This is a genomic window from Pseudomonas cuatrocienegasensis, assembly GCF_900110925.1.
Classification (GTDB): Bacteria; Pseudomonadota; Gammaproteobacteria; order Pseudomonadales; family Pseudomonadaceae; genus Aquipseudomonas; species Aquipseudomonas cuatrocienegasensis.
Map to the genome: position 1 here is coordinate 1 of NZ_FOFP01000010.1, position 56,719 is coordinate 56,719.

Genomic DNA, 56,719 nt, shown 5'->3' on the forward strand with positions numbered 1-56,719 from the left:
AAGAGCGCGGTGGCCTTTTTTAGGATCGACTTTTCCCGCTCCAGCCGGTTGATCCGGGCTTCCAGTTCTTGGATCTTTTGCTGCTCGGGTGTCAGCGCTTTGCTGGTCGGGGTTACACCGTTTCTCTCTTGTTGAAGCTGGCTTACCCATCGGCGCAAGGCCGACTCAACCAACCCGAGCGAGCGGGCTGCATCGGTATGACTGTAGCCTTGGTCGAGTACCAGGCTGGCTGCCTCGCGTTTGAACTCAGGAGTAAACGTACGGCGTTGTTTGGTCATCAGACACCTCTCTTATGGCGAGCATTCTCACCTTAAATGGGTGTCCGGGTTTAGTAGACCACTACACTCCTCGATAGATGTATTTTCCACCTATCGAGGTGTCCGGGGAAATTAGACCACTACAACCCGAATACCAACGAGAGCACGTAGGGTGGACAACGCGAAGCTTGTCCACCATTGAAGTCCATACCAAAACATCAGGCATAAGCCAATCGCCCCGTCAGTAGGCCGAGCGGAATCGTTGCGTAGAGGATTGAGCGGCATGGATGCCGCGACGACTACATGGATGTAGGACTAGAGCGACGCAGGATGCCAAAGCCGAGAGCCGCGATGGGCCAGGGATGGCCCTTCGTGAGGAGTCGCCTAGGCCGGCCCCTCGGAGCGGCGATGGAGTGAGGGGAGTCAAGCGCAGCATGACGGGGACGCCTAGTCCCGGATGCAGGGGCACAGCGTTTTTGCTTACTTTTTTCGGGGCCGCCCATCCGGGCGTTTAAAAAAGTGAGGCGCCGTAAGGGCGAAACCTGATGATCAGGCACTGAATAGGCGGCGTCGGAGTGGAGTAGTCTGGGTCACTGCACCAAGGTTAAGGGCAGCGGTGCCTGGGCAAGCGCTTCGCGAATAAAGGCTGGGCGCCCCCTTCGCTCCTACAGGGGGAGCGCTTGCCGCTGGTTTTGAGTTGGCGATGTTTTCGATGTGGCTACGCAGTTGGCCCTGTACGTAAAGGATTAAGGCACACACCAAGATGGTCAGTTGCCCGTGCAAGCGCTGCAGCCAGAAGATTCGGCCGAGCCGTTGTGGCTATATAAGCGGGAAGCGGCAGGCCTGACGGGTTTGCAATAGGCAGGAAGACCGCTCCCGGGTATCGCTTCGCTCAACCCAGGCTACGGGTTAATAGCGGATTACCCCCCCGAACAACAAAGAGAAAAATACATGAGAGTGCCCGCAAAGATCGCCGCAGTAGTCGTCATGACCGCCATCCTGATGGTGTGGGCAGCGGCCTATCCTCTGGCGCAGCTATTACCCAACGAGGCGTTCAGCGACCCTTTTGGGCCGGTATATAACGGCCTCAATGTCTTGTTCACCGCCCTGGCTTTTGGTGGGGTGATCATCACCCTGTTCTTCCAGGCTGATGAGGCCCGTATCGCCCGGCGCGAGGCGGTGGAGCGCTCGATTTACGAGATGTTCCAGACGTTCACCAGCCTCGAATTCCAGACGGTCAAAGACAGCGCCTACCGGGTGCTGCTCACAGCAGTAAAAGACAAGAGCTATGCCGAGTTTCTTGCCAGCCGCTTATTTGTGGTCGAGCAACAAGGTTTTCCGAGCGCCAGTGCACTGCTCGTCCGCTCGCTAGACAGCAAGAAAAAAGACCTCGACGGCGAAGCCCTGGTCGGCGCAGATCGTGATGACCGGCTGATGCTCGATAACATGCTCAACTTCTTCAACATGCTCGCCCAGCGTGAGTCCTCCGGCACGGTGATCAAGCACTGTGACTTCGCCTACGACTGGTGGCGCCCAGTTTTATGGATCCTGGCTCAACTCCAGCTTCAGCGCTACCAAGCCTCACCCACCATCCAGCACTACTGCAAAAACCCACTGGTGAGTGCCACACTCAAGACCCTCGACGAGGCCTACGGGCACGCCCCACTGAAAACGGCCGACGACGTCTGGCGCTATATCAACGACCACCCCAAGCTCCGGGACTTCAACCTCGACCCGGAATACAAAAAGCTGTTGCCGCCCACCGACATGTAGCCGCACCCCTAACCCAGTAGCCTGGGTCGAGCGCAGCGACACCCGGGTAAAGCCCCCATCACACCCCGCCTTGCCATTACCCCACCTGCTCCCTATTCTGCGCAGGCCACGGTCAATCCCGTGGCCGGGTTTGACAGCTCGACGACAAGGCGCGATGTGCCAGAAAGGGGCATGCGAAAACGGCGTTCGTTTTTGCAGGTACCCGCTTGCATGCAGTTTCACACTGCAACGCTCTATGGCAGATCGCGTGGGGAGATCCTCGTGGTCTGCCGGTACTTGTCCCGGTCTGTCAACCCTGCGCGGTCTGCCTCCATCGATTGACAGCGATGAAGGCAGCTCCTGAATCTGACAAGGAGTTAGGGCATGCACGAAACATTTACCCCCATCATCTTCCAACGCCATCACAACCCACTGCGCACGGTGCTGATCGACCGACAACCCTGGTTTGTCGCCAGCGATCTTGGCCGCCTGCTCAACCAGCGCCACGCCGAGCGGTTGTGCAAACGCATGGACGCCGACCAGATCAAGACCATCCACCTGGCCTACCGCAGCGGCAGCGAAGAACAAGTACAGGTGATCAACGTGGCCGGCCTGTACAAAGCGCTGTACCGCTTTCACCACCCGGAGCACCGACAGATCAGCCACTGGTTGAGCCAGGAGGTGATCCCAACCCTGCACGACCAGCAGCACACTGAGGTTAACCAGCCGCGCCGTGTACTGATGGCCTGGCAAGGTACCCGCATCGGCGTGCTCGACTGGCAGGGCGAGCTTTGGGTGCCGCTGCGGCAATTACCGACCTTTAGCCCCTGGCAGGAGTTGCCGGCGCTGCGGCGTTGGTTTGGGTGAGGGCAGGTGGCGAGACCGCTCCCGGGTATCGCTGCGCTCAACCCAGGCTACCCAGCGGTTTGCGACTTACACCGATAGGCGGGAGTTACCGGCGCGACGGCGTTGGTTTGGGTGAGGGCAGGCGGCGAGATCGCTCCCGGGTATCGCTGCGCTCGACCCAGGCTACGCAGTGGATAGCGGCTCGGTAGGTGCTCGACTCGTAGACGTTGATCGGGCTAGGCTTGGGGTGGTTTTTACTGCAAAGGACTGCAGGCCATGGTGCTTTATCGTCGCGACACGACGCCGGGGGCGACCTGGTTTTTTACCCTCGCCCTGGCGAACCGCAAGAGTGATGTGCTGACCGCGCGGGTCGATCTTTTACGGGCCAGCTTTGCCCATGTGATGCGCCTGCATCCCTGGCGCATCGAGGCCATCGTGATTTTGCCAGACCACTTGCATGCGCTCTGTACGCTGCCACCTGGGGATGCCGATTTCGCCGTGCGCTGGCGTTTGATCAAGAGTGGTTTCTCACGTGCCCTGCCGCTCACGGAAGTGCTGACGCGCAGCCGCGAGCACAAAGCCGAACGCGGCATCTGGCAGCGCCGTTATTGGGAGCACCGCATCCGCGACGATGCGGATTTTGCCCGCCATGTCGATTACATCCACCACAACCCACGCAAGCATGGCCATGTGGCCCGCGTGATCGACTGGCCATGGTCATCGTTCCATCGCTATGTCGCGGCCGGGCTCTTGCCGGCTGACTGGGCTGGGGATGACGAGGACATTGCCGGAGAGTGGTTGTAGAAGTAGCGGCCTCCTCAGGTATCGCCCCGGGTGTCGCTTCGCTCAACCCAGGCTACAGGTTCGCAAAAAAGTAGCCTGGGTTGAGCACAGCGATACCCGGGAACAGTCGTCGCCCAAACGCAAAAGGCCGGTCTTGCGACCGGCCTTTTGTTTACTGCACCTCGCTCACTCAGCCATTGCTGGGGAAGGCGAACTGCGCGGCTTCGTGGCTTTTGCGTGCTGGCCAGCGCTGGGTGATGGCTTTGCGCCGGGTGTAGAAGCGCACGCCGTCCGGGCCGTAGGCGTGCAGGTCGCCGAACAGCGAGCGCTTCCAGCCGCCGAAGCTGTGGTAGGCCACCGGTACCGGCAACGGCACGTTGACGCCGACCATGCCGACTTCGATCTCGTCGCAGAACAGCCGCGCCGCTTCACCGTCGCGGGTGAAGATACAGGTGCCGTTACCGTATTCGTGGTCGTTGATCAGCTGCATGGCGGCTTCCAGGCTGCCGACGCGGACGATGCACAGCACCGGGCCGAAGATTTCGTCGGTGTAGATGGTCATTTCCGGGGTCACCTTGTCGAACAGGGTGCCGCCAACGAAGTAACCCTCTTCATGGCCGGCCACCACCAGGTCGCGACCGTCGACCACCAGGCTGGCGCCCTGGGCCACGCCGGCGTCGATATAGCCTTTGACCTTGTCCCGCGCTGCTGCGGTGACCAGCGGGCCCATGTCCAGGCCGCAGGTGGTGCCGGCGCCGATTTTCAGGGCTTTGATCTGCGGGACGATCTTCTCGACCAGTGCATCGGCGATCTGATCGCCCACGCACACGGCCACCGAGATGGCCATGCAGCGCTCGCCGCAGGAGCCGTAGGCCGCACCCATCAGTGCGCTGACGGCGTTGTCCAGGTCGGCGTCGGGCATCAGTACGGCGTGGTTTTTCGCGCCGCCCAGGGCCTGTACGCGCTTGCCGCGCTTGGTGCCTTCGCTGTAGATGTATTCGGCAATCGGCGTGGAGCCGACGAAGCTCAGGGCTTTGACGTCCGGCGCTGCGATCAGCGCATCGACCGCCTGCTTGTCGCCGTGCACCACATTGAGCACGCCTTTGGGCAGGCCAGCTTCGAGCAGCAGCTCGGCGATGTACAGGGTGGAGCTGGGGTCGCGCTCGGACGGCTTGAGGATAAAGCAGTTGCCGCAGACGATGGCCAGCGGGTACATCCACAACGGCACCATGGCCGGGAAGTTGAACGGGGTGATGCCGGCGACCACACCGATGGGCTGGAAGTCGCTCCAGGCGTCGATGTTCGGGCCAACGTTGCGGTTGTATTCACCCTTGAGCAGCTCGGGCGCGCCGCAGGCGTATTCAACGTTTTCGATGCCGCGCTTGAGCTCACCGACGGCGTCTTCCACGGTCTTGCCGTGTTCTTCGCTGATCAGCTGGGCGATCTTGTCTTCGTGCTGCTCGAGCAGTTGCTTGAAGCGGAACATCACCTGGGCGCGCTTGGCCGGTGGGGCGTTGCGCCAGGCCGGGAAGGCTGCTTTGGCGCTGGCGATGGCCTGGTCCATGGTGGCCTGGTCAGCCAGGGCGACCTCGCGGCTCGCCGCGCCAGTGGAGGGGTTGAACACCGGCGCCGAGCGGCCCGTGCCGGTGACGCGTTCGCCATTGATCAGGTGGGGAATAAGGCTCATAAACACTCCAAAGTCGTGGGTGGCGGGAGGGGCTTTGGCCGCTACGGTACAGGCTGTCGCGGCTAAAGCCCCGCCCACAGGATTAATCGACGCGCTGCAGGGCGTCGCCGACGGCGTTGAATACGCGGTCGAGGTCGTCCATTTTGGCGTTGAACATGGGGCCAAACTGCAGGGTATCGCCACCAAAGCGCACGTAGAAGCCGGCCTTCCACAGGGCGATGCCGGCCTCGAACGGGCGCACCACCGGGTCACCGTCGCGCGGGGCCAGTTGCAGGGCACCGGCCAGGCCGCAGTTGCGGATGTCGACGATATGCTTGGCGCCCTTGAGGCCATGCAGCGCTGCACCGAATTTCGGCGCCAGCTCGGCGGACTGCTGAATCAGGTTCTCGCGCTTGAGCAGCTCCAGCGACGCCAGGCCGGCGGCGCAAGCGACCGGGTGAGCGGAGTAGGTGTAGCCATGGGTGAACTCGACCATGTGCTCGGGCGAGGGCTGCTGCATAAAGGTGTTGTAGATCTCGCTGCTGGCGATCACCGCCCCCAGGGGGATGGCACCGTTGGTGATCTGCTTGGCGGCGTTGAGGATGTCCGGGGTCACGCCAAAGTACTCGGCGCCGGTCCAGGTGCCCATGCGACCAAAGGCGGTGATCACTTCGTCGAAGATCAGCAGGATATTGTGCTGCGTGCAGATCTCGCGCAGGCGCTGCAGGTAGCCGGTGGGCGGCACGATAACGCCGGCCGAGCCAGACATCGGCTCGACGATCACCGCGGCGATGTTCGAGGCATCGTGCAGTTCGATCAGCTTGAGCAGCTCGTTGGCCAGCTCCACGCCGCCGGTTTCGGCCATGCCGTTGGTGTACGCCAGGTGCGGCTGCAGGGTGTGCGGCAGGTGGTCGACGTCCATAAACTGGCCGTACATTTTGCGGTTGCCGCCGATGCCGCCCAGGCTGGTGCCGGCTATGTTGACGCCGTGGTAGCCACGGGCGCGGCCGATAAATTTGGTCTTGGCCGGCTGGCCTTTGAGGCGCCAGTACGCCTTGGCCATTTTCACCGCGGTGTCGGCGCACTCGGAGCCCGAGCCGGTGTAGAAGACATGGTTGAGGTCGCCCGGCGCCAGCTCGGCCAGTTGCTCGGCGAGCTTGAACGAGCCAGCATGGCCGTACTGGAAGCCCGGCGAGTAATCGAGGGTGCCGAGTTGCTTGGCCACCGCGTCCTGAATTTCCTTGCGCGAGTGACCGGCGCCGCAGGTCCACAGGCCCGACAGGCTGTCGTAGATCTTGCGGCCCTGGTCGTCATACAGCCAGCTGCCTTCGGCGCCGACGATCAAGCGCGGGTCGCGCTGGAAGCTGCGGTTGGCGGTAAACGGCATCCAGTGCGCATCCAGCTTGAGCTGGCTGGCCAGGGAGGAAGTTTCGGTCTGCGGCATATTCATCGGTGGCCTCGCACTCGAAGGTATCGTGGGAGGGGCTTTAGCCGCGACAAACAGAAGACCGACAGCCGTCGCGGCTAAAGCCCCTCCCACAAGAGTTGAATCAGTTGCCAGTAAAGGTGCCACGGGCATAGAGTCAGTAAAACGCGACTCTTCTTAACTTCAGTTAGCCCGGTACTAAACAATGAGCACCCGCCGCCCCGATCCGCTGGCCCAGGTCAGCGACTTCGATATCCGCCTGCTCAAGCTGTTTCGCAGCGTAGTCGACTGCGGCGGTTTTTCGGCGGCCGAAAGTGCCCTGGGCATCGGCCGTTCGGCCATCAGCCAGCAGATGAGCGACCTGGAGCAGCGCCTCGGCCTGCGTCTGTGCCAACGTGGGCGCGCCGGCTTCGCCCTCACCGAAGAAGGCCGCGAGGTGTACCAGAGCACCCTGCAATTGCTGGCGGCGCTGGAAAGTTTTCGCACCGAGGTCAACGGCCTGCACCAGCACCTGCGCGGCGAGCTGAATATCGGCCTGACCGACAACCTGGTGACGGTGCCGCATATGCGCATCACCAACGCCCTGGCGCGCCTCAAGGAGCGCGGCCCGGATGTGCGGGTGAATATCCGCATGACCCCGCCGAGCGAGGTAGAACAAGGCGTGCTCGACGGCCGCCTGCACATCGGCGTGGTACCCCTGGCCAGCCAGCTGTCGGGCCTGGACTACCAGGCGCTGTACGACGAGCGCTCACGCCTGTACTGCGCGGTCGGCCACCCGCTGTTCTACGTCGATGACCAGCAACTGAGCGACACCCGTCTGGACGCCCAGGAGGCGATTGCGCCGACCTTCCGCCTGCCGCCCGAGGTGCAGCGCCACTACCAGGCACTGGCCTGCACCGCCAGCGCCTCGGACCGCGAGGGCATGGCGTTTCTGATCCTTACCGGGCGCTATATCGGTTACCTGCCCGACCACTACGCCCAGGCCTGGGTGCAGCAGGGCCGCTTGCGTGTACTCAAACCCGCCAGCCGCTACTACGACATCAGCCTGGCCTCGGTCACGCGCAAAGGCCGCCGCCCGCACCTGGTGCTGGAGAGCTTTCTTGAGTCGTTGGCGATATCTTGAGGGGTGGTGTGCACTTTGGTGGTGCACCTGCAGAGCAGCTGGTAGATCGCACACAGAATGCTACAAGATCGTATACAAACCACAGGACAAGGCTTTCGCCTGCATGAGCACTTAAAGCTGACGATTTGGACAGCTTATTGCATTGCGTCGTTGGCCTGTGCACCCGTCCTGCGTGCGAACCAAGCATGTGTAGGAGCGAAGGGGGCGCCCAGCCTTTATTCGCGATAAATCGCGACGCGATCACGGCCCTATCGCGAATAAATTCGCTCCTACAGTATCGGGTTCGGCACACACCCATTACGTCATCGCCTTACGGAAAGCCTCCATGACCACAGATTCGTCACCCTCCTCCGACCTGCTCTACGGCCTCGACGACCGTCCTGAACCGCTGCCGGCGTTTTTCGCGGCGCTGCAGCATGTGCTGGCCTGTTTTGTCGGCATTATCACCCCGACGCTGATCATCGGCGGCGTGCTCGGGCTGGCCGAGCAGTTGCCCTACCTGATCAGCATGGGCCTGATGGTCTCCGGGGTCGGCACGCTGATCCAGGCGCGCCGTCCGTTCGGCATTGGCGCCGGGATGATCTGCGTGCAGGGCACCAGCTTCGCCTTTCTCAGCGCGGTGCTCGGCGCCGGGTTGATGGTCAAGGCACGCGGCGGCAGCCCGGACGACATCTTGGCGATGATCTTCGGCGTGTGCTTTTTCGGCGCCTTTATCGAAATGATTTTGAGCCGCTTTATCGGCCGCCTGCAGCGCATCGTCACGCCGCTGGTGACCGGCATCGTCATCACCATCATCGGCGTCAGCCTGATCAAGGTCGGCATCACCGACGTCGGTGGCGGGGTCAACGCGGCGAACTTCGGCGCGCCGATCAACCTGGCCCTGGGCGCCCTGGTGCTGGTGATCATCATCGCACTCAACCGCCTGAACAACGCCTGGCTGCGCCTGTCGGCGATCATCATCGGTTTGCTGGTCGGCTGCCTGGCGGCCTGGTTCAGCGGTGTGCTGGTGCCCAAGGCCCTGCCCGACCTGCCGCTGGTGAGCCTGCCGATACCCTTCCGTTATGGCTTCGCCTTCGACTGGATGGCGTTCATCCCGGTGGCGCTGATCTACCTGATTACCGCCATCGAAACCACCGGCGACCTGACCGCCAACTGCATGATCTCCAGGCAGCCGATCAAAGGCCCCGAGTACCTGCAGCGGATCAAGGGCGGTGTGTTCGGCGACGGCATCAGCTCGCTGATCGCCGCCGTGTTCAACACCTTCCCCAACACCACCTTCAGCCAGAACAACGGCGTGATCCAGCTCTCCGGCGTGGCCAGCCGTTACGTGGGCTATTACATCGGCGCCATTCTGATCGTGCTGGGGCTGTTCCCGCTGATCGGCGCGGTGTTGCAGCAGATCCCCAAGCCGGTGCTCGGCGGCGCGACACTGGTGATGTTCGGCAGCGTCGCCGCCGCCGGCATCCGCATCCTCGCCCAGGCGCCGCTGGACCGCCGCAGCCTGTTGATCATGGCCACCAGCTTTGGCATCGGCCTGGGTGTGTCGAGCCAGCCCGAGCTGCTCAACCAGATGCCGCAACTGGTGCAGAACGTGTTCGGCTCGGCGATCACCAGCGGCGGCCTGACGGCCATCCTGATGAATCTGCTGCTGCCCCTGGAGCCGGAGCGAAACAGCAGGTAACAACTGGGCGGGGTGAGGGCTTGGCGATCAAGGTCAGACGTCTATGCTAGGTCCTTTGTTGCGCCACTCTGGAGGATGCTCCCCATGCCCAGCCGTCGTCATATTCTCGGTCGCAGCGCGCAGTTGCTGGCCCTTGCGGCCGCCGCGCCCTGGCTGCCCAGCCTGGCCTTCGCCGACCCCAGCCAGATGCTCCAGAGGGCCATTCCCAGCTCCGGTGAAAAGCTGCCGGTGATCGGCCTGGGCACCTCGCGGACCTTTGAGGTCAGCCTGGATGACGCCAGCCTGGAGCCGCTGGAGAAGGTGATGCGCACCTTGATCAACGGCGGTGCCCGGCTGATCGACACCGCCCCCAGTTATGGCAACGCCGAAGCGGTGACCGGTGAGTTACTCCAGCGTACCGGGACGAAAAAACGCGCCTTTCTCGCCAGCAAGCTTTCCGCCACCGGCCGTGAGCGCGGCCTGGCGCAGTTCGAGAACAGCCTCAAGGCCCTGCAAACCGACAAGCTCGACCTGGTGCAGGTGCACAACCTGCAAGACACCCAGACCCAGTTGGCGCTGTTGCGCGAGCTAAAGGCCGAGGGCCGGGTGCGCTATATCGGCATCACCCACTACCTCGACCACGCCCATGACGACCTGCTCGCCGTGCTGGCCAAGGAGCCGGTCGACTTCGTCCAGTTCAACTACTCGGTGGGCGAGCGCAATGCGGAGAAACGCCTGCTGCCCTACTGCGCCGACCACGGTATCGCCACCCTGATCAACCGCCCGTTCCAGCGGGCGCAGTTGCTTTCGCGGGTCAAGGGCAAACCGCTGCCGGACTGGGCCTCCACCGAAGCCGACTCGACCTCCTGGGCGCAACTCTTGCTCAAGTTTATCCTCGCCAACGAAGCGGTCACCGCGGTAATCCCGGCCACCTCCAACCCGCGCTATATGGCCGACAACCTCAAGGCCGGTATCGGCCGCCTGCCGGATGCGGCGCTGCGCGCGAAGATCGTCGAGGCGTTCAGTTAGTGTCAGCCTGCGCATGACACCCGCCCAGCGCCTGGTCCAGGCGATCAACGCGCGCCCGGCGGAACTGTCGGCCGCGCTGTGCGGCTTTGCCCTGTTCTTCTGCCTGTTCAGCGGCTATTTCATGCTGCGGCCGATCCGCGAAGCCATGGGCATCCAGGGCGGTGTGGAGAACCTGCAGTGGCTGTTTACCGCAACCTTCTTCGTCATGCTCGCGGCAGTGCCGCTGTTCGCCTGGCTCAACTCCAAGGTGCCACGGGCGCGCTATATCGATTGGGTCTACGGGGTATTCATCAGCCAGTTGCTGCTGTTCGCCGTGCTGTTCCAGCAAGACGCCGACGCCGTGTGGCTGGCGCGTACCTTCTATGTGTGGATCTCGGTCTACAACCTGTTCGTGGTCTCGGTGGCCTGGAGCCTGATGGCCGATGTGTTCGACAGCGAACAGGCGCGGCGGCTGTTCGCCTTTATCGCCGCCGGCGCCAGTTGCGGCGGCCTGGCGGGCCCGGCCGCTGGCGCGCTGCTGGTCGACGGGCTGGGCCAGGCCGGGCTGATTTTCAGTGCCGCGGGGCTGCTCGGTTTGGCCGTGCTGGCCAAGCAGCACCTGATGCACTGGCGCGCCCTGGCCGGCGCTGGCCGCCCTGGTGCAGCACCCAGCGAGAGCCCGCGTCTGCCGGTGCTGGGCAACCCGTTCAGCGGCCTGAGCCGGGTGCTCGGCTCGCGCTATCTGCTGGGCATCAGCGCCTTCGTGATTCTTCTGGCCACCGCCAGCACCTTTCTCTACTTCGAGCAGGCGCGTTTGGTGGAGCAGACCTTTAGCGACCGCAACGAACAGATCCGCGTGTTCGGCCTGATCGACTTCGCCGTGCAGGCCCTGGCGCTGCTGACCCAGCTGTTTATCACCGGCCGCGTGGCCCAGCGCTTTGGCTTGCGCGCCCTGCTGGCCGGAGTGCCGGTGCTGGTCTGCCTGGGGTTTATCGCCCTGGCCCTGGCACCCACCTTCGCCATGCTCGCGGCGCTGATGATCATGCGCCGGGTCGGCGAATACGCCTTCGTGCGCCCTGGCCGGGAAATGCTTTTCGCCCCGCTGGATGCCGAGAGCAAATACAAGGCGAAGAACTTTATCGACACCGTGGTCTACCGCGCTGGCGACGCGGTCAGCGCCTGGGCCAAAACCCTGCTCGATATGCTCGCCAATGGCATCCTGGTCGCCGCCCTGGCAGGCGCGGCTTGCGCCGCGCTCTGGGGTGCGCTGGGCTGGTATTTGGGTGGGCGTCGCCCGGAGCCGGTCGAACCCAAGCACTAACAGCGCCACCCACCAAAACCGTGCAGCCCTTAACTGGCGCGCCCAGCGGCAGTGCAGCAGTAGACTCAAGGGTCACTTCCTGCACTTTTTCAGCATCACGCGCTTGTCACCCGGCCAGACGTGCGGTATCAGTGCAGTCGCTCCGCTCCCTGACCTGTTCGGAATTGCCCATGACCTTCGCCGTCCCCGCGCACAGCACCAACCCCGCCAACAAGCCCGCCGGGCGCATCCGCCAGAAGAACGAAGAAGCCATTCTCGCGGCCGCCGAAGAAGAATTCGCCCGCCATGGCTTCAAGGGCACCAGCATGAACACCATCGCGCAGACTGTCGGGCTGCCGAAGGCCAATCTGCACTACTACTTCACCAACAAGCTGGGCCTGTACCTGGCCGTGCTAAGCAATATCCTTGATCTATGGGACAGCACCTTCAACACCCTGACCGTCGACGACGACCCGGCCGAGGCCATGGCCCGCTACATTCGCGCGAAGATGGAATTTTCCCGGCGCTACCCCAAGGCGTCGCGGATTTTCGCCATGGAGGTGATCAGCGGCGGTGAGTGTCTGTCCGAATACTTCAACCAGGACTACCTGAGCTGGTTTCGCGGCCGCGCAGCCGTGTTCGAGGCCTGGATCGCCGCCGGCAAAATGGACCCGGTCGACCCGGTGCATCTGATCTTCCTGCTCTGGAGCAGCACCCAGCACTACGCCGACTTCGCCTCCCAGGTCTGCCGAGTCACTGGCCGGCCGCGCCTGACCAAACAGGACATCGAGCACGCCGGCAACAACCTTATCCACATCATCCTCAAAGGTTGCGGCCTCACCCCGCCCGCCTGAGGGCACGCCCCAGAGCGAAGCACTGAGCGCTGTCATCGCATCGTCATAAACGCTTTCTAGCATGCACCCCCTAACCTGATGGGGAGCTGCCTGCATGAACGATAACCAACTGACTGACATGGAACGTCTGGTGCTTAGCCGCCGCCGCTTTATCGGTGCAGGGGCCCTGGCCGGAGCCGCGCTGTTTCTCGGCGGCGGCCTGCTGGGCCGTAGCGCCCTGGCCAATGCTATCAATGCCATATCGGTCAGCCCGCTGATGGGCTTCGCCAACCTGCCCGCCAGCACCGCCGACACCATCACCCTGCCGCCCGGCTACCAGTTCGACGTACTGATCAGTTGGGGCCAGCCGCTGCATGCCGACTCCACGCCCTACCGCGGCGACGGCAGCCACAACGCGGCCGAACAGCTCGGCCAGTTTGGCGAAAACAACGACGGCATGAGCTTCTTCCCCTGGCCCGGCGAGCCGGACCGCGCGCTGATGGCGATCAACAACGAATACTCCAACTACGGCTACCTGCTGGCCCACGGCCAACCGCCGCAGTCACTGGAAGACGTGCGCAAGGCCCAGGCCGCCGTCGGCGTGACGGTGATCGAAGTGCGCCGCAACAATGGCGCCTGGCAGTTCGTCCAGGCCTCGCGTTACAACCGGCGCATCCACGCCAACTTGCCGATCGCCGTCGGCGGCCCGGCACGCGGCCATGAGCTGCTGAAGACCGCCACTGACCCGCTGGGCATCGAGGTGCTCGGCACCTTCCAGAACTGCGCCAACGGCATGACGCCCTGGGGCACCTACCTGACCTGCGAAGAAAACTTTAGCGACTGCTTCGGCAGCAGCGACGCCAACCTGGCCCTGAGCGCGGATCAAAAGCGCTACAGCGTGCAGCACGCCGGTGCGAGCGATAACCGCTGGCACCTGTACGACGAGCGCTTCGACATCGCTCGCCACCCCAACGAGCTGAACCGCCACGGCTGGGTCACCGAGATCGATCCGTTCGATCCCAGCTCCACGCCAATCAAGCGCACCGCCCTGGGCCGCTTCAAGCACGAAAACGCGGCCATCACCACCAGCCGTGACGGCCGCGTGGTGGTGTACATGGGCGATGACGAGCGCGGCGAGTTCATCTACAAGTTCGTCAGCCGTGACCGCTTCAAGGCCAACGACACCGCCGCCAACCGCCACCTGCTCGACCACGGCACGCTGTACGTGGCCAAACTCGATGCCAGCGGCGATCAGCCACGCGGCCAGGGCCGCTGGGTCGAGCTGACCGCGGGCAAGAACGGCCTGACCGCCGCCAATGGCTTCAGCGACCAGGGCAATGTACTGATCCGCACCCGCCAGGCCGCCAGCCATGTCGGCGCCACGCGCATGGACCGTCCCGAGTGGATCGCTGTCAGCCCGAAAGACGGCCAGGTCTATTGCACCCTGACCAACAACAGCAAGCGTGGCAGCGAAGGCCAGCCGGTGGACGCCGCCAACCCGCGCGAGAACAACCTCTACGGGCAGATTCTGCGCTGGCGCGAAAATGCTGACGATGCCGCAGCCCTGCAGTTCGACTGGGACCTCTACGTGGTCGCCGGCAACCCGGACGTTCACCCCGGCAGCGCCAACGCCGGCTCGGCCAACGTCAACGCCGAGAACATGTTCAACAGCCCCGATGGCCTGGCCTTTGATGCGGATGGTCGGCTGTGGATCCAGACCGACGGCAACTACAGCAACAGCGGCGACTTCGCCGGCATGGGCAACAACCAGATGCTCTGCGCCGACCCGGTCAGCGGTGAGATCCGCCGCTTTATGGTCGGCCCACCCGGTTGCGAGGTCACTGGTGTGTCCTTCGCCCCGGACCAGCGCGCGATGTTTATCGGCATCCAGCACCCCGGCGAAGGCGGCGGTTCGAGCTTCCCCGACCACCAGGCCGGCATGCGCCCGCGCTCCTCGGTGGTGGTTATCCGCCGTGAAGATGGCGGCGTGATCGGCGCCTGACCCCGCGCCCCCCCCGCTCGAAAAACGCCCGCCAGGCTTATACTGGCGGGCGTTTTTTATGGCGATGCCCCAGTTGACTGTTGCGGCCCCGACGCTGCTTGTGTAGGAGCGAATTTATTCGCGATAGATCGTGAAATCGCTGCAAACGTCGCGGCTACAACAGAGCTCCACCCGCCCCTCCCACGCACTGCCATTTGATGGTAGAAGCGACAATAGCCCTCACAGCCTGATACCCCAGCCACCATGCCCTTCACCCTGCTTGCCCCTAGCCAATACCGCGAAGAAATTCGCAAAAGCCGCTTTCTTGCCCTCGCAGCCCCGGTGAGCAACGCCGAGCAGGCGATAGCATTTTTAGCAGCCCACAGTGATGCGAGCGCCAGCCACAACTGCTGGGCGTGGAAGGTCGGCCAGCAATACCGCTTCAGCGACGACGGCGAACCAGGCGGCACCGCTGGGCGGCCCATTCTCGCGGCCATCGAAGGCCAGGATATGGACCAGGTGGCGGTACTGGTGATCCGCTGGTACGGCGGCATCCAGCTTGGCACCGGTGGCCTGGCCCGCGCCTACGGCGGCAGCGCCAGCAAATGCCTGCAGGCCGCCGAGCGCATCGAGCAGGTGGCGCAGCAGCAGGTCAGCCTGCACTGCCCGTTCGCCGACCTGGCGTTGGTCAAGGCGCGCCTGGGCGACTTCGCCTGCCAGCTGGATGCGGAAACCTTCGATGCCCACGGCGCCCTGCTCAGCCTGAGCGTACCCGAGGCGCAACTCGACGCCCTGCAACAGGCTCTGGCCGACCTCAGCCGTGGACGCCTGGTGCTGCAGCCGGGTATCGTCGCCGCCACCTGAACCCAGAGATTCGCCCATGCCTGTCTTTCCGCCCATGCTGGCTCTGTTCGGCGCCCTGCTGCTGTGCGCGCCGGTCCATGCCCGTGTCGAGGTGGCAGCCGAGGGCACGCTGTTGGCGGTAAAGATCGCCGAAGACATTGCCAGCGGCGATTACGAACGCCTGCTCAAGGGCCTGCGCGCCAACCCGGGCACCTTCACCCGCAAAGTAGCGCTGCTCGACAACCTCGGCGGCCACGCGGCCGAAGCCATGCGCATGGGTCGCCTGCTGCGCGAAACCGGCTTCGAGGTATTGGTGCCCAGCGACGGGGTGTGCCAGGGCAGCTGCATTTACCTGCTGGCCGCCGGCACCCGCCGCACCATCAAGGGCGCAGTGGGCATGCACCGTCCCTACTTCGCCCATGGCGACAGCGTGCACGGCAATGCCGGCGACCGGGCGAACCCGGCCGCCTACTTCAAGGCAATGGGGGTTGATGCACGCCTGGCGGCGGACATGCAGGCAACCGAGCCACGGCGCATGAAACTGCTCAGCGCCAAGGACCTGGCAGGCTATCGGCTGAACTAGGGTCTGTTGACGTTTCGTCGCGAGCCGCGAACGAAACGTCAACAGACCCTAGGCCTCGCCCGCACTCAGCGGGCGAGGCCTTGCCTATCAGAACAGACCCATGGCCCAAGCAGCGCCGAACAGCACCAGCGAGAAGCCCCACATCCACCACAGCGAGTAGCGAATGTGCCGGCCCAGGTCGAGCCCGGCCAGGCCCAGGGCCAGCCAGAGTGCCGGCGAGAACGGGCTGATAAAGGTGCCGATGATATTGCCGATGGTCAGCGCATAGACCACCGAGGCAGCATCGACGCCCTGGTTGCCGACCACTTCCAGGGTCACTGGGAGCAGACCGAAGTAATAGGCGTCGGTGCTCAGCATCAACTCCATCGGCAGGCCGAACAGGCCGAGCACGATATGCAGCTGGCCGACCAGCGGCGCGGGCAACACTTGCACCAGGTCCTGAGCGATGGAGGTGAGCATGCCGGTGCCGGTCAGAATGCCGAGCATCGAACCGGCCGCCAGGATGATCATGCCCATGCTCAGCGCCGCCGGCGAATGCGCGGCGATGCGTTGCATCTGCGCCTTGCCACCCGGGTAGTTGAGCAGCAGCGCCAGCGACAGACCGATCATAAAGATGTAACCGGCCGGCAGCAGGCCGGTGAACAGTGCCACCAGCACCAGCACAAACAGCCCGGCGTTGAGCCACAGCCGCGTCGGACGCTCCAGGGCGCGCTCCTCGTCGCTGATCTCACCCAAGGCGTTGCTGGTTTCTACCAATACTTCGTTATCGGCCAGGCCCGTACCGGCGGCGATGCGCCGCTGCTCACGCCAGCCGAGCAGCGCGGCCAGGGCGATCAGCAGCACCACACCAATCGCCTGCACAGCGATCAGCGGACGCCACAGTTCGGTCACGTCGATACCGGTAACAGCCGCCGCACGACCCAGCGGGCCAGCCCAGGGCAGCATATTGAAGATACCGGCGCCGAGGGCCAGCAACAGCAGCATCAGGTAGGGGCTCATGCGCAGCTGCTTGTACAGCGGCAGCAGCGCCGGAATGGTCAGCAGGAAGGTGGTCGCACCGGCCCCATCGAGGTGGGCGAGCATGCCGATCACTGCCGTGGCCACGGTTACCGCGATCACATTGCCGCGCGTGAGGCGGACCATGCCGTTGATCAACGGCCGGAACAGGCCGGTGTCTTGCAGCACGCCAAAGAAGGTGATGGCGAAGACAAACATGGTGGCGATCGCCATGACTCGGCCGATGCCATCGGTGAAGAATCCGGAAATCGCCTCCGGGCCAAAGCCGGCGGCCAGCGCCCCGAGCAACGGGACCACAATCAGCGGCAGGACGGGCGACATGCGCCCAATGAGTAACAGCACTACCAGGCTACAAATGGTCAACAGACCGATCAGGGTCAACAAACCGCGTTCTCCTCTTTGTTTTTGTGGAGCGTTTTTTGTAGCGGTGCATGACTGGCCATACGTACCCTGTAGGGGCGGATTTATTCGCGATGGTCTCGCGAATGCCGCGAATAAATTCGCCCCTGCACGGACGCATCAGCTCACCCAGGCATCGCTCTATTTACGGGTGTGCATGCGCACGACGGCACGCAGGCTAAAGACCGAACCTTTCACCAGCCTTTACCCGAGGCGTATTGGCGGGACCGTTTGTCAGGGGATGTGTCATCGCCGCGACCCAGTTTGGCGCCTGGAAGACCCAGCCACGCACCACAAAAGGGCGCACAGCGACCGCGTGATCAGCCAGCACCACTGGCCGGTAGCGCTTGAAGGTTTTCTGACTCACTGGCCAGGTTTTTGCTTTAACCAGCGCAGTTTGCCATTCCCGAGCCCTGCCCATGCCCACCCCAACGTCACCGCCGCGCCTGCAGCTCACGGCCATCAGCAAGCAATACCCCGGCTGCCTGGCCAACGACCGCATTGACCTGAGCATCGCCCCTGGGGAAATCCGCGCCTTGCTCGGCGAAAACGGCGCCGGCAAAAGCACCCTGATGAAGATCATCTACGGCGTCACCCAGCCCAGCAGCGGCGAGCTGCGCTGGCACGGCGAGGTCATGAAGATGCGCGACCCGGCCATGGCCCGCGGCCTGGGCATCGGCATGGTGTTCCAGCACTTCTCGCTGTTCGAGACCCTCACCGTGGCCGAGAACATCGCCCTGGCCATGGGCACGGCTGCCGGCACGCCGAAGCAGCTGGAGCCGCAGATCCGCGAAGTGTCGCAGCGCTACGGCATGGCCCTGGAACCGAGCCGCCTGGTGCACAGCCTGTCCATCGGCGAGCGTCAGCGGGTAGAAATCGTCCGCTGCCTGATGCAGGACATCAAACTGCTGATCCTCGACGAGCCGACCTCGGTACTCACCCCGCAGGAGGCCGACGAGCTGTTCGTCACCCTGCGCCGCCTGGCCGCCGAGGGCTGCAGCATTCTGTTTATCAGCCACAAACTCGGCGAAGTGCGCGCGCTCTGCCAGAGCGCCACGGTGCTGCGCGGCGGCCGGGTATCCGGGCATTGCGTACCGGCCGAGTGCTCTGACCTGGAGCTGGCGCGGCTGATGGTCGGCGACGCCGAAGGCCTGGAGAGCAGCTACCCGAAAGTCAGCGGCGGCCTGCCGCGCCTGCGTGTCGATGACCTCAGCTGGCACAACCCCGACCCGTTCGGCTGCTCGCTGAGCCAGATCCGCCTGGAGGTGCGCAGCGGCGAGATCGTCGGCATCGCCGGGGTCGCCGGCAATGGCCAGGACGAACTGCTCGCCCTGCTCAGCGGCGAAACCCGCCTGGCGCGCGGCGAGCAAGCGCGCGTCAGCCTGGACGGCGCGCCCATCGCCCACCTCTATCCCGATGCACGGCGTACGCTGGGCCTGGCTTTTGTCCCCGCCGAACGCCTCGGTCATGGCGCCGTGCCGGACCTGTCGCTGAGCGACAACGCCCTGCTCACCGCCTTCCAGCAGGGCCTGGTCAGCCGTGGCCTGGTGCAGCGCGGCAAGGTACGCGAACTGGCCGATGAGATCATTCGCCGCTTTGCGGTGAAAACCCCGAACGCCAATGCCGCCGCGCGCAGCCTGTCCGGCGGCAACCTGCAGAAATTCATCCTCGGCCGCGAGATTCTGCAAAACCCGAAACTGCTGGTGGCCGCGCACCCGACCTGGGGCGTGGACGTTGGCGCGGCGGCGGCGATTCACCGCGCGCTGATTGCCCTGCGTGATGCCGGCGCAGCGATTCTGGTGATCTCCGAAGACCTCGACGAGCTGTTCCAGATCAGCGACCGCATCGGCGCGCTGTGCAGCGGCAAGCTCTCGCCCTTGGCCGCCACCGCACACACCGAAGCGGTGGAAGTCGGCCGCTGGATGGCCGGCGAGTTCGCCCCGGTCGCCCCCTCGCATTCACCCGCCGCAGCTCCCGCTGCCGCGCCGCTCTGACGGAGTCGTCATGCTGTTATCCCTGGAACCACGCGGTGAACAATCGCGCCCCATGCTCTGGCTGTCGCCACTGCTCGCCGCCGTGCTGACGCTGCTCAGCGGCTCGCTGCTGTTCGCCCTGCTTGGTCACGACCCGCTGGAAACCCTGCACACCCTGCTGATCGCGCCGTTGGCCGATTGGTATGGCGTGTCGGAACTGCTGGTCAAGGCGCTGCCGATTCTGCTCTGCGCCCTCGGCCTGGCGGTGGCTTACCAGGCACGCATCTGGAACATCGGCGCCGAAGGCCAGTTGCTGCTCGGCGCCCTGGCCGGCAGCGCCATGGCCCTGCAACTGCTCGACATGGACAGCCGCTGGGCGCTGGTCTGGGTGGTGCTCGCCGGCACCGTAGCGGGCGCGGCCTGGGCCGGCATCACCGCCTGGCTGCGCACCCAGTTCAATGCCAACGAAATCCTCACCAGCATCATGCTCAACTACATCGCGCTGAACCTGCTGCTGTTCTTCGTGCATGGCCCGCTGAAAGACCCGGCAGGTTTCAACTTCCCCGAGTCGGCGATGTTCGGCGATGCCAGCCGCCTGCCGCTGGTTAGCGAGGACGGCCGCCTGCACGGCGGCCTGTACCTGGCGCTGCTGGCGCTGGTGGCAGTGTGGGTGCTGCTGCAGAAGAGCTTTCTCGGTTTTCAGATCAAGGTGCTCGGCCTCGACCGCCGCGCGGCGGGCTTTGTCGGCTTTCGCGAAAAGCGCCTGGTGTGGTTCGCCCTGCTGGTCAGCGGCGCACTGGCCGGTATGGCCGGCGTCGGCGAAGTGGCCGGCCCGATTGGCCAGTTGGTGCCCCAGGTATCGCCGGGCTATGGCTACGCGGCGATCACCGTGGCCTTTCTCGGGCGCCTCAACCCGCTCGGCATCGTCGCCGCCAGCCTGCTGATGGCGCTGCTCTACCTGGGCGGCGAAAACGCGCAGATGACCATGAACCTGCCCCAGGCGATCACCCAACTCTTTCAGGGAATGATGCTGTTCTTCCTGCTCGCCTGCGATGTGCTGATTTTGTATCGGCCACGGTTGAAGTGGAAATGGGCGCAGCGCAAGGCGCTCGCCGAGGCGACCACCTGACTGTGGGAGGGGCTGGGCGGCATTCCGCTTTAGCCGCGACTGCTTCTACATCGATACAGCGTCGCGGCTACGACTGCATGGATGCAGGAGGTAGAGCGAAGCAGGATGCCAGAGCCGAAAGCCCCTCCCACAAGTCAGATAACCGACATCATTTTTACCTGCCGCGCTTAGCGCGCAGCTTGAGGCTTCAAATATGGATCTCGACCTACTAAGCAACATTCTCTACGCCATGGTCCGCACCGGTACGCCGCTGCTGCTGGTGGCCCTCGGTGAGCTGATCTGCGAGAAGAGCGGCGTGCTCAACCTCGGCCAGGAAGGCATGATGCTGTTCGGCGCGGTGATCGGTTTTATTGTCGCCCTGGCCACCGGCAACCTGTGGCTCGGCGTGCTGCTGGCGATGGCTGCCGGCATGCTCCTGTCGATGCTGTTCGCCGCTGTGGCCCTGGGTTTCAACGCCAACCAGGTGGCCACCGGCCTGGCCCTGACCATCTTCGGCGTGGGCCTGTCGACCTTCGTCGGCGCGGCCTGGGTCGGCAAGCCGCTGTCGGGCTTCGAGCCCATCGCCATCCCGCTGCTGTCGGAGATCCCACTGATCGGGCGCATGCTGTTCGCCCAGGACGTGCTGATCTACTTGTCCTTCGCCCTGTTCGCTCTGGTCGCCTGGGTGCTGCTGAAAAGCCGCATCGGCCTGATTATCCAGGCTGTCGGCGAAAGCCCCGACGCGGCCAGCGCCATGGGCTTGCCGGTGCTGCGCGTGCGTACCCTGGCGGTGCTGTTCGGCGGCGCCATGGCCGGTTTGGCCGGTGGTTACCTGTCGCTGGCCTACACGCCCATGTGGGCCGAGAACATGACCGCCGGCCGCGGCTGGATCGCCCTGGCCCTGGTGGTGTTCGCCAGTTGGCGGGTCTTCCGCGTGCTGCTCGGCGCCTACCTGTTCGGCCTGGCCAGCATCCTCCACCTGGTCGCCCAGGGCATCGGCCTGTCGATCCCGTCCAACCTGCTGGCGATGCTGCCCTATGTCGCGACCATCGTGGTGCTGGTGCTGCTTTCACGCGATGCGATCAAGACCCGCCTGTACGCACCAGTCTCCCTGGGCCAACCTTGGCAGCCAGGGCATTGAGGTTTAACCGTCGCGGCTAAAGCCCCTCCCACAGCACCAGTGCAGCCTGTGGGACCGGCTTTTGTGGGAGGGGCTTTAGCAGCGATATGCTTCTGGCGGTCTCACCGGCCACGCCTGCGCCACACACCAGACCAGTTCAAAGAAAAGGAAGATCGCGATCAGTAGCGTCGCGCCCTGGCTCAATGCGTAGATCTGCCAGGTGGAAAACAGCAGTCGACCGGCCGCGTCGTAGCGGCCAAAAGCGAGCTGCGGGTCGCGGATCCGTAGTACCGACCAGACGCAGACGATTGACCCCATCAGGTTGGCCATCAGCAGGTGCATAGGCTCGAAAGGTGGCAACACGCCGGGCAGGCCCAGACTATGGTGCAGGCTCTGCAGTAGGCCATGCAGGGCCATGAAACTCCAAGGCGTGACGAAAGCGGCAGTCACCAACAGGTCATACCAGCCACTGGCGCGTATTAGCCGGCGATAGTGTTCGTGAGTCCACATGAGCGTTGCTCCAGTCATTCAGGGAGCACCCAGGCTAAGGCCTGGAGTATGCTCCAAGGTCAACCCCCTACCGAGCTCGAACATGCGTATCGGAGAATTGGCCGAAGCCTGCGACGTGAGCCGCGACACCCTGCGTTTCTATGAGCAGCGCGGACTGATCGCCGCGCGGCGCAGCAGCAACGGCTACCGCGACTACCCCGCCGAGATGGTGCAACTGGTCAGCTACATCAAGACCGCCCAGCGCCTGGGTTTCAACCTTGGCGAGATCGGTAGCCATGTCGGCGGCCTGTGGCAGGCCAGCGACCCGGATCAGGCCGTAGCCCAGCTACTGCAGGACAAGCTGGTACTGATCGAGAGCCGCATCGACGAACTGCAGCAACTGAGAGGCGAGCTGCTGCAGCGCCTTTCTACCAGTTGCCCGTTGCGCTCCTGACACGCGCAACACATTGCATGCGGACCATAAAGTCAGCTACCGTCACCACACGTTTCCACCAAAAAACCTGGATCAGCAGACAGGGTTAACACTGAGCTGGCTTACCTGACATCAATCTCAGAGGAGCCTGCTCGTGGCAGCTACCCGAATCTGGATCAAGAACCCCCTCGCTGTTTTTACCGCCAATAACCAGAACGCCGCCGGCGGTCTGGTGATTGAGAACGGTGTGATTGCCGAATTGCTCGGCACCGGCCAGCAGCCTTCGCTGCCCTGCCAGCAGACCTTCGATGCCCGCGCGCATGTGCTGCTGCCGGGGCTGATCAACACCCATCACCACTTCTACCAGACCCTTACTCGCGCCTGGGCGCCGGTGGTCAATCAGCCGTTGTTCCCCTGGCTGAAAACCCTGTACCCGGTGTGGGCGCGGCTGACCCCGGAGAAGCTGGCCCTGGCCAGCAAGGTAGCGCTGGCCGAGCTGTTGCTCTCCGGTTGCAGCACGGCGGCCGACCACCACTACCTGTTCCCCGACGGACTGGAGCAGGCCATCGACGTGCAGGTCGAGGTGGTGCGTGAGCTGGGCATGCGCGCCATGCTGACCCGTGGCTCGATGAGCCTGGGCGAGGCTGACGGCGGCCTGCCGCCCCAGCAAACGGTGCAGACCGGCGAGGCGATCCTGGCCGATAGCCAACGCCTGGTCGCGCAGTACCACGAGCGCGGCGCCGGCGCGCAGATCCAGATCGCCCTGGCACCCTGCTCGCCCTTCTCGGTAACGCCCGCGATCATGCGCCAGAGTGCAGAACTGGCAGAGCAACTGGACGTGCGCCTGCACACCCACCTGGCGGAAACCCTGGACGAAGAGGACTTCTGCCTGCAGCGCTTCGGCCTGCGCACCGTGGATTACCTGGACAGCGTCGGCTGGCTCGGCCCACGCACCTGGCTAGCCCATGGCATCCACTTCAACCCGGACGAAATCGCCCGCCTCGGCGCCGCTGGCACCGGCATCTGCCATTGCCCCAGCTCGAATATGCGCCTGGCGTCGGGCATCTGCCCCAGCGTCGACCTGGAAGCAGCCGGCGCACCACTGGGCCTGGGGGTCGACGGCTCGGCCTCCAATGATGCCTCGAACATGCTCCTCGAAACGCGCCAGGCCCTGTATATCCAGCGCCTGCGCTATGGCGCGCAGGCGATTACCCCCGAGCGCGTACTGGGCTGGGCCACCCGTGGCTCGGCACGCCTGCTCGGACGCAGCGATATTGGCGAACTGGCAGTGGGCAAGCAGGCCGACCTGGCGCTGTTCAAGCTCGACGAGCTGCGTTTCTCCGGCAGCCACGACCCCATCTCGGCCTTGCTGCTGTGCGGCGCCGAACGCGCCGACCGGATGATGATCGGCGGCACCTGGCGGGTCATCGATGGGCAGATTGAGGGCCTGGACGTGGCGCAGCTGATCGCCGACCACCGCCAGGCGGCCAAGCAACTGGTAGACGGCTAAACACCGCGCGCACCGCAAGGCCGCTGGTGCGCGCGGCACACCCTACGAACCGTCACAGCCAGTAGCCTGGGTTGAGCGCAGCGATACCCGGGGCCGCACCATGACGCAGCACAAGACATCGGCTGCGCACCAAGGCTGCTCGCCCCTGACAGCACCACTGCCTGCAAACCGTGCGCCCAGGCTTATCTGTCTTGTTGGTCAGCTTTTTGCAATCAAGGGATCAGCCAACCAACAGCTATCCCAAACACAAGACTGGAGTTCCACCGACCATGTTCGAGAAGAGCAAAAAACCGCTGCTGCGCGCCCTTGTCGCCGCCCTGGGTTTCAGCGCCACCCTGAGCGCTTCCGCCGCCGATCCGCTGAAGGTCGGCTTCGTCTATATCGGCCCGATTGGCGACCACGGCTGGACCTACCAGCATGAGCAGGGTCGTCAGGCGGTGATCAAGGAGCTGGGCGACAAGGTCGAGACCAGCTACGTGGAAAACGTGCCGGAAGGTGCAGACGCCGAGCGCGTCATCCGCAATATGGCTAAAGGCGGTTATGACCTGATTTTCACCACCTCTTTCGGCTATATGAACCCCACGCTGAAAGTCGCCAAGCAATTCCCCAAGGTCACGTTCGAGCATGCCACCGGCTACAAGCAGGACAAGAACCTCGGCACCTACCTGTCGCGCTCCTATGAAGGCCGTTACGTCGGCGGTTTCCTCGCCGCGAAGATGACCAAGACCAAGAAAATCGGCTATGTCGCCTCCTTCCCGATCCCGGAAGTGATCCGCGATATCAACGCCATCCAGCTGGCCCTGGACAAGTACAACCCCGGTACCGAAATCAAGGTGGTGTGGGTCAACTCCTGGTTCGATCCGGGCAAGGAATCCGATGCTGCCAACGCGTTGATCGACCAGGGCGTGGACGTGGTGTTCCAGCACACCGACAGCCCGGCGCCGATCCAGACCGCCGAACGTCGTGGCGTTTACTCCGTGGGCTACGCCTCGGACATGGCGCACTTCGGGCCTAAGGCCGTGCTCACCTCGATCGTCAACGACTGGGGCCCGCACTACGTCAAATCCACCCAGGCGGTGATCGACGGCACCTGGAAGCCCGAAGATTTCTGGGGCGGCCTGACAGAAGACACCATCAAGCTGCCGATCAGCGACCTGGTGCCGGCGGATGTGAAAGCTGAAGCTGAGCAGATCATCGCCGACATCAAGAGCGGCGCCTTCCACCCGTTCACCGGCCCGATCAAGGACCAGAGCGGCGTAGAAAAAATCCCGGCCGGCGTCGCGGCGACCAACGCCGAACTGGCCTCGATGAACTACTACGTGGAAAACGTAAAGGCTGAATTGCCGAAGTAAGGCATTCGCCAAACCTTGTGGGAGGGGCTTTAGCCGCGAGCTGTTTAATTGTCGCGGCTAAAACGGGTCGCCGTCCGGCCCTCCCACAATCTATAACCCAGATGCCGTCCCTGCCTTACCGGCAGAACCGCATCAAAAGGGCGCCCCATAACCGAGGCGCCCTTTTTCGCTGCATGGAGCCTGTCGGGCTCAACCGTTCGTCGCGAGGGAAAGCTCGGTTTGAGACAGTTTTGCGGCTTTACCGAGGCGGATGGCCACCCCGCGAATAGCGCGCTATTTAACGAGGGAAAGCCACAAAAGTGGCCAAATCCGGATTTTCCGCAGCAGAACAGTGTTGAGTTCGACAGGCTCCTTAGTACGAGAAGACTCGCAGCACCGCCCCACCCGGAGCCCCTATGAATACCCTACCGATAATCGACATCGCCCCGCTCTACAGCGACGACCAGAACGCCTGGCCGGCCGTGGCCGAGCAGATCGATCACGCCTGCCGCGAGTGGGGCTTTTTCTATATCACCAGCCACCCGATCAGCCCGGCGCGGATCGCCGAACTGCTCAGCGCCGCCAAGGCCTTCTTCGCCCTGCCAGCAGAAGAAAAGCTCAAGATCGATATCACCCAGACCGCCCATCACCGGGGTTACGGCGCGATTGCCACTGAGCAGCTCGACCCGAGCAAACCGAGCGACCTCAAGGAAACCTTCGATATGGGTTTCCACATGGACCTCAACCACCCTGAGGTGTTGGCCGGCAAGCCATTGCGCGGGCCCAATCGTCACCCTGATCTAGCTGGCTGGACCGAGCTGATGGAACAGCATTACGGCGATATGCAGGGGCTGGCCAAGACCCTGCTGCGCGCCATGGCCCTGGCACTGAATATCGAGCGCGATTTTTTTGACAGCCGCTTCAATGAGCCGATCAGTGTGCTGCGCATGATCCACTACCCGCCGCGCCACACCGCCACCAGCGCCGAACAGCAAGGCGCCGGTGCGCACACCGATTACGGCTGCGTCACCCTGCTCTACCAGGACGACGCCGGCGGCTTGCAGGTGCGCAATCGCGACGGCGAGTGGATAGACGCGCCGCCAATTGCCGGCAGCTTCGTGGTGAACATCGGCGACATGCTCGCGCGCTGGAGCAACGACCGCTACACCTCGACTCCGCACCGGGTAATCAGCCCGTCGGGCGTGGATCGCTATTCCATGCCGTTCTTCGCCGAACCGCACCCGGACACCCTGATCGACTGCCTGCCGAACTGCTCCAGCGCCGACAACCCGCCCAAATACAGCCCAGTGACCAGCGCCGCCTACCTGCTGTCGCGCTTTGCCGATACCTATGCCTATCGGCGGGAAGAGCAGGCTCAGGTTTAGCTGGGGTCTGGTGGGAGGGGCTTTAGCCGCGACATTGCCAGCCAGTAGGGTGGATGACGCTTTTTTCATCCACCACCCGCAGCGCCACGCAGCGCGCTTGGTGGACATAAAAGGCGATGTCCACCCTACGCAGCCCGATTCGGCGAAACCCTGCCCTAGCGGTTAAACTTTCGCGCAACCACGCCTGATAACGAGATCCGACCATGTACGACTGGCTCAATGCCCTGCCCAAGGCCGAACTGCACCTGCACCTGGAGGGTTCGCTGGAGCCCGAGCTGCTGTTTGCCCTGGCCGAGCGCAACAAGATCAAACTGCCCTGGAACGACGTTGAAGCCCTGCGTAGCGCCTATGCGTTCAACAACCTGCAGGAGTTTCTCGATCTGTATTACGCCGGTGCCGATGTGCTGCGCAGCGAGCAGGATTTCTACGACCTGACCTGGGCCTACCTGCAAAAGTGCAAGGCGCAGAACGTCATCCACACTGAACCGTTCTTCGACCCACAGACCCACACCGACCGTGGCATTCCCTTTGAAGTGGTGCTGCGCGGCATCAAGCAGGCGCTGGTCGATGGCGAGAAGCAGTTGGGCATCAGCCACGGCTTGATCCTGAGCTTTCTGCGTCACCTGTCCGAAGAAGAAGCCTTCAAAACCCTGGAGCAGGCCAGGCCGTTCCGCGATGCGTTTATCGCCGTCGGCCTGGACAGCTCGGAGATGGGCCACCCGCCGAGCAAGTTCCAGCGGGTGTTCGACAAGGCGCGCAGCGAGGGCTATCTGACCGTCGCCCACGCCGGCGAGGAAGGCCCACCCGAATACATCTGGGAAGCCCTGGACCTGCTGAAGATCGAACGTATCGACCACGGCGTACGCGCCATCGAAGACGAGCGGCTGATGCAGCGGATTATCGACGAACAGATCCCGCTGACCGTCTGCCCGCTGTCCAACACCAAGCTTTGCGTGTTCGATGACATGCGCCAGCACAACATCCTGCAGATGCTCGAGCGCGGCGTGAAGGTAACGGTGAACTCTGACGACCCGGCCTATTTCGGCGGCTACGTCACGGAGAACTTCGCCGCCCTGCACGACAGCCTGGGCATGACCCAGGAGCAGGCCCAACGCCTGGCGCAGAACAGCCTGGATGCGCGCTTGGTCTGAAAAACCGCGATCAGGCGCATGGCATGCCGCGAATGCCGGTAAAAAACTGGCATGATTTGCCGCCGCGGCATGTACAGGCAGGGGAGATGGCACGATGATAGCAATGAAACGATCAGGCTTCGCTTATCGCCACCATTGCATTGTTGAGGTTGCATTATGATGAGGCCCCTGCGCTGCGCATGGCTCGCATTACTCCTTGGCCTGTCACTGCCGGCAATCGCCACGCAGAAGCTGCGCATCGTCACCGAAGAGCTGCCGCCCTTCAACATGACCCTCGACGGCAAGCTCACCGGGCTCTGCACCGAGATCGTCCAGGCCGTTCTGGATGACGTCGGCGAAGCGGCCCAAATCCAGTCCATGCCCTGGGCGCGGGCCTACGATATCGCCATGAATAGCGAGAACGTGCTGATCTACTGCATGGCCCGCACGGCGGCGCGTGAGCAGCAGTTCAAATGGGTTGGCACCATCGCCCAGACCGACTGGTACCTGTTCTCCCTCGATCCGAACCTGCGTCTGAACAGCCTGGACGATGCGCGCAGCCAGCAGATCGCCACGGTCAAGGACGATGCCGGCGAAGAATACCTGACCGCCCAAGGCTTCGCGGTAGGACGCAACCTGCAATCGAGCAACAAGTACGAGCACAATTACGAAAAACTGGTGCTGGGCCGGGTCGATCTGTGGATCGCCAATGAGATGAACGCCCTGTACCTGGTCCGCCATGCAGGCCAGGACCCGACTCAGGTGCTGCATCGCGCCTTAGCGCTGCCCGATCTGGGGACCCACGGTCTGGGCATGGCCTTCAGCCTGAAGACCCCCGACGCGACCGTCGAACGCTTTCGCGCGGGCCTGCAACGCCTGCGCGACAGCGGCCGCTACGAAGCCATCACTCGCACGTGGCGATAGGATCCCTGCCAATGCCCGAGACGCCTCACGACAACCCAGAAACACCACCCGTGACGCCGCACGTGGGCCAGTCACTGGGCCGTCGCCTGGTGCTGACAACGCTGGTCTTCTGCGTGCTGTTCATTCTGCTTAGCGCCACGGTACGCACGTTCTCGGCCTGGAATAGCAACCAGGAAGACATGACCAACGAACTGCAACTGATTGATCAGGTGTTTCGTGGCACGCTTTCCAAGGCGATCTGGGAAATGGACCGCGATGCGTTGCACACCCAGCTCGATAGCGTTTCCCAGGTGGCCATTGTCGGCCTGGTCGAACTGCATATTCTCAAGCCTGGGCGCGACCCCGAAGTCTTTCAGCGGGCCCGCCCGGACATCCCGACAAGCTCGGGCAAAGCCCCCACTCTGCAACGTGTGTTGACCTACACCCCCTACCCAGGCGGAGAAGAGACGGTCGGCGAGCTGCGCCTGGTCGGCAACGAAAGCCTGCTCTGGCGACAACTGATCAGCGACGTCACCGGCATTGTCTTCACCCAGGTGCTGCAGTCATTGCTGCTGGCTGGGCTGATCATGTGGACGTTCAATCGCTCGGTCACGGTGCACGTGCGGCATATCGCCAACCACCTCAGCCAACTGTCGCCGCTCAACCTGCATCGCGCCCTGCAATTGCAACGCAGCGGACGTCATCAGGACGAACTGAGCCTGCTGGAAAGGGGCGTCAACGGCCTGCAAGATAAGTTGTCCGGTTATCTTGAACGTCAGCACATGGCCGAACAGAACCTGGCCGCCCACCGCGATCGCCTGGCCGAACTGGTGGAAGAACGCACCACGGAACTGCGCGCGGCCAACGAGTTGTTGCGCGAGCTGAACCGGCGCGACCCCCTGACTGGCATCGCCAACCGCCGGCACTTCGACGAGGTCAAGGACATCGAGCTGCGCCGTGCCCAGCGCCGGGATCAAGCGCTTTCGGTACTGATGTGCGATGTCGATCATTTCAAGCTCTACAACGACAACTACGGCCACAGTGCTGGCGACCAGTGCCTGCAACAGATCGCCCAATTGCTGACCCAGGTGTTCTGTCGGGCCGGCGATCTGGTCGCCCGACTCGGCGGCGAGGAGTTTGCCGTGCTGCTACCAGGGCTCAATGCCGAACAAGCGCAACACGCCACCCAGCGCTTGCACCGCCTGCTGGAGCAACAACAGATTACCCACGCCTATTCACCCGTCGCACCCTACGTGACACTGAGCATCGGCGTCGCCCAACTGGGCGCTGTACCCGATGACTTCGAGGCTCTGCTGCAGCGTGCAGACGCGGCGCTGTATCGCGCCAAGCATCAGGGCCGAAACCGTACGATCCACACCTGATTGACGAGGCTCATCATGACGTTTGCCTACCGTGGTGCCTGGCTAACCGCCGTGCTTCTGATGTTCTGTGGCGCAGTGCGTGCCGAGACGATCCAGGCGGTTACCGAGGACAGCCTGCATGCCTTTATGGACGGCGACAAGGTTTCCGGCCCGGCCACTGCGGTGGTTGCCAGCACACTCAAGACTGCTGGCCTGGATTACCACCTGGCGCTCTACCCCTGGGCACGCGCCTATGACATGGCCTTGCAACAGCCCAATGTGCTCATCTACCTGATCTTGCGCACGCCGCAGCGCGAGTCGCTGTTCAAGTGGGTGGGTGAAGTGAAGCGCTATGAGCCTTACCTGTACAAACTCAAGCAGCGCCAGGACATTCAGGTCAACAACCTGGAAGATGCCAAGCGTTACCCGATCGGCGTGGTCCGCGACGACGTACGCCATGCGTACTTCAAGGCACAGGGCTTCAGCAAACTCTTCGTCGCGTCGCAGAATCGCGACACCATGAAGCAACTGTTCAATGGCCAGATCGACTTGTTGCCACTGATCGAAGGGGATGCCATGCGCCTGAGCAAGGAAGCCGGCGGCGACTTCGCCAGCCTGGAGCAGGTCATGCCCCTTGCAGACCTGACCACCGGCCTTTATCTGGCCTACAGCAATAGCACCGACGACGCCATCGTCGAGCGGACCCGCAACGCCTTCGAGCAGTTGCGTAGCACGGGAGAGGTGGCACGACTGATGGGAAGCAACCCATGATGCAGATGCGCCCCCCTCAGTCGCCTAGGGCCTGTTCCCGTTTCGTTCGCGGCCGCGACGAAACGGGAACAGACCCTAGTTTGCGCCGCTTGCCGGTAACCATCGACAGCGGCAGGTTTTCCTTCAGGCGGTAGCTTTCAAACAGCGCCGCGGCAATATGTAAACCCACCAGCGCCATCAGCGCGTTGGCGCAGAACTCATGGATTTCCAGCGGCAGATCAGCGCCCCAGAAGTAATCGACCTCCTCCATCAGAAAGCCGGTCACGCCCAGGCCGAGCATCAGCAGCATCATGCCGATCATCACCAGAGCACCGAGTGGGGAGTGCCCCAACCGGTGGTAATCACGCCCGGCAGTCAATGCGCGCAGGTGCTCGGCGAGGCGCGCGCGGGTCGGCCAGAAGTCCGCCCAGCGCGCGGCCGGCGTGCCGATAAAACCCCACACCAGGCGGATCGCCAACCAGGCCACGGCGTAGTAACCGAACCAGCGGTGCCAGTTCTCGCCCTCTTCGGTGAAGAAGTAATTGGCCAGAAAAGCGCCCGCCAACGACCAGTGGAACAGCCTGATCAGCGGGTCCCACAGGCGCAGGGTGGTGCTGCTCATCAGTCTTCAACTTCGCTTTTGACGACCTTGCCATCGACCGGATCGAAGTAGATCTCGACCTTCTGGCCTTCCTTGTTGAAGCCGTAGATTTCGTAGCAGTTGCCGCTGGTAACCTTGAACTTGTTGATTTTATAGCCCTGGGCTTTGAGGTCAGCCTGGAACTTGTCCTGATCCTGCCACTGCGCCTTGTCGGCGGTGGTGCATTCGGTGGCAGCAAAGGTCAGCGGGCTGGCCAGAGCCAGGGACAGCAGAAGTAACTTACGCATGGGTAGTCCTCTCAATGCAGGGGGAATGTGTGTCTGCGGGGACTACTCTCGGGCCACAACCTTAAGGCTGTATTAGGGAATGCTGATTCGTAGCGCCGATGCAATCCGGGGAAGATCAGTGCAATCCATTGAATCGTGCGGATGTGGGAGGGGCTTTAGCCGCGACTCAAAAGCTCGCGGCTAAAGCCCCTCCCACGACTGGCCACCTCAGAAGTCGTAATCCACCTTGGTCCACAACGTCCGCCCCGGCTCGTCGAGACGGGTATCCGGCGCTGATTTTGACCTGCTTGGTCACCCGTTAGGCAGCGTTGAGCCCGACGGAGAACAGTTCCCCGTAGTCGGGGAAACACCAGCGCAGCGGTTACGGATCAGTGGGCATGCCCTTCACCATGGCCCTTGTCGCTGGCCGGTGCGTCCTTCTGCACCGCCACTTCAACCTCGACTGCACCGGCCTTCTCGAAAGTCAGGGTCAGCGGGAAGCGCTCGCCGTCCTTGGCCTGCTGCTTCAGGTTGAACAGCATGACGTGGTAACCCATGGGCTCGAATTTCACCTCGCCACCGGCGGGGACGAGCACATCCTGTACCTGCTGCATTTTCATTACGCCATCGGCATGCACATGCTCGTGCAACTCGGCCTTGCCGGCGTTCGGCGTGCTGACGCTGATCAGCCGATCGGCGTCGCTGCCCTTGTTGTGAATCACGAAGTAGGCGGCAGCCGTCGCTGCCACTGGCGGCATCTCCCGCGACCAGGGGTGATCGATGTGCAACTGGCCGGCGCTGTACTCGTGGGCCTGGGCCAGCAGGGCCGGCAGCAGCAGGGAGAGGCCGAGCAGGGTTTTCTTCAGGGTCATGGTGTTACCTCCTTGGGGGATAGGTACGGCTGTATCGGGGTAAGCGGTGAACGCCTGGCTGGGCATCCACCCCTACAACACAGCCGAATAAGAACTCAAAAATCCAGGGTCAAACCGGCATAGAGCGCGCGACCATCGCCGGGCGCATGCAGGGAATCCAGGGCACCGTCAGGGTCATACCACACGTACTCGTAGTAGCGGTTGGTGACGTTCTTCAGTTGCATGTCCACGCTCACCGTCTCACTCAGGCGGTACTCCGCGCCGAGGTTGAGCAGGGTGTAGCCACCGTACTGACCTCGTGCGTTGGTACGTTCCAGGTAGTAGTCGCTCTGGCCATTGACCCAGGCGCTCAGTTTGAGTTTGTCGCCGGCCTGGTAATCGGCACCCAGAGCGTAGAGATGATGCGGCACATGGTCGATTTCCTTGCCCTTGCTGCTCGGCAGGTTGGGGTTGGGTTCGAGGATTTCGGAGAACTGCCGCGAGTAGGACAGCCAGACGCGCGCCAGGTCGTTCGGGTACAGGTTGAGCTGGATGTCGTAACCGCGGCGCAAGGTTTCACCGACGTTTTCCGAGTCGCCGACCGGGTCGTTGAGCTTGCGCTGTACCTCGTCGGTGGCGTGCTGCTCCCAGTAGGCCACCCGACCGTCGAGCCAGGTCGCCGGGTTGAACTTGATCCCGGTTTCCCAGCCCTCGTTGATCGAGGGTTTAAGGTCATCGCTCTGGCTGGCCAGGCGATATGCGCCGGAGCCCACACCGATCTGGAAGGTGCGCCCCCAGTTGGCGTAGAAGCTGGCTTGTTTCCACGGTGAATAGACCAGGCTGAATTTGGGCTGCTTGATGTTGCCGTAGTCGTTGACGCTGGCGCGCTCGCCGCTCAGTGCGTTGCGGTAGTCGCCTTCGACCCGGTCTACACGATAGGCCGGAATCAGCTTGAGGCTTTCCCAGGGCTGGATCACGGTCTGCAGGTAAACACCTGTGGTGATCAGGTCGAACACCTGGTCGCGGGTCTGTGCAGCACGCACCCGATTCAGGGTGCGATAGCGCTCGCTGACCACCTCCTGACGCTGAATATCCGCACCACCTTCCAGGGCGAAGTCGTACAGCCCCTGCACCTCGGGGCGCCAGGTCAGGCTGCTGATAGCGCCGTACTGGTCTTCGTCGTTGAAGCGCTCCTGCTGCGCCGAAGTGATCCAGTATTTGGTCCAGCGGCGGTCTTCAAAGCGGTTGTAATAGACCTTGTTCGACCAGGCCAGGTCCTCGGCCACATCGGTGTCCAAGTGCAGGCTGAGCTGGTCCATGCTGCGCTCGCCTTCATCAAAGGCGTTATTGGCGTAGGACTGACGGGGGTCGTCACGCGCGTCGGCTCGGGTCAGGTAACCGGCCTCCAGCGCATCGGCTTCGTAATGCCGGGCGATCAAGCCGGCGCGCCAACCGGCGTCAGCGCTATAGAGCCACTTGCCGGCGAAGCTCTGCCGCTCGGTGTCGGCATGGTCACGGTAGCCGCCGCTCTTCTGGTAGGCGACGAAGTAGTTCTGCGACCAGTTGCCCGTCTCGATGCCTTTGACCAGTTGCAACTCCTGGGTATCGAAACTGCCGGTGCGCAGGCGCAGCTTGCCGTCGTTGCCGCCCTGCAGGGTGTTGATGCTGGCATTGCCGGCGATGTTGTGCAGGCCGTAGCGTGGGTCATTGGTGCCGCGCACCACTTCGATATCTTCGATATCCAGCGGGTAGACCATGTCGATAAAGGGCATGTTGCCGTCGTTGGTGTTACTCGGGATGCCGTCGATCAGCAGCTTGACCGCATTGACCTCGCCTTCACCGTTAAAGCCGCGAAACGACAGTTTGCCGGAGGTGGTGCCCTGGTTGAACTGGGTCAGCATCACGCCTGGCACACGCTGGAACAGCTCCCAGCTGTATTGCACGGGCTGCTTTTCCAGCACGTCGCTGCCGACGTAATCCACCGAGCTGAGAATGTTGTGGCTCGACAACTTGCCCTGCTGTTCAGGGGTAACGGTCACGCTGCCGAGCGCCAGGGTGCTGTCGGCCAGCGCTGGCAGGGCCTGCCAGCCAAGGGCAAGGATGGCCAGCTGGATGCACAAAGGTAATGGTCTTAGAGTGAATGGCATGTCTTGAAATCCAGTTTCACGCGCAAGACGCGCGGGTCATCTACCGGCGCACAGAGGCCGGTAGGCATTCGAGAGTGGCTCAGGCTTCGCTGGTGTTTACCGCCAGCTGCCGACGCAACAGGCCCAGTAAGCGGTCCAGCACCCACACCAGCACCAGCGAGGCGCCAACCAGCGGGAAGAGCACGCCGAGCGCCAGCATCACGCCGATAGCGGTCTTCCAGCGCGGCAGGTCGTGGCGCAGCGGCGGCACGCCGAGGCTGCCGGCGGGGCGACGCTTCCACCAGAGCACCAGGCCGCTGACCGAGCTGAACAGAATCAGCAGGCAGACCAGCGCCATGAATATTTGGTTGACCAGGCCGAACAGCTTGCCCTCGTGCAGCATCACCCCGGTTTCCACGGTCTTGGCCACCAGGCCGTAGTCCTGCCAGCGCACATCGGCAAGCACCGCGCCGCTGTATTGGTCCAGGTGCAGGGTGGCGTCGTTACGCGGGTCGTCGGCAAACAGCGCGACGCTGTAAACGCCCTGTTCGCCCTTGGGCAAGGTAATGCTGTAGCCCGGCTGCACGCCGCGTTCGGCGGCGGTATCGACGACATGCTGCAGCAGGCTCGCGGAGCTTGCCGGGGCGCTGTGACCGGCATGGCCCTGGTGCGCCGCATGGGGGTCGGAAGCCGGCAGCGGGGTGACTTCCACCGCCCAGGCCACGGTCTGCTGGCGGCTGGTGTTGAGGCTACCGGTCAGCTCGCCGGACTTGGGTACGTCATCCCACATGGCCGCAGGGAAGTGGTTCCAGGCGCCGGCGAACTGCGCGCCCCAATAGCCGGTCCAGGTCATGCCGGTGAGCAGCATAAACAGTAGCAGCGCGCTGCCCCAGAAGCCGGTCACCGCATGCAAGTCGCGCCACCACAAACGTCCCCGGGCACTCAGGCGTGGCCAGAGCACACCCGCCCCGCTGCTGCCACGCGGCCACCACAGGTACAGGCCGGACACCACCAATACGATGCCCCAGCCTGCCGCCAGCTCGATCAGACGGTCGCCGATAGTGCCGATCAACAGATCGCCGTGCAGCTTGCGCGCAGCTGCTTGCAGGTTCCACAGCGCATCCTGGGTGCCGAGCACATGGCCGCTGTAGGGGTCGAGAAACAGATTGAGGTCCTGCCCCCCATCGCTGAGCACAAACTGCGCACTGCGCCCGGCAGCAGTCGGCGGGAAGTACTGGCTCACCCTGGCCTGCGGATAGGCCTCGCGCACCAGGCTCAGTTGCTGGTCAGCACTCAGGCGTTGTTCAGCCACCGGCACCTGCAGCAGGTCGGCATACATCAGCTCATCGAGCTGCGGCTTGAACAGGTAGATCAGCCCAGTGAGCGACAGCATGATCATGAAGGGAATGACCAACAGCCCGGCATAGAAATGCCAGCGCCAGGCCAGGTTGTAGAAGGACACCTGCCCACGCGGGCGCGCAGCAGTAAAGTCGGGGGACGACGACATAAAACTTCTCCAGAGACATGCCCAGGGGCACGCGCTCGATTCGCATGAAGGAAACGCCCAGCAGGCCGTTGAAAAACGTAGGCGAGGCAGCCAGCGCAAGGCAAAAACAGGCGAAAAAGCGGAGTTTACGAGCTGTAAATGAGCATTTTGAGCCTGTTTTTAACGCAGCGATGGCAACGCAGGTAGTTTTTCAACAGCCTGCTAACGGGGCGCAGTTATCAGGCGAGAAACGGAGAAGCGCGGGGGTTGGCCGAGGGCCAGAGGTAGCGGACCGGACGCGGGCTGAACAGCAGGCTGGGCAGCGGCGAGCGGCTGGCCGCGAGCATACCCAGCAGGCCGAAGAAGGCGGCCAGGATAATCGCGCTGAAGGTGCTGCTGAGCGAGCAGCCGGAGCCGGTGGCTGGGCTTGGCGCGACGATACCGGAGCCATCGAGGTCGGCACCGGCGCCAAAATTGCCCTCGAAGGAACAGTACTGGCCGTCCAGCCCGGCCAGCTGCAGCCCGGCGATCTGGCCATGACTGATCGCACAGACGAACGCACTGAACAGGACGCTGAAATACAGCATCCAGGCGATCAGTGAGCGGTTAGTGCGGGCCAGTTTCATAGGGCGCGACTCTAAACAGAGGATGCCAGTGCAGCACTGCGGTGGATCGCCGCAGGCATGCCGCACCATCTTAGTTCGCCCAAGGCGCCTGCGCCAGCAGCCCAGCACAGCGCGCCTGGACGAAGTCACGCAGCAAGTGCACCGGCTTGCTCAACTGAGCGCGATGGGCGCACACCAGGTACAGCGGCGTCGCCTCACCCAGGCTGTGGCTGAGCAGCACCTGCAGGCGCCCGGCCTGCACGTCACCAGCCACATCCAGCCAGGACTTGTACACCAAGCCATGGCCAGCCACCGCCCAGCGCCGCACCACGTCGGCATCGTCACTGATTCGGTCGCCCTGCACCACCAGGCTCTGCTCGCGCTTGCCAGCCTGGAAACGCCAGCGCTCGTGGACCCGCCCGCCAAGCATGTACAGCAGGCAATTGTGCTCCGCCAGCGCCTCCACGTTCTGCGGTACACCACGGCGCGCCAGGTAACTTGGCGCGGCGCACAGTACGCGTCGATTACTGGTGGCGACCGGTAGCGCGACCAGGCTGGAGTCTTCCGGCGCGCCGTAGCGCAGGGCCACGTCCACCGGCTCGCGGAACAGGTCAGCCACCCGGTCGCCTAGTAGCAGGCGCAGGTGCAGCAGCGGGTGCAGGGCCTGAAAGTCGTCCAGCCAGGGCAGCAGCGTATTGCGGCCAAAATCCGACGGCGCCGAGAGCTGCAGCACGCCGCTGATGCCTTCGCGGCTGCCATCCAGTTGTTGTTGGCCCGCTTCCAGGCTTTGCAGGGCCTGGCGGGCATGGGCCAGGTAGGCCTCGCCTTCCGGGGTCAACCGCAGGCTGCGGGTGGAACGCACGATCAGCCGCGTGGCGAGCTGTTGCTCCAGGCGCTTGAGCGCCGCGCTGGCCACGGCGGGCGAGATATCCAGGTGCCGCGCCGCCGCCGAGAGGCTGCCCAACTCTGCGGTACGCACGAATAAGTGCAGGTCATCGAAGCGCAACATGCGCAGCTCACTTTCAATAAAAAGTTGAAAGAGACTTTACTCAGGCGCTGTTTTTCTTGCCAGCCAAATAAACGAGCATGGTCACCCGTTCAGCCGTGCCCCTGGAGCCTGACCATGACCACCCCGCTGACCCTGATTGCCACCCTCACCGCCAACCCGGCGCAGCAGGCGGCCGTGGAAGCCGGCCTGCGTGTGCTGGTCGAGGCCAGCCGCCGCGAGGACGGCTGCCTGCAGTACGACCTGCATCGCCATCAGCAACACGCCCATGTGTTCGTGATGATCGAGCAGTGGCGTGATGAGCAGACCCTGGCGGCGCACCAGCAAACCCCACACTTTTTGCATTTCGGCCAAACCTGCGGCGCGCACCTGCAGGCAATCGACCATCAACTCATGCACCGCCTCTAGGAGCCCGCCATGAAAGCCATTGCCTACTACGCAAGCCTGCCCGCCGATAACACTGATGCCCTGCAGGATGTCGAACTGCCAGCCCCGACACCCGGCCCACGGGACCTGCTGGTCGAGGTCAAGGCCATCTCGGTCAACCCGGTGGACACCAAGATTCGCCGCAACGTCGCCCCCGAAAATGGCGAAGCCAAGGTACTCGGCTGGGATGCCGCCGGCATCGTCAAAGCAGTGGGCAGCGAGGTGAGCCTGTTCCAACCCGGCGACCGCGTGTACTACGCCGGCGCCATCCACCGCGCCGGGGCCAATAGCGAGCTGCATGTGGTGGACGAACGCATCGTCGGGCACATGCCGACCAGCCTGCCGTTCGCCGAAGCTGCCGCCCTGCCACTGACCGCGATCACCGCCTGGGAAATGCTCTTCGATCGCCTGCAAGTGCCCCAGGGCGAGGCCGACCTGGGCCAGCGCCTGCTGATCGTCGGCGGCGCCGGCGGTGTGGGCTCGATCCTGATCCAGTTGGCACGTCAGCTCACCGGGCTGACCGTGATCGCCAGCGCCTCGCGCCCGGAAACCCAAGCCTGGGTCCGCGAACTCGGCGCGCACCATGTCATTGACCATAGCCAGCCCCTCGCCGAGGAACTCAAGCGCATCGGCATCGACCAAGTCACCCACGTCGCCAGCCTGACCCAGACCGATCAGCACTTCGACCAACTGATCGAAGCGCTCGAGCCCCAAGGTCGCCTGGCGTTGATCGATGACCCAGCCATGCCGCTGGATGTGATGAAACTCAAGCGCAAGTGCCTGTCGCTGCATTGGGAGCTGATGTTCACCCGTTCGCTGTTCGAGACTGCGGACATGATCGAGCAACACCACCTGCTCGAACGCGTCGCCGAACTGGTGGATGCCGGCACCCTGAAAACCACCCTGGGCGAGCACTACGGCGTCATCAACGCCGCCAATCTGCGCCGAGCGCATCAGCGCCTGGAAAGCGGTACGGCACGCGGCAAACTGGTGCTCGAAGGCTTCTGAGCAGCAGCGCTGTCAACACAAAAATGGCAATATGCCACCAAGGTAGCGTATTGCCCCCAGCCACGACGCCATCAGCTAAGCTTAAGGCAGGTACGACGGGTTCATGTCCCTGGCGACCGCCCTTTATTTCGTCAGTGGAGTGGGTCCGGATGCGTTCCGATCTCGCAGTACCATTGCGCCTGGCTGGTGCCTACATCCTGTTTAGCCTGTTATGGATGCTAGGCGGCGAGTACCTGCTTGCCCCACTGGTCGACAAGACTTACGGGGACGGCACCCTGCATCAGCTCGAAGACCTGTTGTTCGTGGTGCTCAGCACGGCGCTGATCTTCGTGATCATCCACCGTGACCGCCATTCCCAGCGTGACCTGCTCGACGCACTCTCACGCAACAGTCGCCTGCTGCAGCAGGCTCAGCGCAACGCTGCCCTCGGCAGCTGGGAGTACGTGGGCAGCTTGCACCTGAGCCAGGAGGCGCTGCGTCTGTTCGACCAGGACGCTGCACACAGCCATACCAGCCTCGACACCCTGCTCACCTGGTTGCATCCAGCCGAGCGCCCAGCAGTGCAGCGCGCCTTCCGCAGCTTGCTGGACAGTTGTACGCCGCTGTCGATCAGTGCACGGCTGTACCGCCCGCAAGCCACTGAGGACAGCTGGCTGATGCTGCGCGGCGAGGTCGACAGCTCCGGGCAGGTGCTGGGCACGGTGCAGGACATCAGCGCGCAAAAGCGCGACGAACAGGCCCTGCGCGACAGCGAACAGCGCTTTCGCCAGTTATTCGAGCGCACCCCACGCATCGCCGTGCAAGGCTATGACCGCGAACGCCGGGTGATCTACTGGAACCAGGCCAGCACCCAGCTGTATGGCTACAGCCTGCAGGACGCCATGGGCAAACGCCTGGAAGAGCTGATCGTGCCACCACCCCAGCGCGGCAAGGTGATCAATGCCATCAACACCTGGCTGCTCGGTGGCCCGGCCATCAGCGCCGGCGAAATCCAGCTGCAACGCAAGGATGGGCGCAAGGTCTGGGTCTACTCCAGCCATACCATGCTGCGTAACAGTCGCAACCAGCTGGAGCTGTACTGCGTGGACATCGACCTCAGCGAGCAGAAGACCATTCACGGCGAGCTGCAGGACAGCGAAACGCGTTACCGCGAGCTGGTGGACACCCTCAGCGACGTCATCGTACTGACCGATGCCGAGGCTCACCTGCTGTTCCTCAACCCTGCCTGGGAAGCGATCAGTGGCTACCGCATGCACGAAAGCCTCGGCAAGCAGTTGCCGCAGTTCCTCGTCGACGAAGACGCTGCGCGCCTGCGCGCTCAACTCGCAGAACTACCTGGCTGTACGGGCAGCATTCGCGGCGAGTACCGCCTGCTCAGCCGCAATGGCCTGCAGCGTCGGGTAGAGCTGCACCTGCATCGCAACCCGCTGAATGGCAGCATGCGCGGCAGCCTCTGTGATATCCAGGAGCGCTACCAGCTTCAGCAATTGCAGCACGCGCGCAACGCCGTACTCGACGAGTTGCTGGCCCGTCGGCCGGTCGACCGGATTCTCGATGGCATCAGCCGCCGGCTGCAGGACCTGAGCCCACGTATGCGCGTATCGATCATGCTGGTGACCCCCGATCAGACCTTACATGTGGCCGCGTCCCCGAGCCTGGACGAACGCTACCGCGAGGCCATCGAGGGCGTGCCCGTCGCCGAGGGTGTCGGCTCCTGTGGGCATGCGGCGCACAGCGGCGAGCTGGTAATCGCCGAAGACCTGAGTACCCATCCCTATTGGGCTGACTACCACGAACTGGCCAGCGCCTGTGGCCTGCGCGCCTGTTGGTCGCTGCCCTTCAAGGATGACCATGGCGAGGTGCTGGGTACCTTTGGCATCTATTACGACAGCCCATCCCGGCCCAGCAGTGCGGATATCGCCCTGGTCACCGAGTTCACTCGCCTGGCCGGATTGGCGGTACAACAAACGCGAAGTACGCCGCGACCAATGGATTGATCAGGGTCAACCGATTGTCATTAAGCAGGACTAGAATCAAGCCTCCCACCATAGGAGGTGCAGGCCATGAACATCCAGATACGACCGCTCACTCAGAACGGCGAACCACGCTGGTGCGTCAGCTTTGCCAAGAACCGCGTGTCTTTCCGCAGCGAGATGGAAGCACGTACGTTCGTCACCACCCTTGAGGCGCGCCTGCGCGCGCCCCACGTCCTGCCTAGCGCCATACCGCAACGGCAAGCGGGCTAGATACTCGGGTGCCCTGCACGGCGCTCGGCCCAGCGGGTCAGGCGTGACATCAGCACCGCCAACGTGGCGCAGCCACAAATGACCAACGCCATGGGCAGTGCGCTGCCATCGTGCAGCGCGCCGACCAGTGCGGCGGCGCTGGCGGCAATCGCAAACTGCAGGCTGCCGAGCAGCGCCGAAGCACTGCCGGCATGCCGACCCTGACCAGCCATGGCGCTGGCCGTGGCATTGGGCAGCAGGATACCCAGGCAGGCAATACAGCCAAACAGCGGTACCAGCAGCGGCCACAGGGCTGCAGGCTGGCTGCTGGCAATAGCGACCAATAGCAGCGCACAGACCAGGTAGAACCAGACCGTGCGCCGCAACCAATAGCCCGGCCCATGCCGCGCCACCAGCCAGGCATTGAGCTGCGCCACCAGGATGAAGCCGGCGGCATTGCTACCGAACACCCAGCCGTAATGCTCGGCGGGCACCCCATACAACTCGATAAAGACGAACGGCGAGCCGGCGATGTAGGCAAACATCCCAGCGATCGCCAAGCCACCGGTCAGCGCATGACCGATAAAAGGGCCGTCGCCGAACAACCGCACGTACTCACCAAAAGCACCACGCAACGGTGCGACCGGCGCCGTGGGTGCCAGGGTTTCCGGCAGCCACAACGCCACGCCCAGCCAGCACAAGGCGCTAAACAGGGTCAGGCAGATAAAGATCGACGGCCAGCCAAAACTGTTGAGCAGCAGCCCGCCACCCAGCGGCGCAAGTATCGGCGCCAGGCCCATGACCAGCATCAACTGGGAAAACACCTTGGCCGAACTGATCGGGTCGCACAGGTCCCGTACCACGGCCCGCGATACCACCATGCCCGCGCAGCCCCCCAGGGCCTGAACGAAGCGCGCCGAAATCAGCCACTCCAGGCTCTGCGCCAGGGCACAGGCCAACGAGGCCAGGCAGAACAGCAACACCCCCACCAGCAGCGGCAGACGCCGCCCAAAACGATCGGCCAGCGGGCCATACACCAGTTGCCCCAGGGCCAGACCGACGAAATAGGCTGCCAGCGACAGCTGCACGTGCTCGACATCGGTGTCGAACACCCGTGCCAGCGTGGGGAAGCTAGGCAGATAGAAATCAATGGCCAAGGGACCGAACGCACTGAGTGCGCCCAGAATCAGCAAAATGCGTAACGGCATGGGGTAGATCCACAGAGGAGCAGTACAAGGGAGCAGGCCTGACGCTCGACCAAAGATAAAACCGGGCAGGCGGGCATAGGCCAAGGAATTTACATACAACAGCGCTTGTAAAAAAGACCCACCGATCCATTTTCATTACACTGCCCGCACTTTCCCTGACATGTACGCCCGAATCGCATGCGCCGAACCAAAGAAGAAGCCGAAAAAACCCGCCATGCCATCCTCAGTGCAGCAGAACTTCTGTTCCTGGAAAAAGGCGTGGCCCACACCAGCCTCGAACACATAGCCCGTCAGGCGGGCGTTACCCGTGGCGCGGTGTACTGGCACTTCAAGGACAAGGCGCACCTGTTCCACGACATGCTCAGCCAGGTACGCCTGCCGCCTGAAGAACTGGCCGAGCGCCTGCAGTGCAGCGACGCCTGTGACCCGTTGCGCGTGCTCCACGCTCTGGTGGTAGAAGCCCTGGAAAACCTCGCCCGCGACGCCCAGACGCGGCGCATCTTCACCATCCTGCTGCACCGCTGCGAGTTCACCGAAGAGCTGCGCGAAGCGGAAACCCGGCATGAAGCCTTCATCAATCAATTCATCGAGCTGTGCACCCAGCAATTCGCCCAGCCGCAATCCATGGCCCGCCTGCAACCGGGGATGACCCCACGCCTGGCGGCCCGCAGCCTGCACGCCCTGATCGTCGGCCTGTTCAGTGACTGGCTGCGCGACCCGACCTTGTTTGATCCGCTAAGCGAGGCCCGCGTGCTGGTCGACGCCTGTTTCCGCGGACTGATCCGCGACTGGGCCGCCAGCACAGCCTGCCCCGAGGCGCCGCTACTTCACGGCAACGACTGAATAGCCTGCGGCCTCAATGACCGCAGCAAGTGCCTCGGCAGGCTGGGCGCTGTCGATGCGGACCTCGCCGCTGGCCAGCTCGACCTGCACCTGGGCCGTAGCGTCCAGGCCCTGAACGGCCTTAGTCACGGAGCGCACGCAGTGACCGCACGACAGGCCAGTAACAGTGAATACGGGCATGGGAACCTCCTGATAAGTGGGATGACTGGGAGCCTGTCGGGCTTGACCGTTCGTAGCGAGGGAAAGTCCGTGGTCCGACATTTCGGCTTGAGTCAGTTTTGTTGGTCTTTCGAGGCGGATGGCCGCCCCGCAAATAGCGAGCTATTTAACGAGAAAGAGCAGCAAAAGTGGCCGAGTCCGGCTTTTCCGCAGTAGAACAGTGTTAAGTCCGACAGGCTCCTAGGCCAGTCTGAACCCTGCCATCGGGGCAAGGTCAAGGCGTACAGTGGCAGCATTGCCAACCCTGACCGCTTGCCCCAACGGGTGCAGTCGTCCACGCTCAGGGCAACTACCAGAGGAGCAACCCCATGCGCCCTTACCTCGCTCTGCTCATTGGTCTGCTGGCATTGCCGGCCCAGGCCCTGCCACCCGCCACGCCCCAGGGCGATGGCTATGCCGTACTGATCATTTCCCGCGAGCGCCTGGAGGTAGCAACGCCCTGCGAGATCGGCCTGTACCTGCAGGATCAACTGGCCGGCCGCCTGCACCAGGGCCAATCGGTGTCCTTCAATCTGCCACCTGGCGAGGTGTCGCTGCGCATGAGCACCCTGGGCAGCGACCGCTGCCAGCCTGGCATCAGCACCCCGGATAGCCAACGCATTAGCCTCACCGCCGGCGAAGTGCGGCGCTACCGGATTGCCCTGAGCACCGCAGGCTTGTACCTGCTTGCGGCACCATCCAGCCAGTAGCAGGCCGTTGAAAAACGTAGGCGAGGCAGGCAAGACAAGGCAAAAACGGCCGAAAAAGCGGAGTTTACGAGTTGTAAATGAGCATTTTGAGACGCCGCGTCCCGGGCCGTTTTTAACGCAGTATTGCCAACGCAGGTAGTTTTTCAACAGCCTGCAGCGCTTGACCTTGACCCAGGGTCAAGGTTGATCCTAAGCGCCTCATTACCCCGAGGTGCCCCATGAGCGAACTCACGACCTTCGACCTGCCCATCCAGGGCATGACCTGTGCGGGCTGTGCCGGCCGTGTCGAGCGGGCACTGCGCCAAGTCGCCGGGGTCCACAGCGCCACGGTCAACCTGGCCAGCGAACGTGCCCGTATCGAGGCAGCTAGCGACGCCGGGCCGGCGCTGCTTGCCGCCGTCACGGGCGCCGGTTACCAGGTGCCGCTACAGCGCCTGGAACTGGCCATCGACGGCATGACCTGCGCCAGCTGCGCGGGGCGTATCGAGCGCGCACTGGAACACTTGCCGGGGGTACAGCGGGTCAGCGTCAACCTGGCCAGCGAACGCGCCCAGTTGAGCGTTGTCGATGGCTTCGACCCGCAACTGGCACGCCAGGCCGTGCAGCGCGCTGGCTACCAAGCGCGCAGCGTCGAAGATGCAACGGCGCCGCCCAGTAACGCGGCACGTCAGCTGAACCGCGAGCGCCTGCACGTCGGCCTGGCCCTGCTGCTCGCCCTACCCCTGGTGCTGCCCATGCTGCTTGCGCCCCTGGGCATCCACTGGATGCTGCCGGCCTGGGCGCAGTTCGCCCTGGCGACTCCGGTGCAGTTCATCCTCGGCGCGCGCTTTTATCTGGCTGCCTGGCGCGCGTTGCGGGCGGGGGCCGGGAATATGGACCAACTGGTGGTCATCGGCACCAGCGCGGCCTATGGGCTGAGCCTGTATCAGTGGGCCACCGCCCACGCCGGGCACGCGCCGCACCTGTACTTCGAGGCCTCCAGCGTGATCATCGCGCTGATCCTGCTTGGCAAATACCTGGAAAGCCGCGCCAAACGCCAGACCACCAGCGCCATCCGCGCCCTGCAGGCACTGCGCCCAGACCAGGCCGTGCGCCTGCGTGACGGCCAGGAAGAACAGGTGACGCTGGACCAATTGGCCCTTGGCGACACCCTGATCGTGCGCCCCGGCGAGCGTTTCCCGGTCGATGGCCGGGTGAGTGACGGCCACAGTCACGCCGATGAAGCGCTGATCAGCGGCGAAAGCCTGCCGCAACCCAAGCAACCCGGCGACAGCGTCACCGCCGGGGCGATCAATGGCGAGGGCCGCTTGCTGATCGAAGCCACCGCCCTCGGTGCGGAAACCGTATTGGCGCGGATCATTCGCCTGGTCGAGGATGCCCAGGCAGCCAAGGCGCCGATCCAGAAGCTGGTCGACCGGGTCAGCCAGGTGTTCGTGCCCGTGGTCCTGCTGATTGCGCTGGCAACCCTGGTCGCCTGGCTGATGCTCGGCGCGCCGATGCAGGTGGCGCTGCTCAATGCCGTGGCGGTGCTGGTCATCGCCTGCCCCTGCGCCCTTGGCCTGGCCACGCCGACCGCGATTATGGCTGGCACCGGTGTGGCGGCGCGCTACGGCATCCTGATCAAGGATGCCAGCGCCCTGGAAACCGCCCACGGCGTGACCCAGGTGGCGTTCGACAAGACCGGCACCCTCACCGCCGGCACGCCGAGCGTGGTCCATCAGCAAGCCCTGGACGGTGACGACGCGCGCCTGCTGTACCTGGCCGGCGCCCTGCAGCGCGGCAGCGAGCACCCCCTGGCCCAGGCAGTGCTCGCTGCCTGCGCCGCCCGCGACCTGACCCCGCAGGCTGCCGAAGCCAGCCAGGCCCTGCCCGGTCGCGGCATTCGCGGCACACTCGAAGGGCGCGAACTCAACCTGGGCAATCAGCGCCTGCTGGAGGACCTTGGCCTGCAGCCCGGCGCCCTGGCCGAGTCGGCCCGTGCCTGGGAGGCCGAGGGGCGCACCCTGGCCTGGCTGATCGAAGCGGCGCCCACGCCCCAGGTGATCGGCCTGCTGGCCTTTGGCGACAGCCTCAAGCCCAGCGCCCAGGCGGCGGTGGCACAACTCAGGGCGCGTGGCATCAGCAGCCACCTGATCAGCGGCGACAACCGCGGCAGCGCCGAGGCCGTGGGCCGTGCCCTGGGCATCCAGGCGGTGCACGCCAACGTGCTGCCGGCCGACAAGGCGCGGCTGATCGCCGAACTGCGTCAGAACGGTTTGGTGGCGATGGTTGGCGATGGCATCAACGACGCCCCGGCCCTGGCCGCCGCCGATATCGGCATCGCCATGGGCAGCGGCACCGACGTGGCGATGCAGGCGGCGGGCATCACCCTGATGCGCGGCGACCCGGCCCTGGTGCCAGCCGCCCTGGACATCAGCCGACGCACCTACGCGAAGATCCGCCAGAACCTGTTCTGGGCCTTCGTCTATAACCTGATCGGCATCCCCCTGGCCGCCGTCGGCCTGCTCAACCCGATGCTCGCCGGCGCTGCCATGGCGCTGTCCAGCGTCTGCGTGGTGAGCAACGCGCTGCTGCTCAACACCTGGCGCCCGGCGTCCGACTCAGCCACCAGCCCCGAGGAGCGCCCATGAATATCGGTCAAGCCGCGCTGAAAACGGGTCTTAGTGCGAAGATGATTCGCTACTACGAGCGCATCGACCTGCTGCCTGCCGCCGGCCGAACAGACAGCGGCTACCGCCAGTACAGCAGCCAGGACCTGCATCGACTGGCCTTTATCAAACGCTCACGGGACCTGGGCTTCTCCCTGGCCGAAGTCAGCCAGTTGCTCACCCTGTGGCAGGACCGCCAACGCGCCAGCGCCGACGTCAAAGCCCTGGCTGCCGCACATATCAGCGAGCTGGAACGCAAGATCAGCGAACTGAGCGGCCTGCGCGACACACTCAAGGAGCTGATGGACAACTGCCAGGGCAACGAGCGCCCGGACTGTCCGATTCTCAAAGACCTGGAGTCTGGCGGATGTGTGAACCGTCCCGCATAGGGTGGATAACACCTCCCCCATCCGCCCGATGCGCCGCCCTTGGCGGATGAAAAAAGCAGCGCTTTCTACAACGCCTGTTGCAGCGCCCAACAGTCCACAGCGAAATGATCAGTCAGCGCCGGCCAGGGATTGTCCGGCAGGTTGACCAACACACTGCAGGCGCCTGCGGCGCGGGCGCATTCCAGATCGAAGCGATAATCGCCGACCATCACCAGCTCGTGCGGCGCAACCTGCCAGGCGTCGGCCAGGTGCAGCAGGCCGTCGGGCGCGGGTTTGGGGGCAGCTTCATCGCGCCCAAGCACATAGGCTGAGGCAAAGCAGTCGTGTAGGCCGATGGCCTGCAGCGTCAGCAGGGCCAGCGCGTGGGCATTGCGGGTCAGGATGCCGAGCTGGTGGCCACGCCCGGCCAGTTCGCGCACCAGCTCCACCGCACCGGGTGCCGCCTGGGAGGCCAGGGCCAGCTCGCGTTCATGCTCGAGCAGCCAGGCATGCTTGGCCGCGGCTTCGTCAGCCGGCAGCGCCGCCAGGTGGCCGAGGATGTCTTCATCGACAGGAATCTCCAGCGCCCGCTTGATCGCCTCGAAATCGTGGACAGCAATGGTCAGGGTGCCGTCCATGTCGAACACCCAGTGTTTACGCTGGGCCAGAGCCACAGACGCGCCCATCATTTCCAGTCCTCACGCATCCGGGTCAGCCCTTCCTGGGCCACCGAAGCGACCAGCTGCCCCTGACGGTTGAAAATGCTGCCGCGGGAGAAACCGCGGGCATTGCCGGCCCAGGGGCTGTCCATGGCGTACAGCAGCCAGTCGTCCATGCGCAGGTTGGCGTGGAACCACAGGGCATGATCGAGGCTGGCGACCTGCATGAACTTCTGCCACACGGACACGCCGTGGGGCAGCATCGAGGTGGTCAGCAGGTTGAAGTCGCTGGCATAACCCAGCAGGTATTTGTGCAATTGCGGATCATCCGGCAACTCGCCCGCCGCACGGAACCAGACGTACTTGACCGGCTCGCAAGGCTCGGGCGCAAAGGGGTTACCAACGGTCACCGGGCGGATCTCGATCGGTTTGTCGCTCACCGCCCGCTCGCGCATGCGCTCAGGCAAGGAGTCGGCCACCAGGCGCACCAGCTCGGTTTCCGACTTGAGCCCTTCGGGGCCGGGCACATCGGGCATGCCCAACTGATGCTGGAAACCCTCCTCGTCGTACTGAAAGGACGCACTGCAGGTGAAGATCGGCTTGCCCTTCTGCACCGCCGTCACCCGCCGCGTGCTGAAGCTGCCGCCGTCGCGCACCCGGTCGACGTGATAGACCACCGGCAAGCCCGCATCGCCCGGACGCAGGAAGTAACCGTGCAGCGAATGCACATGGCGCTCGGGCTCAACCGTCTGGCAGGCCGCCGAGACGCACTGGCCCAGCACCTGCCCGCCGAACAGCTGACGAAAACCCAGGTCCTGGCTGACGCCGCGAAAGAGGTTTTCCTCAATGGCTTCCAGGCTCAACAAGGCCACCAGCTCATCCAGTACCTGACTCATCTGTGTTCTCTCCTCACGCCGGCTCACGGCCGATCTCAAAACGGGTGCACGCAAAAAACCTAGTGTCGCGGCATATAGGCTCTGCCGCTATCTCGTAGGAGCGAATTTATTCGCGATTGACCTTAAAGCTCCAACCGTGTCGTGGCTTAAGTGCAACGCCGCTCCCACGCGCCGATATTTCAGGATCGACTAGTGTAAGGCCAGACAGCAACGCCGGGAGGCTTGAGTCAGTGCTGTAGTGACGGTAATACTCAGGGTCTGTTGACGTTTCGTTCGCGGCCGCGCCGGAGCCAGTTTTAACGCGAGGCAAGGCACGAGATGCGAAATTTAGCTGGCTAAATGAGTCATCGAGAAACGCTGCATCGCGCTAAAACTGGCCCGGCCCTACGGGTTGCGCGCAAAATCTCGCCATGCGGTGTTGGAGGACTTGGCAAGGGAACACCATTACCGGCGCCCTCCGCCTTGCCTGGCGAGATTTTTCGCGGCAACGCGGCTTGCGACGAAACGTCAACAGACCCTCGCGCCGCCCTCGGAGCCCCATCGCCATGCGCCTGCCCCTCGTCTACCACGACGACTACAGCCCGCCCTTCCCTGCTAACCATCGCTTCCCCATGGAGAAGTTTCGTCTGTTGCACGCGCACCTGCTGGCCAGTGGCGTGGCGGATGATGCGACGCTGCTGCGCCCCGATTGCTGCCCGGCGGAGATTCTCGCCCTGGCCCACTGCCCTGAGTACGTGGCGCGCTATATGGAAGGCGCCCTGCCCCACGCCGACCAGCGCCGCCTTGGCCTGCCCTGGAGCGAGTCCCTGGCCCGGCGCACGGTGCGCGCGGTGGGCGGCTCGCTGCTGGCCGCCGAACAGGCGCTGCAACACGGCCTGGCCTGCCACCTGGCCGGCGGCACCCACCATGCCCACTATGATTTTCCGGCGGGCTTTTGCATCTTCAACGACCTCGCCGTAATCAGCCGCTACCTGCTGGCCAGCGGCCGGGTGCAGCGCGTGCTGATCTTCGACTGTGACGTGCACCAGGGCGATGGCACCGCGCGCATCCTTGCCGATACGCCGGAGGCGATCACCGTATCGCTGCACTGCGAGAAGAACTTCCCCGCGCGCAAGGCCGAGAGCGACTGGGATATCCCGCTGCCCATGGGCCTGGGCGATGACGACTACCTCAAGGTGGTGGACGATGCGCTCAACTACCTGCTGCCGCTGTACCAGCCCGACCTGGTGCTCTACGACGCCGGCGTCGACGTACACAAGGACGACGCCCTCGGCTACCTGCAACTGACCGACACCGGTCTGGCCCGCCGCGACCGCGCCGTGATCGAGCACTGCCTGGGCCGCGACATCCCGGTGGTCGGTGTGATCGGTGGCGGCTACGACAAGGATCGCGCCCTGCTCGCCCGCCGTCACGGCATCCTGCACCACAGCGCGGCCGCCATCTGGGCTGAGCGCGGCCTCGGCTAAACGCAAAACTGTATATCCATACAGATAAAACTTGCCGCACGGCCTCATGCTGCGCATGCTATGCCCTTGTCGACCCACCCGGTACACCGCGCCATGCGCCTGTTTCTCTGCGAAAAGCCTTCCCAGGCCAAGGACATCGCCCAGGTCCTCGGCGCCCGCCGGCGCGGTGATGGCTGCTGGCTGGGCGATGGCGTGACGGTGACCTGGTGCATTGGTCACCTGCTCGAAACCGCCCCGCCGGATGCCTATGACGCGCGTTACAAACGCTGGGTGCTGGCCGACCTGCCGATCATCCCGGCGCAATGGAAGATGCAGGTCAAAGGTAAGACCGCCAGCCAGTTCAAGGCGGTCAAGCGCCTGCTGGGCGAGGCCCGGGAGCTGGTGATCGCCACCGACGCCGACCGCGAAGGCGAGATGATCGCCCGCGAGCTGGTCGAGCACTGCCGCTACCGCGGGCCGGTGCAGCGTCTGTGGTTGTCGGCCCTCGACGACGCCTCAATCCGCAAGGCGCTGGCCGCGCTCAAGCCCGGCGCAGAAACCTTCAGCCTGTACCACTCGGCCCTGGGCCGTTCGCGGGCCGACTGGCTGATCGGCATGAACATGAGCCGGCTGTTCACCCTGCTCGGCCGCCAGGCCGGCTACCAGGGCGTGTTGCCGGTGGGCCGCGTACAAACGCCGACCCTGCGCCTGGTGGTCGACCGTGACCGCAGCATTGCCGACTTCGTGCCCAGCGCCTACTGGGCCATCGAAGTGCAGTTGCAGGCCGAGGGCCAGGCCTTCGCCGCCCAGTGGCGCGCGCCCGAGGCGCACTGTGACGAGCAGGGCCGCTGCATCAACCAGGCCCAGGCGCAACAAGCCGCCGAGGCCCTGCGCGACGCGCAACAGGCTCAGGTGCGCCAGTGCAAGACTGAACGCGTGCGTGAAGGCGCGCCGCTGCCGTTCGACCTCGGCACGCTGCAGGAGGTCTGCTCCAAGCGCCTCGGTATGGGCGCCCAGGAAACCCTCGACACCGCCCAGGCGCTGTACGAGACGCACAAGCTGATCACCTACCCGCGCAGCGACTGCGGCTACCTGCCGCTGAGCCAGCACGCAGACGCGGCGGCTATTCTCGCCACCCTACAGCGCGCCGACAGCAGCCTGGCCGCACTTACGCCGCACCTGGATGCGACGCGCCGCTCACGCGCCTGGAACGACGCCAAAGTCAGTGCGCACCACGGCATTATCCCCACCGCCGTGACGGCCGACCTGGCGCGCCTGGGCAGCCAGCAGCGCGCGGTCTACAGCCTGATCCGCGCGCGTTACCTGGCGCAGTTTCTCCCTGACCACGCCTACGACCGTACCCAGGTCGACCTCGACTGCGCCGGCCAGGCCCTGCGCGCCAGTGGCAAGGTGGTGGTCGAGGCCGGCTGGAAGCGCGCCCTGCCCGAAGCGCTCAAGGCCGCCAGCCAGGACCAGGCAGCAGCGCCACAACCCTTGCCGGCGCTGCACCAGGGCCAGCACTGCGATGTATTGGCGGTCGAACTCAAAGACCTCTGGACCCAGCCGCCCAAGCCATTCACCGAGGGCGATCTGATCAAGGCGATGAAGAACGTCGCACGCCTGGTCGAAGACCCGCGCCTCAAGCAGAAACTCAAGGACACCACCGGCATCGGCACCGAAGCCACCCGCGCCGGGATCATCAAGGGCCTGCTTGACCGTGGCTACCTGACTAAACGCGGCAAGGCGCTGTGCGCCAGCTCGGCCGCTTTCAGCCTGATCGACGCGGTGCCCAGGGCCATCGCCGACCCCGGCACCACGGCGATCTGGGAGCAGGCACTGGACATGGTGCAAAGCGGCGAAATGAGCCTGGAGACCTTTGTCAGCAAGCAGTCCGCCTGGCTGAGCAAGCAGGTCGAGCGCTGCCGTGGCCTGCACCTGAACATCAGTGCCGGTCCTGCCGCTACCGGCAAACCAGCCTGGCAGAAGAAACGCCGCAGCAGCGGCCGAGCCGCCCAGGGAAAACGTAAGGCCCCGCGCAAAAGCGCACCCTGATCCATAAGCCCCTGCGTGCTCGGGTAGAATGGCGTTTTTCGCCCAGATAGCCCGCCGCCATGACCGCATCCGCCCGCCCATCCTCGCCCAACGTCGCCATTATCGGCGCCGGCCCCAGCGGCCTGATGGCGGCAGAGATCCTCGCCAGTGCCGGGATTGCCGTGGACCTCTACGACGCCATGCCGTCGGTGGGCCGCAAGTTTCTCCTGGCCGGTGTCGGCGGTATGAACATCACCCACGCCGAAGACCGTGCGGCCTTTCTCGGCCGCTACCGCGAGCGTGAAGCGCAGATCACGGCCTTGCTCGACGGCTTCGACGCCACGGCCCTGCGCGAGTGGATTCATGGTTTGGGCATCGAGACCTTCGTCGGCAGTTCAGGGCGCGTATTCCCCCGCGATATGAAGGCCGCGCCGCTGCTGCGCGCCTGGCTCAAGCGTTTGCGCGAACAGGGCGTGCGTATCCACACCCGGCACCGCTGGCTCGGCTGGACAGACGACGGCGCGCTGCGCCTGGCCCACGCCGAGGGAGAATTGCACGCCCGCCCAAGCGCCACCCTGCTCGCCCTCGGCGGCGGCAGCTGGGCACGCCTGGGCTCGGACGGTGCCTGGGTACCGCTGCTGGCGCAGCGCGGGGTGAGCATCGCGCCGCTGCGCCCGAGCAACTGCGGCTTTGAGGTGCGCGCCTGGAGCCCGTATCTGCGTGACAAATTCGCCGGTGCACCGCTGAAGAACGTCACCCTGCAATTGCCCGACGCCGCGCCGCGCCAGGGTGAATTCGTGCTCACCGCCCAGGGCGTCGAGGGCAGCCTGGTGTATGCGCTGTCCGCCGAGATCCGCCAGGCCATCGAGCGCGATGGCCACAGCACCCTGCACCTCGATCTGCAACCCCAGCGCAGCCTGGCCCAGGTGCAGCAGGCCCTGAGCAAAGCGCGCGGCGCTGCGTCGATGGCCAAGCACCTGCATCGCCAACTGGGCCTCGATGGCGTCAAGGCCGCGCTACTGCGCGAGTTGGCCGACCCGACGCACTTTGCCGACCCCGTCGATCTGGCGGCGGCGATCAAGGCGCTGCCGCTGACCCTAATCGCCACCCGGCCGCTGGATGAGGCGATCAGCAGCGCCGGCGGCGTGCCCTTCGAGCAGCTGGATGCACAGCTGATGCTGCGGGCGCTGCCTGGGGTGTTCTGCGCCGGCGAGATGCTCGACTGGGAGGCGCCCACTGGCGGCTACCTGCTCACCGCCTGCTTCGCCAGCGGCCGACGGGCCGCGCTGGGCATCCTCGCCAGGCTGTCGAATAAGCACGTCGTTTAACGCGTTAAAACGGCTATGCTTGGGAAAACCGCCCCACCAGGCTGTCTTCCACGCGTACAGGTAAGCCCCAGCCGTGATCCCACTAGTGGTCTGTGACGACTCCAACATGGCGCGCAAGCAGTTGATCCGCGCCCTGCCAGCGGAATGGCAGGTGACCATTACCCAGGCCACCAATGGCCAGGAAGCCCTCGCCGCGCTGCGCCAAGGCCTCGGTCAGGTCATGCTGCTGGACCTGACCATGCCGGTGCTGGATGGCTACGAAACCCTCGCCGCCATGCGCGCCGAAGGCCTGGCCTGCAAGGTCGTGGTGGTCTCCGGTGACGTGCAGGATGAAGCCGTACGCCGGGTCAAGGAGCTCGGCGCCCTGGCCTTTATCAAGAAGCCCGCCGACCCCGAAATCCTGCGCAGCACCCTGCTCGAACTCGGCCTCTTCGACCCCAAGGCCGCGCCGACCACACCCGCCACCCCGGCCCAGAGCAGCGTACTGGACGATCTGAAGGTCAACTTCCGCGATGCCCTGCGCGAGGTCACCAACGTCGCCATGGGCCGCGCCGCTGCCTTGCTGGCCAAAGTGCTTGGCGTCTTCGTGCAGTTGCCGGTGCCCCAGGTGAATATCTTCGAGGTCAGTGAGCTGCACATGACCCTGACCGACGCCATGCGCGGCGAGCGCATGAGCGCGGTGTGCCAGGGCTTTATCGGCGATGGCATCGCTGGCGAAGCGCTGCTGCTGTTCCATGACTCGGAAGTCGCCGACATGGCGAAACTGCTGGGCTGGCAGCCCAAAGACGACAACGAGACCTCGGAAATGCTGCTGGACATGTCCAGCATCATCACTGGCGCCTGCCTGGCCGGCATCGCCGAACAGATCGACGTGCGCTTCTCCCAGGGCCACCCGCAGTTGCTCGGCCAACACGCCTCCATCGAACGGCTGATCCACCTCAACCAGCGGCGCTGGCGCAAAACCCTGGCCATCGAGGTGAGCTATAGCCTGGAAGCCCACAGCATTCACTTCGACCTGTTGCTGCTGTTTACCGAAGACTCGATCAAGCGCCTGACCCACAAACTCAACTACCTGATGGGGTAGGGTCTGCTCCCGTTTCGTTCGCGGATCGCGTTGCCGCGAGAAATGGCCCCCGGTTAGGCGTAGGATGCAGGTAATGGTCGCCCCCTTGCCAAGTCCTGCAACGACAGCGGGGGCCATTTCCCGCGCAACCCGCAGGGCCGGGCCTGTTTTTGTGCGATGCTGTGTTTCTCGACACTCATTTGGAACACCAAACTTCGCGTCTCGCGCCTTGCCTCGCACAAAAACAGGCTCCGGCGCGACCGCTAACGAAACGGGAGCAGACCCTCAGCCATGCCCGCCCAGATCGATATCCAAGAGGTCCACTGGTTGCTCGACATCGTGCAGTGCATCGATGTGGGCGTGATCGTGCTCAACCGCCAATACCAGGTGGAGGTGTGGAACAGCTTTATGGAAAACCACTCCGGCATGGGCCCGGACGAAGTGCACGGCAAGACGCTGTTCAGCCTGTTCAATGAAATCGACGAGGCCTGGCTGCGGCGCAAGGTCGACACCGTGGTGGCGCTGGGCACCCGGGCCTTCAGCCTGTGGGAGCAGCACCCGTACCTGATGCACTTCAAGAACTACCAACCGATCACCGGCCAGGAAGACTTCATGTACCAGAACGTCACCCTGCTGCCGCTGGGCGGCGCCACCGGTGCGGTGGAGCATATCTGCGTGGTGATCTATGACATGACCGCCGCCGCCACCCACAAAAAGCAGCTGCAAGCGGCCCAGGCAAACCATTAACCCAGCAGCCTGCTCGAACCCCCAAGGCAGGAGCCAGCCGATGTTGCAAAGTGTTGAACTGAAAACCTTCGTACCGGCCCGCGACTTTGCCTTGAGCCAGGCGTTCTACCAAGCGCTGGGTTTCAAACCGGGTTGGGTTGGCGAGGACCTGGCCTATTTCAGCCATGGCGACCACTGCGCCTTTCTGCTGCAGAACTTTTACGTCAAGGAGCAGGCAGACAACTTCGTCATGCACCTGCTGGTGGAGCACGTCGATGCCTGGTGGCAGAAGGTGCTGGACGAGCAACTCAGCGAACGCTTCGAGGTACGCCTGGTGCCACCCCAGGACCAGCCCTGGGGCATGCGCGATTTCGTGATCTTTGATCCCAGCGGCGTGCTCTGGCGGATTGGCCAGAATATCTAGCCGGTAGCTTGGCAGCACGTAGGGTGCGCCATGCGCACCGCCAAATCATGTGGCACAAACGGCGGTGCGCACGGCGCACCCTACAGTTTGTGACTCAGCTCAGGGCGCAGGGTGCGCCGTGCGCACCACCCCATCAGGCGACACACACAGGCACGCCATAACGGTCCGACCTACTTCTTGCCCTTGGGCTTGCCGCCAAAGCTCGGCACCTTGCGCACCGCTTTGACGGAGGGCGCGGCTGGTTCATCGGCTTCCATCCAGCGCCCCAGGCTGCCGCCCTTGCCGCCGCCAACCACTTTCGGCTTCTTCGCCTTCTTCGGTTTTTTCACCACCTGGCCGCCGGGCAGGGTCTGGGGTACGCGGTGGTCGGGGATAAAGTCCGCCTCGTCGATGCGCTGCAGCACTTGCTGGGTCAGGGTTTCGATGGCCGAGAGCAGTTGCACTTCGTCAGCGCAGACTAGTGATACGGCCTGGCCCGTGGTGCCGGCCCGCCCGGTGCGGCCGATGCGGTGCACATAGTCTTCGGCAACGATGGGCAGGTCGAAGTTGACCACCAGCGGCATATCGTCGATGTCCAGGCCTCGGGCCGCCACGTCGGTGGC

At 64.0% G+C, this 56,719-nt stretch carries 53 protein-coding genes (1 of these 53 cut by a window edge); 36 read left to right on the plus strand and 17 right to left on the minus strand.

Annotated features, from left to right (window positions below; genetic code table 11):
- Positions 1-278: transposase (locus tag BMW49_RS14430; RefSeq protein WP_139205703.1), on the minus strand; the 278-nt coding region annotated here is incomplete at its 3' end.
- A gap of 930 nt (positions 279-1,208) precedes the next feature.
- On the opposite strand from BMW49_RS14430, the gene BMW49_RS14435 reads away from it, so the two are divergent.
- From BMW49_RS14435 to BMW49_RS14445, 3 genes are all read left to right on the plus strand, one after another.
- On the plus strand, positions 1,209-2,030 hold the full coding sequence (locus tag BMW49_RS14435; RefSeq protein ID WP_208600971.1) for a hypothetical protein: 822 nt from the start codon (positions 1,209-1,211) through the stop codon (positions 2,028-2,030).
- Positions 2,031-2,393: 363 nt separating this feature from the next.
- Positions 2,394-2,876, plus strand: coding sequence for a BRO-N domain-containing protein (locus tag BMW49_RS14440; protein ID WP_069520627.1), 483 nt, complete (start codon positions 2,394-2,396; stop codon positions 2,874-2,876).
- 255 nt (positions 2,877-3,131) lie between these two features.
- Positions 3,132-3,659, plus strand: a complete 528-nt coding sequence (locus tag BMW49_RS14445) for an REP-associated tyrosine transposase (protein WP_069520624.1) — start codon at positions 3,132-3,134, stop codon at positions 3,657-3,659.
- A 169-nt stretch (positions 3,660-3,828) separates the two neighbouring features.
- Here BMW49_RS14445 and BMW49_RS14450 read toward each other — a convergent pair whose 3' ends face one another.
- Positions 3,829-5,325 carry a CoA-acylating methylmalonate-semialdehyde dehydrogenase gene (locus BMW49_RS14450; protein ID WP_069520622.1) on the minus strand — a complete coding sequence of 499 codons (1,497 nt, stop codon included), beginning with the start codon at positions 5,323-5,325 and terminating at the stop codon, positions 3,829-3,831.
- 82 nt (positions 5,326-5,407) lie between these two features.
- Positions 5,408-6,754 carry an omega-aminotransferase AptA gene (gene aptA, locus BMW49_RS14455; RefSeq protein WP_069520620.1) on the minus strand — a complete coding sequence of 449 codons (1,347 nt, stop codon included), beginning with the start codon at positions 6,752-6,754 and terminating at the stop codon, positions 5,408-5,410.
- A 181-nt stretch (positions 6,755-6,935) separates the two neighbouring features.
- Between aptA and BMW49_RS14460 the strand changes: the two genes are divergently transcribed.
- From BMW49_RS14460 to BMW49_RS14495, 8 genes are all read left to right on the plus strand, one after another.
- Positions 6,936-7,853: a LysR family transcriptional regulator gene (locus tag BMW49_RS14460; protein WP_069520618.1), complete on the plus strand. Its 918-nt coding sequence runs from the start codon at positions 6,936-6,938 to the stop codon at positions 7,851-7,853.
- Between the two features lie 325 nt (positions 7,854-8,178).
- Positions 8,179-9,534, plus strand: a complete 1,356-nt coding sequence (locus tag BMW49_RS14465) for a uracil-xanthine permease family protein (RefSeq protein ID WP_069520616.1) — start codon at positions 8,179-8,181, stop codon at positions 9,532-9,534.
- Positions 9,535-9,618: 84 nt separating this feature from the next.
- Positions 9,619-10,542, plus strand: a complete 924-nt coding sequence (locus tag BMW49_RS14470; RefSeq protein WP_069520614.1) for an aldo/keto reductase — start codon at positions 9,619-9,621, stop codon at positions 10,540-10,542.
- 13 nt (positions 10,543-10,555) lie between these two features.
- Complete coding sequence (locus tag BMW49_RS14475; protein ID WP_069520612.1) at positions 10,556-11,842, plus strand: NTP/NDP exchange transporter; 1,287 nt, start codon at positions 10,556-10,558, stop codon at positions 11,840-11,842.
- Positions 11,843-12,012: 170 nt separating this feature from the next.
- On the plus strand, positions 12,013-12,675 hold the full coding sequence (locus tag BMW49_RS14480) for a TetR/AcrR family transcriptional regulator (protein ID WP_069520610.1): 663 nt from the start codon (positions 12,013-12,015) through the stop codon (positions 12,673-12,675).
- 94 nt (positions 12,676-12,769) lie between these two features.
- Positions 12,770-14,656, plus strand: a complete 1,887-nt coding sequence (locus BMW49_RS14485; RefSeq protein WP_069520608.1) for a PhoX family protein — start codon at positions 12,770-12,772, stop codon at positions 14,654-14,656.
- Between the two features lie 243 nt (positions 14,657-14,899).
- Positions 14,900-15,499 carry an IMPACT family protein gene (locus tag BMW49_RS14490; RefSeq protein WP_069520606.1) on the plus strand — a complete coding sequence of 200 codons (600 nt, stop codon included), beginning with the start codon at positions 14,900-14,902 and terminating at the stop codon, positions 15,497-15,499.
- Positions 15,500-15,515: 16 nt separating this feature from the next.
- Positions 15,516-16,061: a COG3904 family protein gene (locus BMW49_RS14495; RefSeq protein WP_069520604.1), complete on the plus strand. Its 546-nt coding sequence runs from the start codon at positions 15,516-15,518 to the stop codon at positions 16,059-16,061.
- Between the two features lie 87 nt (positions 16,062-16,148).
- Here BMW49_RS14495 and BMW49_RS14500 read toward each other — a convergent pair whose 3' ends face one another.
- Entirely contained in the window at positions 16,149-17,462 is a 1,314-nt protein-coding gene (locus BMW49_RS14500; RefSeq protein ID WP_069520602.1) for a CitMHS family transporter, read from the minus strand.
- A gap of 434 nt (positions 17,463-17,896) precedes the next feature.
- Here BMW49_RS14500 and BMW49_RS14505 point away from each other — a divergent pair, with 434 nt between their 5' ends.
- From BMW49_RS14505 to BMW49_RS14515, 3 genes are all read left to right on the plus strand, one after another.
- Positions 17,897-19,471 carry an ABC transporter ATP-binding protein gene (locus BMW49_RS14505; protein ID WP_069520600.1) on the plus strand — a complete coding sequence of 525 codons (1,575 nt, stop codon included), beginning with the start codon at positions 17,897-17,899 and terminating at the stop codon, positions 19,469-19,471.
- Between the two features lie 10 nt (positions 19,472-19,481).
- Positions 19,482-20,579 carry an ABC transporter permease gene (locus BMW49_RS14510; protein ID WP_069520598.1) on the plus strand — a complete coding sequence of 366 codons (1,098 nt, stop codon included), beginning with the start codon at positions 19,482-19,484 and terminating at the stop codon, positions 20,577-20,579.
- Positions 20,580-20,772: 193 nt separating this feature from the next.
- The gene (locus tag BMW49_RS14515; protein WP_069520596.1) at positions 20,773-21,699 is read left to right on the plus strand and encodes an ABC transporter permease; all 927 of its coding nucleotides are present in this window, start codon (positions 20,773-20,775) and stop codon (positions 21,697-21,699) included.
- Positions 21,700-21,774: 75 nt separating this feature from the next.
- On the opposite strand, the gene BMW49_RS14520 is transcribed toward BMW49_RS14515, so the two are convergent.
- Positions 21,775-22,188: a hypothetical protein gene (locus BMW49_RS14520; protein WP_069520594.1), complete on the minus strand. Its 414-nt coding sequence runs from the start codon at positions 22,186-22,188 to the stop codon at positions 21,775-21,777.
- A gap of 82 nt (positions 22,189-22,270) precedes the next feature.
- Between BMW49_RS14520 and BMW49_RS14525 the strand changes: the two genes are divergently transcribed.
- From BMW49_RS14525 to BMW49_RS14560, 8 genes are all read left to right on the plus strand, one after another.
- Positions 22,271-22,621 (plus strand): MerR family DNA-binding transcriptional regulator, encoded by a 351-nt coding sequence (locus tag BMW49_RS14525; RefSeq protein ID WP_069520591.1) that lies wholly within the window; start codon positions 22,271-22,273, stop codon positions 22,619-22,621.
- A gap of 133 nt (positions 22,622-22,754) precedes the next feature.
- Entirely contained in the window at positions 22,755-24,110 is a 1,356-nt protein-coding gene (locus BMW49_RS14530; RefSeq protein WP_069520589.1) for an 8-oxoguanine deaminase, read from the plus strand.
- Positions 24,111-24,379: 269 nt separating this feature from the next.
- Positions 24,380-25,462 (plus strand): BMP family ABC transporter substrate-binding protein, encoded by a 1,083-nt coding sequence (locus tag BMW49_RS14535; protein ID WP_069520587.1) that lies wholly within the window; start codon positions 24,380-24,382, stop codon positions 25,460-25,462.
- A 395-nt stretch (positions 25,463-25,857) separates the two neighbouring features.
- Complete coding sequence (locus BMW49_RS14540) at positions 25,858-26,826, plus strand: 2-oxoglutarate and iron-dependent oxygenase domain-containing protein (protein ID WP_069520585.1); 969 nt, start codon at positions 25,858-25,860, stop codon at positions 26,824-26,826.
- A 203-nt stretch (positions 26,827-27,029) separates the two neighbouring features.
- Positions 27,030-27,977, plus strand: a complete 948-nt coding sequence (locus BMW49_RS14545; protein ID WP_069520583.1) for an adenosine deaminase — start codon at positions 27,030-27,032, stop codon at positions 27,975-27,977.
- Positions 27,978-28,133: 156 nt separating this feature from the next.
- Positions 28,134-28,880, plus strand: coding sequence for a substrate-binding periplasmic protein (locus tag BMW49_RS14550; protein ID WP_069520581.1), 747 nt, complete (start codon positions 28,134-28,136; stop codon positions 28,878-28,880).
- A gap of 11 nt (positions 28,881-28,891) precedes the next feature.
- A complete protein-coding gene (locus BMW49_RS14555; protein ID WP_069520579.1) occupies positions 28,892-30,241 on the plus strand; it encodes a diguanylate cyclase domain-containing protein in 1,350 nt (449 codons plus the stop codon).
- Positions 30,242-30,256: 15 nt separating this feature from the next.
- Positions 30,257-30,991 carry a substrate-binding periplasmic protein gene (locus BMW49_RS14560; protein ID WP_069520577.1) on the plus strand — a complete coding sequence of 245 codons (735 nt, stop codon included), beginning with the start codon at positions 30,257-30,259 and terminating at the stop codon, positions 30,989-30,991.
- 16 nt (positions 30,992-31,007) lie between these two features.
- Here BMW49_RS14560 and BMW49_RS14565 read toward each other — a convergent pair whose 3' ends face one another.
- From BMW49_RS14565 to BMW49_RS14595, 7 genes are all read right to left on the minus strand, one after another.
- Positions 31,008-31,592, minus strand: a complete 585-nt coding sequence (locus BMW49_RS14565; RefSeq protein WP_069520575.1) for a cytochrome b/b6 domain-containing protein — start codon at positions 31,590-31,592, stop codon at positions 31,008-31,010.
- Positions 31,592-31,858 (minus strand): PepSY domain-containing protein, encoded by a 267-nt coding sequence (locus BMW49_RS14570; protein ID WP_069520573.1) that lies wholly within the window; start codon positions 31,856-31,858, stop codon positions 31,592-31,594. Before BMW49_RS14570 ends, BMW49_RS14565 begins: the two co-directional genes overlap by 1 nt.
- Before the next feature lie 368 nt (positions 31,859-32,226).
- Complete coding sequence (locus BMW49_RS14575; RefSeq protein ID WP_069520571.1) at positions 32,227-32,709, minus strand: copper chaperone PCu(A)C; 483 nt, start codon at positions 32,707-32,709, stop codon at positions 32,227-32,229.
- Between the two features lie 95 nt (positions 32,710-32,804).
- Positions 32,805-34,835: a TonB-dependent receptor gene (locus BMW49_RS14580; RefSeq protein WP_083251807.1), complete on the minus strand. Its 2,031-nt coding sequence runs from the start codon at positions 34,833-34,835 to the stop codon at positions 32,805-32,807.
- Between the two features lie 79 nt (positions 34,836-34,914).
- On the minus strand, positions 34,915-36,321 hold the full coding sequence (locus tag BMW49_RS14585) for a PepSY-associated TM helix domain-containing protein (RefSeq protein ID WP_069520569.1): 1,407 nt from the start codon (positions 36,319-36,321) through the stop codon (positions 34,915-34,917).
- A 218-nt stretch (positions 36,322-36,539) separates the two neighbouring features.
- Complete coding sequence (locus tag BMW49_RS14590; RefSeq protein ID WP_069520567.1) at positions 36,540-36,926, minus strand: DUF2946 domain-containing protein; 387 nt, start codon at positions 36,924-36,926, stop codon at positions 36,540-36,542.
- A gap of 70 nt (positions 36,927-36,996) precedes the next feature.
- Positions 36,997-37,914: a LysR family transcriptional regulator gene (locus tag BMW49_RS14595; protein WP_069520565.1), complete on the minus strand. Its 918-nt coding sequence runs from the start codon at positions 37,912-37,914 to the stop codon at positions 36,997-36,999.
- Positions 37,915-38,028: 114 nt separating this feature from the next.
- Here BMW49_RS14595 and BMW49_RS14600 point away from each other — a divergent pair, with 114 nt between their 5' ends.
- The 4 genes from BMW49_RS14600 to BMW49_RS14615 all read left to right on the plus strand — a co-directional run bounded on the left by BMW49_RS14600 (position 38,029) and on the right by BMW49_RS14615 (position 41,591).
- Complete coding sequence (locus BMW49_RS14600; RefSeq protein WP_069520563.1) at positions 38,029-38,319, plus strand: putative quinol monooxygenase; 291 nt, start codon at positions 38,029-38,031, stop codon at positions 38,317-38,319.
- Between the two features lie 9 nt (positions 38,320-38,328).
- Positions 38,329-39,345: a zinc-binding alcohol dehydrogenase family protein gene (locus tag BMW49_RS14605; RefSeq protein ID WP_069520561.1), complete on the plus strand. Its 1,017-nt coding sequence runs from the start codon at positions 38,329-38,331 to the stop codon at positions 39,343-39,345.
- 149 nt (positions 39,346-39,494) lie between these two features.
- On the plus strand, positions 39,495-41,342 hold the full coding sequence (locus tag BMW49_RS14610) for a bifunctional diguanylate cyclase/phosphodiesterase (RefSeq protein WP_069520559.1): 1,848 nt from the start codon (positions 39,495-39,497) through the stop codon (positions 41,340-41,342).
- Between the two features lie 66 nt (positions 41,343-41,408).
- Positions 41,409-41,591, plus strand: coding sequence for a hypothetical protein (locus BMW49_RS14615; RefSeq protein WP_069520557.1), 183 nt, complete (start codon positions 41,409-41,411; stop codon positions 41,589-41,591).
- Here BMW49_RS14615 and BMW49_RS14620 read toward each other — a convergent pair.
- The gene (locus tag BMW49_RS14620; RefSeq protein WP_069520554.1) at positions 41,588-42,778 is read right to left on the minus strand and encodes a multidrug effflux MFS transporter; all 1,191 of its coding nucleotides are present in this window, start codon (positions 42,776-42,778) and stop codon (positions 41,588-41,590) included. The two genes, BMW49_RS14615 and BMW49_RS14620, sit on opposite strands and share 4 nt — an antisense overlap.
- 177 nt (positions 42,779-42,955) lie before the next feature.
- Between BMW49_RS14620 and BMW49_RS14625 the strand changes: the two genes are divergently transcribed.
- Positions 42,956-43,621: a TetR family transcriptional regulator gene (locus BMW49_RS14625; protein WP_069520552.1), complete on the plus strand. Its 666-nt coding sequence runs from the start codon at positions 42,956-42,958 to the stop codon at positions 43,619-43,621.
- On the opposite strand, the gene BMW49_RS14630 is transcribed toward BMW49_RS14625, so the two are convergent.
- Complete coding sequence (locus BMW49_RS14630) at positions 43,601-43,801, minus strand: heavy-metal-associated domain-containing protein (protein ID WP_069520550.1); 201 nt, start codon at positions 43,799-43,801, stop codon at positions 43,601-43,603. The genes BMW49_RS14625 and BMW49_RS14630 overlap by 21 nt on opposite strands.
- A 347-nt stretch (positions 43,802-44,148) precedes the next feature.
- Between BMW49_RS14630 and BMW49_RS14635 the strand changes: the two genes are divergently transcribed.
- The 3 genes from BMW49_RS14635 (at position 44,149) to cueR (ending at position 47,566) form a co-directional block, all read left to right on the plus strand.
- Complete coding sequence (locus BMW49_RS14635; RefSeq protein WP_069520549.1) at positions 44,149-44,529, plus strand: hypothetical protein; 381 nt, start codon at positions 44,149-44,151, stop codon at positions 44,527-44,529.
- Between the two features lie 218 nt (positions 44,530-44,747).
- The gene (locus BMW49_RS14640) at positions 44,748-47,159 is read left to right on the plus strand and encodes a heavy metal translocating P-type ATPase (protein WP_069520547.1); all 2,412 of its coding nucleotides are present in this window, start codon (positions 44,748-44,750) and stop codon (positions 47,157-47,159) included.
- Positions 47,156-47,566, plus strand: coding sequence for a Cu(I)-responsive transcriptional regulator (gene cueR / locus BMW49_RS14645; protein ID WP_069520545.1), 411 nt, complete (start codon positions 47,156-47,158; stop codon positions 47,564-47,566). The genes BMW49_RS14640 and cueR overlap by 4 nt, the downstream gene beginning before the upstream one ends.
- A gap of 65 nt (positions 47,567-47,631) precedes the next feature.
- On the opposite strand, the gene BMW49_RS14650 is transcribed toward cueR, so the two are convergent.
- Together BMW49_RS14650 and tesB are read right to left on the minus strand one after the other, a co-directional pair.
- Positions 47,632-48,234 carry an HAD family hydrolase gene (locus BMW49_RS14650; protein ID WP_244168350.1) on the minus strand — a complete coding sequence of 201 codons (603 nt, stop codon included), beginning with the start codon at positions 48,232-48,234 and terminating at the stop codon, positions 47,632-47,634.
- Positions 48,231-49,100 (minus strand): acyl-CoA thioesterase II, encoded by an 870-nt coding sequence (gene tesB / locus BMW49_RS14655; protein WP_069520543.1) that lies wholly within the window; start codon positions 49,098-49,100, stop codon positions 48,231-48,233. The genes BMW49_RS14650 and tesB overlap by 4 nt, the downstream gene beginning before the upstream one ends.
- Before the next feature lie 545 nt (positions 49,101-49,645).
- Between tesB and BMW49_RS14660 the strand changes: the two genes are divergently transcribed.
- The 6 genes from BMW49_RS14660 (at position 49,646) to BMW49_RS14685 (ending at position 56,117) form a co-directional block, all read left to right on the plus strand.
- A complete protein-coding gene (locus tag BMW49_RS14660) occupies positions 49,646-50,566 on the plus strand; it encodes a histone deacetylase family protein (RefSeq protein WP_069520541.1) in 921 nt (306 codons plus the stop codon).
- Between the two features lie 93 nt (positions 50,567-50,659).
- The gene (locus BMW49_RS14665) at positions 50,660-52,597 is read left to right on the plus strand and encodes a DNA topoisomerase III (RefSeq protein ID WP_069520633.1); all 1,938 of its coding nucleotides are present in this window, start codon (positions 50,660-50,662) and stop codon (positions 52,595-52,597) included.
- A 59-nt stretch (positions 52,598-52,656) separates the two neighbouring features.
- On the plus strand, positions 52,657-53,904 hold the full coding sequence (locus BMW49_RS14670; protein ID WP_069520539.1) for a TIGR03862 family flavoprotein: 1,248 nt from the start codon (positions 52,657-52,659) through the stop codon (positions 53,902-53,904).
- Positions 53,905-53,977: 73 nt separating this feature from the next.
- On the plus strand, positions 53,978-54,988 hold the full coding sequence (locus BMW49_RS14675) for a response regulator (protein ID WP_069520537.1): 1,011 nt from the start codon (positions 53,978-53,980) through the stop codon (positions 54,986-54,988).
- 270 nt (positions 54,989-55,258) lie between these two features.
- Positions 55,259-55,714: a PAS domain-containing protein gene (locus tag BMW49_RS14680; RefSeq protein WP_069520535.1), complete on the plus strand. Its 456-nt coding sequence runs from the start codon at positions 55,259-55,261 to the stop codon at positions 55,712-55,714.
- Between the two features lie 40 nt (positions 55,715-55,754).
- Positions 55,755-56,117, plus strand: a complete 363-nt coding sequence (locus BMW49_RS14685; RefSeq protein WP_069520533.1) for a VOC family protein — start codon at positions 55,755-55,757, stop codon at positions 56,115-56,117.
- A gap of 170 nt (positions 56,118-56,287) precedes the next feature.
- Here BMW49_RS14685 and rhlE1 read toward each other — a convergent pair whose 3' ends face one another.
- On the minus strand, positions 56,288-56,719 hold the end of the coding sequence (gene rhlE1, locus BMW49_RS14690; RefSeq protein WP_069520531.1) for an RNA helicase RhlE1. It continues 897 nt past the right edge of the window; only the last 432 of its 1,329 coding nucleotides appear in the window; its start codon lies beyond the right edge, outside the window; the stop codon is at positions 56,288-56,290.

Coding starts and splice junctions, on each gene's coding strand:
- BMW49_RS14435 (WP_208600971.1), top strand. CDS start 1,209: ATGAGAGTGCCCGCAAAGATCGCCGCAGTAGTCGTCATGACCGCCATC.
- BMW49_RS14440 (WP_069520627.1), top strand. CDS start 2,394: ATGCACGAAACATTTACCCCCATCATCTTCCAACGCCATCACAACCCA.
- BMW49_RS14445 (WP_069520624.1), top strand. CDS start 3,132: ATGGTGCTTTATCGTCGCGACACGACGCCGGGGGCGACCTGGTTTTTT.
- BMW49_RS14450 (WP_069520622.1), bottom strand. CDS start 5,325: ATGAGCCTTATTCCCCACCTGATCAATGGCGAACGCGTCACCGGCACG.
- aptA (WP_069520620.1), bottom strand. CDS start 6,754: ATGAATATGCCGCAGACCGAAACTTCCTCCCTGGCCAGCCAGCTCAAG.
- BMW49_RS14460 (WP_069520618.1), top strand. CDS start 6,936: ATGAGCACCCGCCGCCCCGATCCGCTGGCCCAGGTCAGCGACTTCGAT.
- BMW49_RS14465 (WP_069520616.1), top strand. CDS start 8,179: ATGACCACAGATTCGTCACCCTCCTCCGACCTGCTCTACGGCCTCGAC.
- BMW49_RS14470 (WP_069520614.1), top strand. CDS start 9,619: ATGCCCAGCCGTCGTCATATTCTCGGTCGCAGCGCGCAGTTGCTGGCC.
- BMW49_RS14475 (WP_069520612.1), top strand. CDS start 10,556: ATGACACCCGCCCAGCGCCTGGTCCAGGCGATCAACGCGCGCCCGGCG.
- BMW49_RS14480 (WP_069520610.1), top strand. CDS start 12,013: ATGACCTTCGCCGTCCCCGCGCACAGCACCAACCCCGCCAACAAGCCC.
- BMW49_RS14485 (WP_069520608.1), top strand. CDS start 12,770: ATGAACGATAACCAACTGACTGACATGGAACGTCTGGTGCTTAGCCGC.
- BMW49_RS14490 (WP_069520606.1), top strand. CDS start 14,900: ATGCCCTTCACCCTGCTTGCCCCTAGCCAATACCGCGAAGAAATTCGC.
- BMW49_RS14495 (WP_069520604.1), top strand. CDS start 15,516: ATGCCTGTCTTTCCGCCCATGCTGGCTCTGTTCGGCGCCCTGCTGCTG.
- BMW49_RS14505 (WP_069520600.1), top strand. CDS start 17,897: ATGCCCACCCCAACGTCACCGCCGCGCCTGCAGCTCACGGCCATCAGC.
- BMW49_RS14510 (WP_069520598.1), top strand. CDS start 19,482: ATGCTGTTATCCCTGGAACCACGCGGTGAACAATCGCGCCCCATGCTC.
- BMW49_RS14515 (WP_069520596.1), top strand. CDS start 20,773: ATGGATCTCGACCTACTAAGCAACATTCTCTACGCCATGGTCCGCACC.
- BMW49_RS14520 (WP_069520594.1), bottom strand. CDS start 22,188: ATGTGGACTCACGAACACTATCGCCGGCTAATACGCGCCAGTGGCTGG.
- BMW49_RS14525 (WP_069520591.1), top strand. CDS start 22,271: ATGCGTATCGGAGAATTGGCCGAAGCCTGCGACGTGAGCCGCGACACC.
- BMW49_RS14535 (WP_069520587.1), top strand. CDS start 24,380: ATGTTCGAGAAGAGCAAAAAACCGCTGCTGCGCGCCCTTGTCGCCGCC.
- BMW49_RS14540 (WP_069520585.1), top strand. CDS start 25,858: ATGAATACCCTACCGATAATCGACATCGCCCCGCTCTACAGCGACGAC.
- BMW49_RS14545 (WP_069520583.1), top strand. CDS start 27,030: ATGTACGACTGGCTCAATGCCCTGCCCAAGGCCGAACTGCACCTGCAC.
- BMW49_RS14550 (WP_069520581.1), top strand. CDS start 28,134: ATGATGAGGCCCCTGCGCTGCGCATGGCTCGCATTACTCCTTGGCCTG.
- BMW49_RS14555 (WP_069520579.1), top strand. CDS start 28,892: ATGCCCGAGACGCCTCACGACAACCCAGAAACACCACCCGTGACGCCG.
- BMW49_RS14560 (WP_069520577.1), top strand. CDS start 30,257: ATGACGTTTGCCTACCGTGGTGCCTGGCTAACCGCCGTGCTTCTGATG.
- BMW49_RS14565 (WP_069520575.1), bottom strand. CDS start 31,592: ATGAGCAGCACCACCCTGCGCCTGTGGGACCCGCTGATCAGGCTGTTC.
- BMW49_RS14570 (WP_069520573.1), bottom strand. CDS start 31,858: ATGCGTAAGTTACTTCTGCTGTCCCTGGCTCTGGCCAGCCCGCTGACC.
- BMW49_RS14575 (WP_069520571.1), bottom strand. CDS start 32,709: ATGACCCTGAAGAAAACCCTGCTCGGCCTCTCCCTGCTGCTGCCGGCC.
- BMW49_RS14580 (WP_083251807.1), bottom strand. CDS start 34,835: ATGCCATTCACTCTAAGACCATTACCTTTGTGCATCCAGCTGGCCATC.
- BMW49_RS14585 (WP_069520569.1), bottom strand. CDS start 36,321: ATGTCGTCGTCCCCCGACTTTACTGCTGCGCGCCCGCGTGGGCAGGTG.
- BMW49_RS14590 (WP_069520567.1), bottom strand. CDS start 36,926: ATGAAACTGGCCCGCACTAACCGCTCACTGATCGCCTGGATGCTGTAT.
- BMW49_RS14595 (WP_069520565.1), bottom strand. CDS start 37,914: ATGTTGCGCTTCGATGACCTGCACTTATTCGTGCGTACCGCAGAGTTG.
- BMW49_RS14600 (WP_069520563.1), top strand. CDS start 38,029: ATGACCACCCCGCTGACCCTGATTGCCACCCTCACCGCCAACCCGGCG.
- BMW49_RS14605 (WP_069520561.1), top strand. CDS start 38,329: ATGAAAGCCATTGCCTACTACGCAAGCCTGCCCGCCGATAACACTGAT.
- BMW49_RS14610 (WP_069520559.1), top strand. CDS start 39,495: ATGCGTTCCGATCTCGCAGTACCATTGCGCCTGGCTGGTGCCTACATC.
- BMW49_RS14615 (WP_069520557.1), top strand. CDS start 41,409: ATGAACATCCAGATACGACCGCTCACTCAGAACGGCGAACCACGCTGG.
- BMW49_RS14620 (WP_069520554.1), bottom strand. CDS start 42,778: ATGCCGTTACGCATTTTGCTGATTCTGGGCGCACTCAGTGCGTTCGGT.
- BMW49_RS14625 (WP_069520552.1), top strand. CDS start 42,956: ATGCGCCGAACCAAAGAAGAAGCCGAAAAAACCCGCCATGCCATCCTC.
- BMW49_RS14630 (WP_069520550.1), bottom strand. CDS start 43,801: ATGCCCGTATTCACTGTTACTGGCCTGTCGTGCGGTCACTGCGTGCGC.
- BMW49_RS14635 (WP_069520549.1), top strand. CDS start 44,149: ATGCGCCCTTACCTCGCTCTGCTCATTGGTCTGCTGGCATTGCCGGCC.
- BMW49_RS14640 (WP_069520547.1), top strand. CDS start 44,748: ATGAGCGAACTCACGACCTTCGACCTGCCCATCCAGGGCATGACCTGT.
- cueR (WP_069520545.1), top strand. CDS start 47,156: ATGAATATCGGTCAAGCCGCGCTGAAAACGGGTCTTAGTGCGAAGATG.
- BMW49_RS14650 (WP_244168350.1), bottom strand. CDS start 48,234: ATGATGGGCGCGTCTGTGGCTCTGGCCCAGCGTAAACACTGGGTGTTC.
- tesB (WP_069520543.1), bottom strand. CDS start 49,100: ATGAGTCAGGTACTGGATGAGCTGGTGGCCTTGTTGAGCCTGGAAGCC.
- BMW49_RS14660 (WP_069520541.1), top strand. CDS start 49,646: ATGCGCCTGCCCCTCGTCTACCACGACGACTACAGCCCGCCCTTCCCT.
- BMW49_RS14665 (WP_069520633.1), top strand. CDS start 50,660: ATGCGCCTGTTTCTCTGCGAAAAGCCTTCCCAGGCCAAGGACATCGCC.
- BMW49_RS14670 (WP_069520539.1), top strand. CDS start 52,657: ATGACCGCATCCGCCCGCCCATCCTCGCCCAACGTCGCCATTATCGGC.
- BMW49_RS14680 (WP_069520535.1), top strand. CDS start 55,259: ATGCCCGCCCAGATCGATATCCAAGAGGTCCACTGGTTGCTCGACATC.
- BMW49_RS14685 (WP_069520533.1), top strand. CDS start 55,755: ATGTTGCAAAGTGTTGAACTGAAAACCTTCGTACCGGCCCGCGACTTT.